Consider the following 56129-nt stretch of genomic DNA (forward strand, 5'->3'; position numbering starts at 1 on the left):
AAGGGCATGCGCCGGGCCAGAAGGCACAGCGCAAACCCCGCACGCTGGAAATAAAGGCGCTGGCCACCCTCGGTCTTGAACCAAATTCGACTGGCGATAAGATCAAGGCGCGCTATAAAGAGTTGGTAAAGCAGCACCATCCGGATGCGAATGGTGGTGATCGCGGATCGGAAGAGAGATTTCGCGATGTTATTCAGGCTTATCAATTGCTCAAGCAGGCAGGTTTTTGCTAAAGCCTGTTTGGGACTGAAAGCTGACTATGGAGCGGTCGCCGACGGCTCCGACGGACATTCTTCTGCCGCGCCAAGGCGTGGATGCAAGCACGGATGCCCGCAACGAATTACGGAAGGGGCATACCGTCCGGCTCGCCGGAAAAACATGCCCGCGGATGAAAGTTGCCGGTCGGCAGCTTGCCGGTATTAATTCGCGGCCGGTCGCTGCCTGCCGCTCTGGAGGCATGATGAACAAGGTTGAGCGGGATATAGCCAATTTGCCGGATACGACGGTTTCGGTGCGCGAAGTGTTCGGGATCGATTCCGACATGACGGTGCCGGCCTATGCGGCAGGCGATTCCTATGTGCCGGAGCTTGATCCGGATTATCTTTTCGACCGTCAGACGACGCTCGCGATCCTCGCAGGCTTTGCCTATAACCGTCGCGTGATGGTTTCGGGCTATCACGGCACCGGCAAGTCGACCCATATCGAGCAGGTCGCGGCCCGCCTCAACTGGCCTTGCGTGCGCGTCAACCTCGACAGCCATGTCAGCCGTATCGATCTCGTCGGCAAGGACGCCATCGTGGTCAAGGACGGCGTACAGGTCACCGAATTCAAGGACGGCATCCTGCCCTGGGCCTATCAGCACAATGTGGCGCTGGTGTTCGACGAATACGACGCCGGCCGCCCTGACGTGATGTTCGTCATCCAGCGCGTTCTGGAATCCTCCGGCCGCCTGACGCTTCTCGACCAGAGCCGCGTCATCCGTCCGCACCCGGCTTTCCGCCTGTTCGCGACCGCCAACACCGTCGGTCTCGGCGATACGACCGGCCTTTATCACGGCACCCAGCAGATCAACCAGGCGCAGATGGACCGCTGGTCCATCGTGACGACGCTGAACTATCTGCCGCACGACAATGAAGTGAACATCGTTCTCGCCAAGGCCAAGCATTACCAGAATGCCGAAGGCCGCGAGATCGTGAACAAGATGGTGCGCGTGGCCGACATGACCCGTCAGGCCTTCATCAATGGCGATCTCTCGACCGTCATGAGCCCGCGTACGGTCATCACATGGGCCGAAAATGCCGCGATCTTCAACGATGTCGGCTTTGCATTCCGCCTGACCTTCCTCAACAAGTGCGACGAGCTGGAACGCGCGACCGTGGCTGAGTTCTATCAGCGTGCTTTCGGCGTTGAACTGCCGGAGTCGGCAGCCAATATCGTTCTCGCTTGATGCGGAGGAAGCCTGCCGCCCGATCATCCGGCGGCAGTGCACTGTCTGGTGCGGGGGCGATGAGCTTCGCCCTTGCTTGAAAGCGAAGTCAGGATAGGCATATGTCGGGCCAGAAGTCAGGAATAGGCGATAATTCGCGCGAGCGTAAACCGGGACCGGTGGATTCCGAACCGTTCAAGCGTGCGATAACGGCTTGCGTCCGCGCCATTTCCGGCGAGCATGAGCTGGAAGTGGCGTTTACCAACGACCGCCCGGCCCTGAGCGCCAATCGTGCCCGCCTTCCCGACCTGCCGAAACGTCCGACCGCGCATGATATTGCCGTCACGCGCGGCCTTGGCGATTCCATGGCGCTGCGCCAGGCGCGCCATAACCCACGCATTCATGCGAGCCTTGCTCCGGAAGGAAAGCAGGCGCGCGCCATTTACGATGCGGTCGAACAGGCGCGTGTTGAAGCCATCGGCGCGCGCGCCATGGCGGGCATGGCGGACAATCTTTCCACCATGCTTGCGGATAAATATTCGAAAGCCAATTTCTCCACCGTCACCGAGAGGGAAGACGCGCCGCTCGAGGAAGCCGTGTCGCTTCTTCTGCGTGAGAAGCTGACCGGGCGGGCCGCCCCTGCGGAAGCCGGGCAGGTGCTGGAACTGTGGCGCGACTGGATCGAACAGAAGGCTGCAGCCGACATTGCGCGGCTTGGCGACAATCTCGAAGACCAGCAGGCCTTTGCGCGCACGGTGCGCGACATGCTCGCTTCCATGGACATGGCGGAAGAGCTGTCGCAGGAAGAACCGAGCGACGAGGAAGAACAGAACGACGAACAGACGCCGGATTCCGACGAGAACGAGGAAGGCGGCGACGAGAGCCAGGAAGGTTCCGATTCGGCTGAAAGCGAGGAATCCGACAGTTCGAGCGATGAAGGCGAGCAGGGCGAAATGGATGCCGCCGACGCTTCCGCCGACGACATGGACGACAGCGAGGATATCGACGCGGAAACGCCGGGCGATACGCGCCGTCCGAACCAGCCTTTCGCCAATTTTGCCGAGCACGTCGATTACAAGGTCTTCACGCGCGAGTTCGATGAAGAGGTAGAAGCGACCGATCTTTGCGACGAGGTGGAACTCGATCGTCTGCGCGGTTTCCTCGACAAGCAGCTTGCCAATCTGCAGGGCGTGGTGGGGCGTCTCGCCAACCGCCTGCAGCGCCGCCTGATGGCGCAGCAGAACCGCTCGTGGGATTTCGATCTGGAAGAGGGTTATCTCGATTCGGCGCGTCTGGTGCGCATCGTCATCGATCCGACGCAGCCGCTTTCCTACAAGCAGGAGCGCGATACGGATTTCCGCGATACGGTTGTCACGCTGGTGCTGGACAATTCCGGCTCCATGCGCGGTCGCCCGATCACGGTTGCCGCGACCTGCGCGGATATTCTCGCCCGCACGCTGGAACGTTGCGGCGTGAAGGTGGAAATCCTGGGCTTCACCACCAAGGCGTGGAAGGGCGGCCAGTCGCGCGAAGCGTGGCTTGGACGCGGCAAGCCCGCCAATCCGGGTCGCCTCAACGATCTGCGCCACATCGTATACAAGAGCGCCGATGCGCCTTGGCGGCGCGCCCGGCGCAATCTCGGCCTGATGATGCGCGAAGGGCTGCTGAAGGAAAACATCGACGGCGAGGCGCTGATCTGGGCGCATCAGCGCCTGCTTGGGCGGCCTGAACAACGCAAGATCCTGATGATGATTTCGGATGGCGCGCCGGTCGACGACTCGACGCTTTCCGTCAATCCCGGCAACTATCTGGAGAGGCACCTGCGCGCGGTGATCGAGGAAATCGAAACGCGTTCGCCGGTGGAACTGATCGCCATCGGCATCGGCCATGACGTCACGCGCTATTATCAGCGCGCCGTCACCATCGTCGATGCGGAAGAACTGGCTGGCGCCATGACCGAACAGCTTGCCTCGCTTTTTGAGGAGCAGGGGACTGCGGCTCCGGCCAAGGGCAGGCGCCGGGCTGGCAGAAGGTAAAACAAGGACGCTTGAAGTTTATTTTGATGCATTTCCGAACGCAAAGGCGCTTCACGCTTTTGCTGGAAATGCTTCAAGCGCCCTTTTTCATGCCTCTTCCGCCGTTGTCCGGCTTGGCGCATAAAGCGACGGGGCGAAGACGGCGAGGATTGCCCCATAGGGGATCAGCATAAGCGTCCCCATGATGACCTTCACAAAGAAGTCGCCAAAAGCCAGCGATGCCCAGAGCGGCACGCCGAGGCCGAGGAAGGACGCCGGTTCGGCAAGGGACGAATCGGGCATTCCCGTGAGCGTGTCGATCCACGCAAATCCGGCTGCGAAGGCAATCGAGAAGAACAGGACCGTATCGAGCACAGAGCCGAACATGGCGGCGGCAAAGGGCGCTTTCCACCAGGTCTTGCGGCGCAGGCGGTCGAAGACGGTGATGTCCATCAGCTGTGCGAAAAGAAAGGCCGAGCCCGAGGCAATCGCGATGCGCGGGGTTGCCAGCCAGATCGACATGACGACGCCCAGCACGAAACCGGCATAGACGACCTTGCGCGCGGCGGCAGGGCCGAAGCGGCGATTCGTCAGGTCATTGACCAGAAAGGCGACAGGATAGGTGAAGGCACCATAGGTCAGAACTTCACCGAGGCCGAAATGCTGGAACGGATACTGGACGAGAATATTCGACGCGGCAACCGCCACGCACATGGCCAGTATCGCTGGCATAAGCCGGGAAAAAGAGGGTGTCTCGATTGACATTTTTTTATCCTGGGTGATGGAACCAGCAAAAAAGGCCGACGAGAGCCGGCCTTTTTTGTCAAATCATTTGGCCGAAAGCTTAGGCAGCGACTGCTTCAGCCTGCTTCTTTGCGATCTGACGCTTCAGCAGGCGAGCGCGCTGCGACAGTTCCTTGTCGTCGGACTTGACGAGGAACGCATCCAGACCGCCGCGATGTTCGACCGAACGCAGGGCGTTGGCGGAAACGCGCAGACGATAGCTCTGGCCGAGGGTTTCGGACATCAGCGTAACATTGCAGAGGTTCGGCAGAAAGCGGCGACGCGTCTTGTTGTTCGCGTGGCTGACATTGTTGCCGTACTGGACCGACTTGCCGGTCAATTCACAAGCGCGGGACATTTTGGTCTCACCTTCAATTACGTTCTTCAGGCCCCGACCCGAATGTCCGAATTCAAGCAATCAACGCAGTTTGATGCTGCTGGCGCGCGATCTCGGACAGGCGGCCTATTGGGAAAGTCGCGTTTCTATAGTGACAGCAGCCGTTGCAGTCAAGTGAGATTCCGTATCCATCGCGCAAAGACGCGGTTTTCCGGCTTCCGAACGGTCTTCACGAAAGCTTGCAATCATAACTTCGCCGGTTTTGCCTGTTGCACAGATACTGTATCGAAGAATCCCACGCAACTTTCTGGCGGTCCAATGTGGTTGAAAACCTTCATTGGAGAAGCAGGCGAAAGGAATGCCGAGTATGATCGAACCGTCGCATGTGTTGAAGCCCGTCCGGCACCGGCTGGCGCAGTGTGGTGTGGCGGCTGCGGCAGGTCTGGCCTTCGCGGGCCTGAGCTTGGGGGCACTGACGATGGCCAGCGGCCCGGCCCGGGCCGATGATCTTTACCGGACGGAATACGATATTTCCATTTTCGGGCTTTCCATTGCGCGGTCCGCCATAGAAACCACGGTCAATGGCGCGAATTACAACCTCAATGGCCGTTTCCTGACCTCCGGTCTGGCGCGGGTGTTCGACGATACGGACGGCACCGTGCACGTTACCGGCAGCGCCGTCGGCGGCAAGGTCGTGCCGAAGAGCTTCGATCTCGCCTACAAGCATGGCCGCAAGAACAAGAGCACCACGATCCGCTTCGCCAATGGCAATGTCGTTGCGGCGGAAAACCAGCCTCCGGTGAAAAAGCGCGACCCCTGGGTGGAAACATCGCCGCAGGACCTGCTGAATGTCAGCGATCCGCTGAGCGCCCTCATGATTCCGGCCAAGAATGGCCGGGCAGTCTGCGATCGTTCGCTGAGCGTCTTCGACGGCCAGACGCGGGCCGAGATCAGGCTTTCCTTTAACGGCACCGAATCGTTCACGACCGATGGCTTTACCGGCGAATCGGTCATCTGCTCGGCGAAATTCATTCCGATTTCCGGTTATCAGAAGGGCAAGAAGGCCATCGATTACCTGAGCAATCGCAGCCGGATGACGATTTCCTTCGCATCGCTCGGCAATTCGGGCATCTATGCGCCCGTCGTGGCACGGATCGGCACCCAGATCGGCACGCTCAAGATCCAGGCGACCCGTTTTTCAAAGGTGAACTGACCGGCAGCCAGAGCATTTCCTGTTTTTCATGAATCGTTGGAAATGCTCTGTCTGTTTGTTTTATCGCGCATCTCATCCGATCGAAGCAGGATCAGAAATCAGTCCAGTGGCTGATTTCCCTGCGTAGGGGGTTCCCACTTTTCGGGATGCGCCCGAGTTCGGATTAATGCTTCGGGTGCACGCATTCCTCGTGGTTTCCGAGAATCTCGATCACGCGGCACTGGTCGATGCGGCCATGCGCGGTGCATTCCAGCATGCGCTGCAATTCCGTCTTGAGCGAAAGCAGTTTGGCGATGCGATGCTCCACATCGCTCAGGCGCGCGCGTGCAATGGCGTCGGCCGCCGCGCATGACTGGTCGGGATTGTCCTGAAGATCGAGAAGCGTGCGGATCGCATCCACCTCGAACCCCAGATCGCGCGCATGGCGGATGAAGAGAAGCCGCTGGATGTCGCTCCGGTCATAGAGGCGGCGATTGCCGTCACTGCGCGGCGGGGAAGGTAGCAGGCCGATCTGCTCGTAATAACGGATGGTCGGCACTTTGACGCCGCTCGCCTTCGATGCTTCGCCGATGGGCACATTCGTGATCATTTTCCGCTTGCTCCTCTAGTCACTAGAGGATGTAGACCTTGCTCAAGACAATTCAAGAGCAGTCCTGAAAAGAGCAGATCATGAGTGAAACACTGAACCAGATTCGCTTTCGCATCGACGGTATGGATTGCGCGTCCTGCGCAGCCAAGATCGAAACTGCCGTGCGGCGCGTGCGCGGGATCCAGGATGTCTCCGTTTCGGTTGCGGGGGGCACGATGACCGTCAACCATGATGGAACGGGCGATCTCGACAAGATTGCCGCCAAGGTTCGCAGCCTCGGATATGGCGCGGAGCCGGTCGCCTCAGAAAAAGCCCCGGCAAAGAGCGAACATTCGCACGATCATTCTCACCATGACCATGATCATGACCACGGGGCGTGCGGCGGCAACCACGATCATCACGGGCATGAGCACGATCAGGACGGCCACAGCGAGATTGCGGCAACGCCGGACAGTCTGCGCTTTCGGGTCGATGGTATGGATTGCGCATCCTGCGCGGCCAAGATCGATACCGCCGTGCGCCGCCTGCCCGGCGTGACGGACGTGTCTGTCTCCGTGACCAATGGCGCGATGAACGTCAATCATGACGGGACGGCAAAGAGCGATGAAATCGCCGCCAGGGTGACGGCTCTGGGCTACAGGACCACGCTTGCCGACACCGCTCCCGCTGCCAGCGGCGGCAGGGCTGCGCCCAAGGCAAGCGCGCCTGCAAAACCGCTGCCGTGGTGGCGCTCGAAGAAAGGCCAGATGATGCTGGCCTGCGGCGGCGGGCTGATCGCTGCCTATATAGCCGGGCATCTCTACCCCGCGATCGAGCTGTGGGCTTTCACGGCGGCGATGCTGATCGGTCTCGTGCCGATTGCCAGGCGCGCCTATATGGCGGCCATCAATGGTACGCCGTTTTCCATCGAGATGCTGATGACGATTGCCGCCATAGGCGCAATGTTCATTGGCGCCACCGAGGAAGCGGCAGCCGTCGTGTTTCTGTTCCTGGTCGGCGAGCTTCTGGAAGGGGTGGCCGCCGGAAAGGCGCGCGCCAGCATCCAGTCGCTCACCGCGCTGGTGCCGAAGACTGCGTTTCTCGAGAAAAACGGGACGACTTCGGAAGTTGCGGCTGACAGTCTCGCGGTTGGCGATGTGATTTCCGTGCGGCCCGGCGACCGCATGCCTGCCGATGGTGAAATCCTCACGGGTGAAAGCGCGGTCGATGAAGCGCCCGTCACCGGTGAAAGCACGCCGGTCGGCAAGGCTGAAGGCGACACGGTTTTTGCCGGCACGATCAATGGTGACGGCGTACTGCGGGTGAGGGTCACGGCCGCCGCGCAGGATAACACCATCGCCCGCGTCGTGCGGCTGGTCGAGGAAGCGCAGGAAGCCAAGGCGCCGACCGAGCGTTTCATCAATCGTTTTTCGACCTATTACACGCCGGGCGTGGTCGTCGTGGCGGCGCTTGTCGCCATCCTGCCGCCGCTTGTTGCGGGCGGCGACTGGAACGAATGGATCTACAAGGGACTTGCGATCCTCCTGATCGGCTGCCCCTGCGCGCTGGTCATTTCCACGCCTGCGGCTATTGCAGCCGCGCTCTCGTCGGGCGCCCGGCGCGGTCTTCTGATGAAGGGCGGCGCGGTGCTGGAAACCATCGGCAAGATCACGGCGGCCTGCTTCGACAAGACCGGCACGCTGACCGAAGGCAAGCCGAAGGTGACCGACGTGCTGGCGGGCGACCTGCGCGAAGATGAAGTGCTGCGTCTTGCCGCGTCGCTGGATGCGGGCTCAAGCCACCCGCTGGCGCTGGCGATTGTCGGTGCCGCAGAACAGCGCGGGCTGAAACTTGCCCCGGTGACGGGAGGAAAGGCCCATGGCGGCAAGGGCGTGTCGGGCATGGTGGGCGAGAAGGACCTGTTTCTGGGTTCGCGCCGCGCCGCCAATGATATTTCAGCCATTCCGGATGCGCTGGCGAACCGCATTGCCGCCTGCAACGACGAAGGCAAGACGGTTTCCGTGCTGGTTGCCAATGGCAGGATCGCCGGTGCGATCGCCATGCGCGACGAACCGCGCGCCGATGCCATTGCCGGCTTGCGGGAGTTGAAGGCGGCCAACATCCGCACCCTCATGCTGACCGGCGACAATCGCCGCACGGCGGAAGCCATCGGGCGCGATCTGGGGATCGAGGTGCGGGCCGAGCTTCTGCCGGAAGACAAGCAGCGCATCGTCGGCGAATTGCGCAAGGAAGGTCTGATCGTCGCCAAGATTGGCGACGGCATCAACGACGCGCCAGCGCTTGCCGCCGCCGATGTCGGCATCGCCATGGGCGGCGGCACCGATGTGGCGCTGGAAACGGCGGACGCCGCCGTCCTGCACGGCCGGGTTGGCGATGTGGAGGAAATGGTCGACCTTTCCAAGCGGACCATGCGCAATATCCATCAGAATATTGCCATAGCGCTTGGATTGAAGGCTGTCTTTCTGGTGACCACGGTGCTGGGCATCACCGGCCTCTGGCCCGCCATTCTGGCCGATACGGGCGCGACCGTTCTTGTGACGATCAACGCATTGCGGCTTTTGAGGCAACCTGTGCGGTAAAATAGAGCTTTTCCAGCAAAAGTGCGAAGCGTCTACGCGGGGAAATCAGTCCACTGGACTGATTTCTATTCCCGCTTCGATGCGTGAGATAATGCGATGAAGAAAATACTTAGAGCGGTTCCCACTGCTCTGTTTCAACTGGAACCGCACCAGTTGCCTGCGCTCCGTCCCTCATCCTGAGGAGCGGCCCGAGAATTCGAGGGCCGCGTCGGTAACCTTCGCAAGCTCAAGATACCTCCTCAAGATGAGGAGATTGGCAATCGCGGAAAACTTACTCGCCGATCAGGACGCGGATGCGCTCGCTATACTGCTTGCCGAAGGCGAGATGTTCGGGATTGATGTCCTTCAATTCGTCCACCAGCTGCGGCTCGCTCTCCGCATCAGCCGCCGCAAGGCTGCTCATCAGGGCGAAATAGCCCAGGATATAATCACTGGGCGTTATGTTCTGGGCCTTGAGCACTTCCACGACCTGCGGGCGGGATTCAACGCTCTTCACCATCTTGTCGAAAGAAGGCGTGGCGTCCTGTCCTTCCTCTTCCGTCGCCGAAAGTTCCATGCCGCCCAGCTGTTCCTGCACCTTTTCCATGCGCGAGAGGAAATCTTCGCTCAGCTTGAAATTATTGATCTCGGCAGGCGTCTGCTTCGGTGCGACGTCGAGCAGCAGGTCATCGGCAAACGTGACAGTCATCGAACCGGGCAGGGCGACAAGCGAGAGGCCGAGGAAAACGGCGCAGCCTGCAATCTTGAAACGGGATAACACCGTCATTCTTCTAACCTCGAACTGTGGAACGATTCGCGCTCAATACCATATGTCAGAACATATCCTTGCGCTTGCGGATTTCGGCAAACACGGCTTCGTCGGGCGCATCCTGCAAGCCGAGGCGGCTGCGAATGCCTGCATCGTGCCAGCGCAGGAAAGGGTTCGTCGCCATTTCAAGCGCGATGCTTGACGGCAATGTCATGCGGTCGGCGGCACGCAGGCGCGCAATCTCTGCGGCACGCTCCTTGAGTGCGGAATTGGCCGGATCGATGGTCAGCGCAAAGCGGGCATTGCTTTCGGTATATTCATGGCCGCAATAAACCGCCGTGTCGCCCGGAAGCGCAATCAGCTTCTGCAGCGACTGGAACATGGTGAGCGGCGTTCCCTCGAAAAGCCGCCCGCAACCGAGCGCGAACAGCGTGTCGCCGGTGAAGACAACTTTCGCGTCGGGAATATAGTAGGAAATTTCGCCCGCCGTATGCCCCGGCGTCGCAATGGCCTTCACCCGGAAGAGCCCGAAGGTGAACTCGTCGCCATCCTTCACGGTCCGGTCGATGCCCGGAATCTTCGTTTCCTCGGCCTTGGGACCGATGATGCCGACCCCGTATTTCGCCTTCAGTGCTTCATTGCCTTCCACATGGTCGAGGTGGTGATGGGTGGTGAAGATGAAGTCGAGCGTCCAGCCGCGCCGTTTCAGCGCCGCCTCGACAGCCGCCGCGTCGGGCGCATCGATGGAAGCGGTGAGCGCGCTTTGCGGATCGTGGATGAGGACGCCGTAATTGTCGCTGCGGCAGATGAACTGTTCGATTTCAAGCCGTGGTGCGATGTCGTTCATGGTGTCCGTCCTCCCGTTACGACGCGGTCTTGTTGTCTTCCGTCAGTGAATGCTTCTGGATAAGCGGCATTTGTAAAAGCGTGAAGACAACGGTGATGGGCATAATGCCCCAGACCTTGAACGATACCCAGGCATCGGTCGAAAAATTCCGCCAGACAAGTTCGTTGACCACGGCGAGGAAGATGAAGAACAGGCCCCAGCGCAGCGTCAGTTTTCTCCAGCCCTCGGCATCGAGACGGAAGGCAGAATCGAAGACATAGCCGAGCAGGGATTTGCCGAAGAAAAGCCCGCCCAGCAGGATTGCGCCGAACAGCGTGTTGACGATGGTGGGCTTCATCTTGATGAACGTGTCATTGTGCAGCCAGAGCGTCAGCGCGCCGAACACCAGCACGACAATGCCGGAGACGAGCGGCATGATGGGCAGCGTGCGCGTCATCGACCATGAAATGGCAAGCGCGATCACGGTTGCCGCCATGAAAAGGGCTGTCGCCAGAAAGATCGGCGCGCCGATGGAAGCCAGCACCGGAAAGCGCTCGATCAGCATTTCACCGCGCGCATTGGCGAAGAAGAAGACCAGAAGCGGTCCAAGTTCCAGCGCCAGCTTCAGGAGCGGCGGGACTTCCCGGCGCTCGGCTTCACTTTTCTGCGACGGGTCGCGCTCGAAAACGGGATGCTCCATCAGGCAACTCCTGCGATGGCGCGGGCAAAATCCTTGGCCGCAAAGGGTTCCAGATCGTCGACGCCTTCGCCGACGCCGATGAAATAGATCGGCAGTTTATGCTTGGCCGAAATCGCTACCAGAATGCCGCCGCGCGCGGTTCCGTCAAGCTTGGTCATGACGAGGCCATTGACGCCCGCGATATTCTTGAAAATCTCGACCTGATTAAGCGCGTTCTGGCCGGTGGTGGCGTCGAGCGTCTGCAACACCGTATGCGGCGCTTCCGGGTCATGCTTGCCCAGAACGCGCACGATCTTGGCAAGCTCGTCCATCAGTTCGGCCTTGTTCTGCAAGCGTCCCGCCGTATCGATGATCAGCACATCGCTTCCCGCTTCCTTGGCCTTTTCCCATGCATCATAGGCAAGCCCCGCCGCGTCGGCGCCGAGCTTGGAGGAGACGACCGGCGAGCCGGTACGCTCGCCCCATATATGCAGTTGCTCGATCGCGGCTGCGCGGAACGTATCGCCTGCCGCGAGCATGACCTTGAGGCCGCCAGCGGTGAGCTTTGCGGCAAGCTTGCCGATGGTCGTCGTCTTGCCGGTGCCGTTGACGCCGACAACGAGGATCACATGCGGCTTGTGCGACAGGTCAAGCTCCAGCGGCTTTGCCACCGGGCCCAGAACCTTTTCGATTTCCGCGCCCATGATGGTGCGCACTTCCTCGCCCGTCACGTCCTTGCCGTAGCGTCCCGAGGCAAGCGCGTCGGTGACGCGCATGGCTGTTTCAAGCCCGAGATCGGCCTGAATCAGCACATCTTCGAGATCCTGCAGCGTGTCGTCATCGAGCTTGCGCTTGGTGAAAATGCCGCCGATGGATTCGCTGAGTGAATTCGATGAACGGAGCAGGCCGCGCCGCAGCCTCTCGAACCAGGACAGCTTGGGTTCAGGCGCTGCCTCAACCGGCGCTTCTTCCTTGTGTTCCTCGACGGCCCTGGCGACCTTAACCTTCTTGGGCTTCACCACCTCCGGCTGAGCTGCCGGTTCTACCGCTTCCTTTACTACAGGGGCATCAGGAGTTTTTGCGACTTCGGGCTGCTCGGGTTCGAAAACCGGTTCCGGCCCGGGCTCAACAAGGGGCTCGACAACAGTTTCGACAACCGGTTCTGGCGCGGGTGCCTCGACCGCGATGGGTTCCATCACCGGAGGCTGTTCGATCGGGATTTCGATCTCGGCGACCGGATGTTCCGGTTTCGCCTTTTCCTCCTCAACCGTTTCAGACGCAGGCTCTTCCATCGGCTCCGGCTCGCGGGCGATCACCGGCATTTCCGGTTCGGAAATGACCACTTCAACGGCGGTGTCTTGCGTTTCTTCAGGCGCTGCGGCGGTTTCAGGAAGCTCTGTTTCCAAAGCCGCTTCCACGGCATCGGGGGCCGGTTGTTCGACCGGTTTTTCCTCGACCTCCTTCTTGCCGAAGGAGAACATTTTCTTGATGAAACCCATTGCCATGAATTCTGATGCCCTTAAGCTTCAAGCCGCTTGCGGCTCTGCCTGACGGGTGAGGAGTTTTTCACCGTCATGGCCTGTCACGATACGTTCGATGATTTCGCCCGGTGCGCCGCCGTCAACCGATGCCAGCGTAAAGCCTTCGGTGCGCGCAATGCCTTCCTTTTCGACAAGAAGGCGCTGCATGGTGCCATTCAGCGCGCCGAGATGCTTTTCATAGGCACGGTCGCCTTCCGTGCGCAGGCGGGCAGCGCGTTCCTTGACGATTTCGCGCCGCACCTGCGGCATGCGGGCAGCAGGCGTGCCTTCGCGCGCGCTGTAGGGGAAGACGTGCAGGTGGGAGAGGCCACATTCCTCGACGATTTTCAGCGAGTTCTGGAACATCTCCTCGGTTTCGGTCGGGAAACCGGCAATGATGTCGGCGCCGAAGACGATATCGGGACGAAGCCCGCGCACTGTTTCGCAGAAGCGGATCGAATCGTCGCGCAAGTGGCGGCGCTTCATGCGCTTCAGGATCATGTCGTCACCCGCCTGCAGCGACAGATGCAAATGCGGCATCAGGCGCTTTTCATTGGCAATCGCATCCATCAGATCGTCATCCGCCTCGATGGAATCGATGGAGGAAAGACGCAGGCGCTGCAAATCCGGCACCTGATTGAGAACAGTCTTCACCAATTTGCCGAGGCGCAGATTGCCGGGAAGATCGGGACCGTAGGAGGTCATGTCCACGCCAGTCAGCACCACTTCGGCATAGCCATTGCCGACGAGACGCTTGACCTGGTCCACCACCGCACCCATCGGCACCGAGCGGGAATTGCCGCGACCATAGGGAATAATGCAGAAGGTGCAGCGATGGTCGCAGCCGTTCTGCACCTGCACGAAGGCGCGCGCGCGGCCCTCGATGGCATCGACCATATGGCTTGCGGTTTCGCGCACTTCCATAATGTCGTTGACGCGTACCTTCTCGAACTGGTTGACGCCGAAATCCGGCAGCATCCGGTAGGAGTTGGATTTGAGCTTTTCCTCATTGCCGAGAATGAGGTCCACTTCATCCATGGCGGCGAAATTGTCCGCTTCCGTCTGCGCAGCGCAGCCGGTGACGATGATGCGCGCTTCCGGATTTTCACGGCGTGCCTTGCGGATCGCCTGACGCGCCTGACGCACGGCTTCCGCCGTCACGGCGCAGGTATTGAAGATGATCGCCCCGTCCTTCAACTCGCCCAGTCCGGCGGCGTCGGCTTCGCGCTTCATCACCTCCGATTCATAGGTGTTGAGGCGGCATCCGAATGTGACGACTTCCACCGACATCAGGCTGCACCCCTGTCAGATGGCTTGTGAGACTGGGCGTCGCGGCTCCATTCACCGGTTGCCGGATCGAAAGTGCCGGAAAACTCCCATTCGGCCGGCCCGGTCATGATGACGTGATCGTCGTCACGCCATTCGATCAGGAGAGGACCGCCCGGAACATTCACGGTGACAGTTCGCCCCGTGCGGCGCGTGCGCGCTGCGGAGACGGCTGCGGCGCAGGCTGCGGAACCGCAGGCGCGGGTGAGGCCCGCGCCACGCTCCCATGTGCGCAGGTTCATCGTCTCGGGCGATGTGACCTCGGCAATGGAGATATTGGCGCGTTCCGGGAAGATCGGATGATGTTCCAGAAGCGGTCCGAACTTTTCCAGCTCATAGGACCAGACATCGCGGTCGACCCAGAAGATGGCGTGCGGATTGCCCATGGATGCAACCGACGGCGAATGCAGCACCGGCGCGTCGATGGGGCCGACCTGCAGTTCGATCATGCGCGTATCGCGAAACTCTTCGGCAAGCGGAATGTCCTGCCAGTCGAAGCGCGGCTTGCCCATGTCGACCGAAATCAGGCCGTCTTCGTGTTCGGTTGCGGTCAGAATTCCGGCGCGGGTCTCGAAGGTGAAGGCCTGCCTGCCGGTTTCGGCGGCCAGCGCCTGCACCACGCAGCGCGTGCCATTGCCGCAAGCCTGTGCTTGTGTGCCGTCGCAATTGATGATCGCGATATAGTTGTCGGTTCCCGCTGTACGTGGATCATGGATCGCCATGATCTGATCGAAGGCGGTCTCGCTGTCGCTTGCAAGACGGATCGCGGCTTCAGGCGTGATCCGGTCCGCGCGACCGCGCATGTCGGCAACGATGATCTGATTGCCGAGCCCGTTCATCTTGGCGAAGGCTGCCCTGGTGGCCATAACTATCGTGGTTCCGTTTTCCTGCGGCTTATGCTCATGAAGCCTATGGGACAATTAGGGTCTATATGGCGGAAAAGCCCGCAAATTGCCAGTACCCGGATGAGATTGGGAAAAGTTGCGGCCCGGAGGTTTCTGCAGAACAGCCCCCAATATCGGAGAAACTGTGGCCTTCCTGTCCCAGTTTCAGGATTATCATGCGGTTTCAAGCGATCTTGAAGGGTTTGGAGGGGAAAAATGACAGTATTCGGTGTTGCTTTTTTAACCATATAGCCATTTTATCGGTCCAATATTGTCACATTGCAGGGCTTCGGTAGGAAGCCCGGGGCATCCCCACCCCTGATGAGAAATGCGGAAATGGAGAACCAGATGGGAATTTCGAAAGCAAGTCTGCTCAGCCTCGCGGCGGCTGGCATTGTCCTGGCCGGGTGCCAGAGCTCCCGGTTCGGCAATCTCGATACGGTTTCACCACCACCGCCGCCACCACCCGTAGCCGCCGCTCCGGCCGGCACGGTGCAGAAGGGCAATCTTTCTTCTCCCAATGCTTCGCAGTTCCCGACGGCTCCGACCACGAACCCGAACTCGCAGCCGGGCACGCAGGTTGCAAGCCTGCCGCCGGCTTCCGCGCCCGATCTGACGCCCGGCTCCGTCGCCGGTGTGTGGAACGCATCGCTTGGCGGCCAGAGCTGCAAGATCGCGACGCCGCAGACCAAATATGGCCAGGGCTTCCGCGCCGGTCCGCTGCGCTGCCCCGGTGAACTCGGCAATCTCGCTTCCTGGGCCGTCAACGGCAAGCAGCTCGTTCTCTATGATGCGAATGGCGGCACCGTCGCCTCGCTCTATTCCTCGGGGGCGAGCCGCTTCGACGGACAGACCTCGGGCGGTCAGGCCGTATCGCTCTCGCGCTAAGACATTCTTTCGTTTGGAGCGCATTTCGATCTGATTGAACCAGATCGGCGCTCCAATTGTTTGTTTTGCCGCGCATCTTGCCCGAAAACCGCTTCGCAAGTTTCGGGATGCGCTCTGGAGACAGGCGGATCATCGCAAGATGGTCCGCCGTTTTTGCAATTGAAAGGTTGAACGGAAGCAATCATGTCTTTCGACGGTAATCTGAAAGCCTTCCCCTCCGTCCGCGAACATTACGATGCGATGGTCGCGGCAGGCGATGTGGACGCCGATCCCGCTCAACTCGAACTTACCGTCCGTTACGACCGGCTGATCGAGGAAATCTGCACCCGGCGTCTGTCACGCAAGTCGAGCGCGCTCGGCTGGCTGTTCGGCAAGCGCAAGGAGGCGACGAGCGTCATCAAGGGGCTTTACGTGCACGGCGAGGTCGGGCGCGGCAAGACCATGCTGATGGACATGTTCTTTTCGCTTCTGCCGGTCGAACGCAAGCGCCGTGCGCATTTCAACGATTTCATGGCCGATGTGCATGAGCGCATCTATGCGCATCGCCAGGCGCTGAAGCGCGGCGAGACCAAGCAGGACGATCCGATACCGCCGGTGGCGGACGCGCTCAGCCAGCAGGCCTGGGTGCTTTGCTTCGATGAATTCACCGTGACCGACATTGCCGATGCGATGATCCTGTCGCGCCTGTTCAGCGCGCTCTTCGCCCGTGGCGTGGTGCTGGTGGCGACATCCAACGTCGCGCCGGACAATCTTTACCGCGACGGCCTGAACCGGCAGCTCTTCCTGCCCTTCATCGATATTCTCAAGAACCATGTCGATGTGATCAATCTGGATTCCCGCACCGATTACCGCCTTGAAAAGCTGGACCGCCAGCCGGTCTATCTGTCGCCGCTCGGTGCTGAAACCACCAGGCGCATGGATGCGGCCTGGGCGGCACAAAAGGATGGCGCGCCTGAAAAACCGGACGTCATCCGCATCAAGGGGCGCGACATCGAGATCGCCCGTTCCGTGCAAGGCGCGGCGCGCTTCACTTTCGATGCGCTCTGCACGAAGCCGCTCGGCGCCTCGGACTATATCGCCATCGTCAAGCATTATCCGACGCTGTTCATCGAGGATGTGCCGGTGCTGGACTATGCGCGCCGCAACGAGGCGAAGCGCTTCATCCTGCTGATAGACGTGCTTTACGATCATCATGCGCGGGTGTTCATTTCCGCCGAAGCGCAGCCGGAAAAGCTCTATCTTGCCAGCAAGGGCACGGAGGCCTTCGAGTTCGACCGCACCGCTTCCCGCCTTTTCGAGATGCAGAGCGCGGAATATCTGGCCGAGCCCCCCGGCAAGGCCGGTTGAGGCCTTCCGCGTCCCTCCTCGTCAGGCCGTCCATCATCAGACTGCCACGGACTGGACTTATAAGCCGGGTGGGCTATGTTGCTCACGCAATTCATGCGGAGGCGGGGCGCGTTTGCGCGGCACTTCCGATACGGCGCCTGTCATGAATCCTGAACCGGTTTCTGACGGGTGCGCGACGCTGTTGGAATTGGCAGCTTGCCGGTCGCTCCCTCGCCGCTTCGTCGGGGATGGTCTGCGACGGCGGGAAGGGTGTTCTTGCCTTGATATTGACAAATTATCTTACGTTTACGTAAGAACCAATAAATCTAACCGATTGAAAACATTGGTCGCAAAATAATGAGTTGAGTTTATCGCCAAAGAGTCCTATCTCGCAGTTCCAACGCTTGAGCGTTTCCGGGGAGGATTCCGGATGGCTTGATGCGTTTCTGGATCAAAAGTGAGGAAAGAAACAATCATGGCACGCAACAAGATTGCCCTCATCGGCTCCGGCATGATCGGCGGCACGCTCGCTCATCTGGCCGGTCTGAAGGAACTCGGCGACGTCGTCCTTTTCGACATTGCGGAAGGCATCCCGCAGGGTAAGGGACTGGACATTGCCGAATCTTCGCCCGTTGACGGTTTTGATGCGAAGTACACCGGCGCCAACGACTACGCTGCAATTGAAGGCGCAGACGTTGTCATCGTGACCGCAGGCGTGCCGCGCAAGCCGGGCATGAGCCGCGACGACCTTCTGGGCATCAACCTCAAGGTGATGGAGCAGGTTGGCGCGGGCATCAAGAAATATGCCCCTGAAGCTTTCGTCATCTGCATCACCAACCCGCTCGACGCCATGGTCTGGGCGCTGCAGAAGTTCTCCGGTCTTCCGGCGCACAAGGTCGTCGGCATGGCCGGCGTTCTCGACAGCGCCCGCTTCCGCTATTTCCTCTCGGAAGAATTCAACGTGTCGGTTGAAGACGTCACGGCATTCGTGCTGGGCGGCCACGGCGACAGCATGGTTCCGCTCGCCCGTTACTCGACCGTTGCCGGCATCCCGCTGCCAGACCTCGTCAAGATGGGCTGGACCAGCCAGGACAAGCTCGACAAGATCATCCAGCGCACCCGTGACGGCGGCGCGGAAATCGTCGGCCTGCTCAAGACCGGTTCGGCTTTCTACGCTCCGGCCTCGTCGGCCATCCAGATGGCTGAATCCTACCTCAAGGACAAGAAGCGCGTCCTGCCGGTCGCTGCCCAGCTTTCCGGCCAGTATGGCGTCAAGGACATGTATGTCGGCGTGCCGACCGTGATCGGCGCCAATGGCGTCGAGCGCATCATCGAAATCGATCTCGACAAGGACGAGAAGGCGCAGTTCGACAAGTCGGTGGCTTCCGTCGCCGGTCTTTGCGAAGCCTGCATCGCTATCGCTCCGTCGCTGAAGTAAATTCCAGACAAGGCCGGACTGTCGCTTGCCTGCGGCTCCGGCCTTTTCCGGCTGTCAATCCGTACCGGTTCCGTTCAATCCCAATATGCAACGGACCGGGAATCCGCAGAGGACAACCAGATGAATATTCACGAATACCAGGCCAAGCGCCTGCTTCACACCTACGGCGCGCCGATCGCCAATGGTGTGGCTGTCTATTCCGTCGAACAGGCGGAAGAATGGGCAAAGACGCTTCCCGGACCGCTTTATGTCGTCAAGAGCCAGATCCATGCTGGCGGACGCGGCAAGGGCAAGTTCAAGGAACTGCCAGCCGATGCAAAGGGCGGCGTGCGCCTCGCCAAGTCTGTCGAGGAAGTGGTTGCCAATGCGAAGGAAATGCTGGGCAACACGCTGGTCACCAAGCAGACCGGCCCTGCCGGCAAGCAGGTCAACCGTCTCTACATCGAAGACGGCGCCGACATCGATCGCGAGCTTTATCTCTCGATCCTGATCGACCGCACCGTTGGCCGTCCGGCTTTCGTCGTTTCGACCGAAGGCGGCATGGACATCGAAGCTGTTGCCGAGGAAACCCCTGAAAAGATCGTCACCGTCGCCATCGACCCTGCCAAGGGCGTGACGGATGAGGACGCCAACAAGCTCGCCGATGCGCTGAAGCTTGAAGGCCAGGCTCGCGAAGACGGCGTCAAGCTGTTCCCGATCCTCTACAAGGCCTTCACCGAGAAGGACATGAGCCTTCTGGAAATCAATCCGCTGATCGTCATGACCGATGGCCGCGTGCGCGTTCTCGACGCCAAGGTGTCGTTCGACGGCAACGCCCTGTTCCGTCATCCTGACATTCAGGAACTGCGCGATCTGTCGGAAGAAGACGAAAAAGAAATCGAAGCTTCCAAGTACGACCTCGCTTATGTCGCGCTCGATGGCAATATCGGCTGCATGGTCAACGGCGCAGGCCTTGCCATGGCAACGATGGACATCATCAAGCTCTACGGCGCAGAACCTGCCAACTTCCTCGACGTTGGCGGTGGCGCTTCCAAGGAGAAGGTGACGGCTGCGTTCAAGATCATCACCGCCGATCCGGCTGTTCAGGGCATTCTGGTCAACATCTTTGGCGGCATCATGAAGTGCGACGTCATCGCCGAAGGCGTGATCGCCGCGGTCAAGGAAGTCGGCCTCAAGGTTCCGCTGGTTGTCCGTCTCGAAGGCACCAATGTCGAACTCGGCAAGAAGATCATCAACGAGAGCGGCCTGAACGTCATTTCGGCCGACGATCTCGACGATGCGGCGCAGAAGATCGTCGCTGCAGTGAAGGGGAATTAAGGCATGTCCATTCTCGTCAACAAGGACACCAAGGTTCTCGTACAGGGCCTGACCGGCAAGACCGGCACCTTCCACACCGAACAGGCGCTTGCCTATTACGGCACGCAGATGGTCGGCGGCATCCATCCGAAGAAGGGTGGCGAAACCTGGGAAGGCGCCAAGGGCGAAAAGCTGCCGATCTTCGCAACCGTTGCCGAAGCCAAGGAACGCACGGGCGCCGACGCTTCCGTGATCTATGTTCCGCCAGCAGGCGCAGCCGACGCGATCATCGAAGCCATCGAAGCTGAAATCCCGTTCATCGTCTGCATCACCGAAGGCATTCCGGTCATGGACATGGTTCGCGTCAAGGAGCGTCTGGAACGCTCGAAGTCGCGCCTGCTCGGACCGAACTGCCCGGGCATCCTGACCCCTGAAGAATGCAAGATCGGCATCATGCCGGGCAATATCTTCAAGAAGGGTTCGGTGGGCGTTGTTTCCCGCTCCGGAACGCTTACCTATGAAGCAGTGTTCCAGACCTCCAACGAAGGCCTCGGCCAGACCACCGCTGTCGGTATCGGCGGCGATCCGGTCAAGGGCACCGAGTTCATCGACGTGCTGGAAATGTTCCTGGCCGACGACGAAACCAAGTCGATCGTCATGATCGGTGAAATCGGCGGTTCGGCTGAAGAAGATGCGGCGCAGTTCCTCAAGGACGAAGCCAAGCGCGGTCGCAAGAAGCCGATGGTCGGCTTCATCGCTGGCCGTACGGCTCCTGCCGGACGCACCATGGGCCATGCTGGCGCCGTGATCTCCGGCGGCAAGGGCGGCGCGGAAGACAAGATTGCCGCCATGGAATCGGCTGGCATTCGCGTGTCGCCGTCGCCGGCGCAGCTCGGCAAGACGCTGGTCGAAGTCCTCAAGGGCTGAGATCGCGTAACGATCTGAATATCCCGGCTGCGGCGAAAGCCGCTGCCGGGTTTGGCATAAGAGCGGGTCATGTGATCCGTTTAGAGGGACGGATATCCGTTCCGACGCGTAGAGTTTAGTCATGCCGGGGTCTGTAGCGGTTCCTCCCCGGCGGCGTGAGGGATGAAGTTTCAAACTTCCGGCCCGCGCAAGATGAGCCACTGACAAGGAGACGGAGCGCTGCTCCGGATAGGCTATGGCAAGGCAAGAACAAGCCAACGACGTTTTCGCCCTTACCTCATTCCTCTATGGCGGCAATGCCGACTATATCGAGGAGCTGTACGCCAAATATGAGGACGATCCGAATTCGGTCGATCCGCAGTGGCGCGATTTCTTCGCGAAGCTGGGCGATAATGCCGACGATGTGAAGAAGAACGCTGAAGGCGCGTCCTGGACCAGGAAGAACTGGCCGATTGCAGCCAATGGCGAACTGATTTCCGCCCTCGACGGCAACTGGGCCGAAGTCGAAAGGCATGTCACCGACAAGCTGAAGGGCAAGGCGGCAAAGGGCGAAGCGAAGGGCGCGACCGGCGCAGCGCTGACCAGCGAAGAGATCACGCAGGCTGCACGCGACAGCGTTCGCGCCATCATGATGATCCGCGCCTATCGCATGCGCGGCCATCTGCACGCCAATCTCGATCCGCTCGGTCTCTCCGAAAAGCCGAACGATTACAACGAGCTGGAACCGGAAAACTACGGTTTCACGCCTGCCGACTACAACCGCAAGATCTTCATCGACAACGTGCTCGGCCTCGAATATGCGACCGTGCCGGAAATGCTCGACATCCTGAAGCGCACCTATTGCGGCACGATCGGCGTCGAATTCATGCATATCTCCGATCCGGCTGAAAAGGCCTGGATTCAGGAACGCATCGAAGGCCCGGACAAAAAGGTTGCTTTCACGCCGGAAGGCAAGAAGGCCATCCTGTCGAAGCTTATCGAAGCGGAAGGCTTCGAGCAGTTCATCGACGTCAAGTACAAGGGCACCAAGCGTTTCGGCCTCGATGGCGGTGAATCGCTGATCCCCGCGCTGGAACAGATCGTCAAGCGCGGCGGCGCCATGGGCGTCAAGGAAATCATCTTCGGCATGGCCCACCGTGGCCGTCTGAACGTGCTCAGCCAGGTCATGGGCAAGCCGCATCGCGCCATCTTCCACGAGTTCAAGGGCGGCTCCTATGCGCCGGACGACGTGGAAGGTTCGGGCGACGTGAAGTACCATCTGGGCGCTTCGTCGGACCGTGAGTTCGACGGCAACAAGGTTCACCTGTCGCTGACCGCCAACCCGTCGCACCTTGAAATCGTCAATCCGGTCGTCATGGGCAAGGCCCGCGCCAAGCAGGACCTGCTGGCCGGTCGCACCCGCGACGACATGGTTCCGCTTGCAACCCGCGCCAAGGTTCTGCCGCTGCTGCTGCACGGCGATGCCGCCTTTGCCGGCCAGGGCGTCGTGGCCGAGTGCCTCGGCCTTTCGGGCCTGAAGGGCCACCGCGTTGCGGGTACGGTCCATTTCATCATCAACAACCAGATCGGTTTCACCACCAATCCGGCCTTCTCGCGTTCGTCGCCTTATCCGTCGGATGTGGCGAAGATGATCGAAGCGCCGATCTTCCACGTCAATGGCGACGATCCGGAAGCCGTGGTGTTTGCAGCCAAGGTTGCGACCGAGTTCCGCATGACCTTCCACAAGCCGGTGGTCATCGACATGTTCTGCTATCGCCGCTTCGGTCACAACGAAGGCGACGAGCCGTCCTTCACCCAGCCGCTGATGTACAAGGCGATCCGCGGGCACAAGACCACGGTTCAGCTCTACAGCGAAAAGCTGATCGCCGAAGGCCTGATCAAGCAGGAAGAAATCGACCAGATGAAAGCGCAGTGGCGCGAAAATCTGGAAGCCGAATTCGAAGCCGGACAGAGCTACAAGCCGAACAAGGCCGACTGGCTGGACGGCGCATGGGCTGGTCTGCGTACTGCCGACAATGCCGACGAACAGCGCCGCGGCAAGACTGCCGTGCCGATGAAGACGCTCAAGGAAATTGGCAAGAAGCTGGTTGAAGTGCCGAAGGACTTCCACGTCCACCGCACGATCCAGCGCTTCCTCGACAACCGCGCCAAGATGATGGAAACGGGCGAGGGGATCGACTGGGCGACAGCGGAATCGCTGGCGTTCGGTTCGCTGGTTGCCGAAGGCAGCCCGATCCGCCTGTCGGGTCAGGACGTCGAGCGCGGCACCTTCTCGCAGCGCCATACGGTTCTCTACGATCAGGAAACCCAGAACCGCTACATCCCGCTCAACAATATCCAGAAGGGTCAGGCTATCTACGAGGCCATCAATTCGATGCTCTCCGAAGAAGCGGTGCTCGGCTACGAATACGGTTATTCGCTGTCCGATCCGCGCGCTCTGGTCCTGTGGGAAGCCCAGTTCGGCGATTTCGCCAATGGTGCACAGGTCGTGTTCGACCAGTTCATCTCGTCGGGCGAACGCAAGTGGCTGCGCATGTCCGGCCTCGTCTGCCTCCTGCCGCACGGCTATGAAGGCCAGGGCCCGGAACACTCTTCCGCTCGTCTGGAACGCTATCTCCAGCTCTGCGCCGAAGACAACATGCAGGTGGCGAACGTCACGACGCCGGCCAACTACTTCCACATCCTGCGCCGCCAGATGAAGCGCGACTTCCGCAAGCCGCTCATCATGATGACGCCGAAGTCGCTGCTGCGCCACAAGCGCGCCGTTTCGACGCTGGCCGAAATGTCGGGCGAATCCTCGTTCCACCGCCTGCTGTGGGACGATGCGCAGTACAACAAGGACGAAGGCATCAAGCTTCAGAAGGATGCAAAGATCCGTCGCGTCGTTCTCTGCTCGGGCAAGGTCTATTACGACCTTTACGAAGAGCGCGAAAAGCGCGGCATCGACGACGTCTACCTGTTGCGCGTGGAACAGCTCTATCCGTTCCCGGCCAAGGCGCTCATCAACGAGCTGTCGCGGTTCCGTCAGGCGGAAATGGTCTGGTGCCAGGAAGAGCCGAAGAACATGGGTGCATGGTCGTTCATCGACCCGTATCTGGAATGGGTGCTCGCTCATATCGACGCCAAGCATCAGCGCGTGCGCTATGCGGGCCGTCCGGCCGCAGCATCGCCTGCAACGGGCCTGATGTCGAAGCACCTTGCACAGCTTGCCGCTTTCCTTGAGGATGCGCTCGGCTGAGCGCCGCCCGGCAATTCAACATCGAACGAACTTTAAAGACTGAAGATCAACGGAAGAAGAAACCATGGCTACCGAAATTCGCGTTCCCACGCTTGGGGAGTCCGTTACCGAGGCAACCATCGGAAAGTGGTTCAAGAAGGTTGGCGATGCCGTCGCTGTCGACGAACCGCTCGTGGAACTGGAAACCGACAAGGTGACAGTGGAAGTTCCGGCTGCTGCTGCTGGCGTGCTGGCCGAGATCGTGGCCAAGGAAGGCGACACGGTCGAAGTCAATGCGCTTCTCGGCCAGATTTCCGGTGACGGCGCTGCCGCCGCTGCGGCCCCGGCTGCGAAGAAGGAAGAAGCCAAGCCTGCCGCTGCCGCTCCTGCTGCTGCGGCGCCAGCCGCTTCCGCCTCGTCCGGCCCGGCCATGCAGCCAGCTCCGGCAGCTTCCAAGCTGCTTTCTGAAAACAACCTTTCCGCCGATCAGGTGGAAGGTTCGGGCAAGCGCGGCCAGGTGCTGAAGGGCGATGTGCTTGACGCTATTGCAAAAGGTGTTTCGGTTGCTCCTGCCGCCGCCGCACCGGCTGCTGCCCGCCCGGCATCGCCTGCTGACGACGCATCGCGCGAAGAACGCGTGAAGATGACCCGCCTGCGCCAGACGATCGCCAAGCGTCTGAAGGACGCCCAGAACACTGCCGCCATGCTGACGACCTACAACGAAGTCGACATGTCAGCGGTCATGGAACTGCGCACCAAGTACAAGGACATCTTCGAAAAGAAGCATGGCGTGAAGCTTGGCTTCATGGGCTTCTTCACCAAGGCCGTGACGCATGCGCTGAAGGAAATCCCGGCGGTCAACGCCGAGATCGACGGCACCGACATCATCTACAAGAACTTCGCCCATGTCGGCATGGCCGTCGGCACGGACAAGGGTCTCGTGGTTCCGGTCATCCGTGACGCCGACAGCATGTCGATCGCGGAAATCGAAAAGGAACTGGGACGTCTGGCCAAGGCGGCTCGCGACGGTTCGCTGTCCATGGCCGACATGCAGGGCGGCACGTTCACCATCACCAATGGCGGCGTGTACGGTTCGCTGATGTCCTCGCCGATCCTGAACGCTCCGCAGTCGGGCATTCTCGGCATGCACAAGATCCAGGACCGTCCGGTTGTCGTCGGCGGCCAGATCGTGATCCGCCCGATGATGTATCTGGCGCTTTCCTACGATCACCGCATCGTGGACGGCAAGGAAGCCGTGACCTTCCTCGTGCGCGTCAAGGAAAGCCTGGAAGATCCGGAACGTCTGGTTCTCGATCTCTAAGGAAGAACGATGGAGTCGGGCCTCTTCTCCGCATCCTCGTTCCTGCCGCTGATCGGCGGGAGCGTCGTCCTGCTGGTGGTTCATATCCTCCTCCAGGGCTTTGCGGCAACGAAGGAACTCGGCTCCCGGTGGAATGCCGGTCCGCGCGACGAGGGGCTGAAACCCTCCGGCAAGTTTGCCGGTCGCGCGGAACGGGCCTCCGCCAATTTCCGCGAGACCTATCCGGCCTTCATCGGTCTGGCGCTGGCGCTCGTGCTGAAAGGCGACCCGTCCGGGTGGGGTATCCTCGGGGCGTGGCTCTGGTTGCTGGGCCGTATCGTCTATATCCCGCTTTATCTGGCGGGCATTCCCTATTTCCGTTCCTTCGTCTGGCTCATCAGCCTGGTGGGGCTCGGTATCATGCTTCTGGCTTTGGTTCTGTGATGACAGCCTGCACGTGAAACACGCGCAACGAAGGAAACACGATGCATCCCTATCTTTTCGAACTTGCATCCCTGATGGCGATCTTCGTCTTCGCCATCGTTTCCCCCGGCGCTGATCTTGCGATGGTCATCCGGCAATCGCTGCTGCATGGCCGCCGTGAAGCGATCATCACGAGCTTCGGTATCGGCGCCGCCCTGATGATGCATGTCACCTATACGGTGCTCGGGCTCGGGCTCATCATTTCCAAGTCGATCTACCTGTTCAACATCGTCAAATGGTGCGGCGTGGCCTATCTGGTCTATATCGGCATCAAGGCGCTGCGGGCTGGCACGACGAAGATCGACGTGGACGCTTCGCCAAAGGAGCCGCGCAAGCAGCAGAGCTTCGCCAGGGCCTTCGGCCTCGGCTTTGCCGCCAATGCGCTGAACCCCAAGGCGGTGTTCTTCTTTCTGTCGATTTTCTCCACGGTCGTTCATGCCCATACGCCGACCGAGGTGAAGCTCGGCTATGGCGTCGTGATGGCGACCGCGCTGATCTCCTGGTTCGTCGGCGTCAGCCTTTTCATGACGACACCGAAGATGCGCGCGGCCTTCTCGCGCGCCTCGAAGTGGATCGATCGCGCCAGCGGAGTTGTGTTCATCGCGTTGGGGCTTAAACTTGCCACCGAAAAGGCTATGTAATCCTTATCTTCGCAAGCCGAGGATTCGCTGCCGGAAAAGCTCAGCCGGAACACCCAGGGAGAACCGACAGATGCATGTTGCACACAAGCTTTTCAGGACCACCGCCTTTGCCGCGCTCGCGCTTTCGGTGTTCTCCACCGCCGTTCAGGCGGCTTGCACGCAGAACCGCGCGATTTATCGCGATCGCGACGATGCCTATACGCTGACCTTCCGTCCGGAGCAGCCGAATGATCTGAAAATGACCCCGGCGCCGACCAATGAGTTCACCATCACGGCTAACGACAAGCCGGAGTTCAAGCTGAGCGGCATGGTGATCTGGCCGGAGGAGGGCGTGGCGCGCCCCTATGCCTTGCTGACCTTCAACTGCAAGGGCGATGGTTCCAATCCGGAAGACCTCGACGATTGCAGCATCTGGCAGAGCGTCATCTATGCCTTGAAGGAAGGCGGGGAGGCCGAGGTGCTGCCCAAGGCGGAAGAACCGGCGGCGCAGGCGATCCTGCTGCCCGATCTGGTGACGGCGCTCGATGGTTATGATTTTGGAGCGGCAAAACCCGAAAAGCCGCTGCAGTGGGAAGTGTTCCGCTTTCAGGGATGCACGCCCGACCAGGAATGACCGGCTCCTGAAAAATGCCGGTTGCATGTGAATAATTGCGGATGAAGGGCATCGCCGGATGAACCGGGTCGCCCGAAAGCGTTCAGGACAGACTGAAGAAGGATAGTTCAATGTCATACGATGTGGTTGTCATCGGTACGGGCCCCGGCGGTTATGTCGCCGCGATCAAGGCTGCACAGCTTGGTCTTTCCGTTGCTGTTGTGGAGAAGCGCAAGACCTTCGGTGGCACCTGCCTGAATATCGGCTGCATTCCCTCCAAGGCGCTGCTGCATGCATCGGAAGTTTTTGCCGAAGCCGGTCATTCCTTCGATACGCTCGGCGTGGAAGTGACGCCGAAGCTCAATCTGGGCAAGATGCTGGCGCACAAGGATGCGACCGTGAAGGCCAACGTCACCGGCGTTGAATTCCTGTTCAAGAAGAACAAGATCACGTCCTTCATCGGCACCGGCAAGATCGTGGCCAAGGGCAAGGTTTCCGTGACCGCCGAAGACGGCAAGGTTGAGGAAATCGAAGCAAAGAACATCATCATCGCCACCGGCTCCGACGTTGCCGGCATTCCCGGCGTCCAGGTCGATATTGACGAGAAAGTCATCGTTTCCTCGACCGGCGCGCTTTCCTTCGACAAGGTTCCCGGCAGCCTGATCGTCGTCGGCGGCGGTGTGATCGGCCTCGAACTTGGTTCCGTCTGGGCGCGTCTCGGCGCCAAGGTCACGGTCGTGGAATATCTCGACAAGGTGCTCGGGCCCATGGACGGCGAAGTGTCGAAGCAGTTCCAGCGTCTCCTCGAAAAGCAGGGCATTGCCTTCAAGCTCGGCGCCAAGGTGACCGGCGTGGAGAAGGCAGGTAAGGGCGCGAAAGTGACCTTTGAACCGGTAAAGGGTGGCGCGGCTGAAACGCTTGAAGCCGATGCCGTTCTGATTGCGACCGGCCGCCGTCCTTACACGGACGGTCTCGGCCTGCAGGAAGCTGGCGTGAATGTCGATGATCGCGGCCGCGTTGCCATCGACGGTCACTGGCGTACCAATGTCGAAGGCATCTACGCCATCGGCGACGTGGTGCAGGGTCCGATGCTGGCCCACAAGGCCGAAGACGAAGGCATTGCGGTTGCCGAAATCATTGCCGGTCAGGCCGGTCACGTGAATTTCGATGTCATTCCGAGCGTCGTCTACACGCAGCCGGAAGTGGCTTCCGTCGGCAAGACCGAAGAAGAGCTGAAAGCTGCCGGTATCGAATACAAGGTCGGCAAGTTCCCGTTCACGGCCAATGGTCGCGCACGCGCCATGCTGCACACCGACGGGTTCGTGAAGATCCTCGCCGACAAGGCGACGGACCGCGTCCTGGGCGCTCATATCCTCGGCTACAATGCCGGCGAAATGATCCACGAACTGGCTGTTCTGATGGAGTTCGGCGGATCGTCGGAAGACCTGGCCCGCACCTGCCACGCGCATCCGACCATGTCGGAAGCCGTGCGCGAATCCGCCCTGGCGACATTCGCCAAGCCGATCCATATGTGATTGGCCATTATATGGAACTGCAAAAAGGCCCGCATCTGCGGGCCTTTTTTCGATGTCTAGAGCATTTCCGGCGATTCTGTCAGAACAGGAACCGCTCTAGTTTTGCGCTGGCGGGCTGGCCGGGGGAGCCGGAGCAGGTGTTGCAGGCTCGCTCTGCGTCGCCGGGGGAGGCGAAGGTGGAGCGGCTGTGTCTGTCCCGCTGCCGTTGCGGTAAAAGAAATAAGCCAGGATGATTATTGCCGCCAGCAGCACCGCGCCAAGCAGATAGCCGCTTCCGCTGCGCGCGGGCGGTGGCGGCGGCATCCCGGACGGGTCCGAAAGCCTGGGGTCGGTTGTCGTGCGCGGGTCGTTGTTCCGCGGGTCATTGTTTCGCGGGTCGAGGGGGTCAACCATATCGGGTCCTCCAATGGTCCCTTCCGCCATCGAAACGACAGTCGGGAAGTGACAGTTGGCCGGGTCTTGCGTCTGGTCCTCGGGCAATCGATGTTCCGACCGCCTCGAATGCGTGCCGTCATGCGCTGCAATAACAAACCCGGTGTATATCAATGCGAAAAAGAGCGGATAGTTCCAGAAGCACTAATATGCGTACGAGCCAGTACGAATAGACGTGCGGAGCGGGGCGGCGGCGCTGGTGTTAACGCAAGAGAAACTGCGCATCATTTATGTATATTCAATCACGGATGCGATCTGCTGATCGAAAATATGATCGATCAACTGGCTATCCGGGCTTTATCACTGTAAAGCACTGATAAGGCAGGGTCGTTACAAGCGATCACAGACGACGCCGAAATTTTGAGGAATGACATTATGCCGTCGAAAGAAAACCTGAAAACCATTGAACGCTTCGAGAAACTTTCGTCGCTTCTGCGCGATGAACAGTTCAAGCTTCTGGATGAGGCGGCCCGGGAAGAAGCGCTTCCGGGAAAATCCATATTGAGACAGATTGCCGAACTCGAACTCAATATAACGGCTATCGAGAACAGCATCACGGACCTGAAAGCCGGCTAGAGCATTTCCTGCATCACCGGAAATGCTCTATCGACGATTATAGCGGGACCACCCGATAACCCTTTGCACGCAGCAATTCGATTACCCCATCCGCGCCCGGCAGATGCAGCGCGCCAACGGCAATAAAGGCATTTCCCTTGTCGATGATCGGGACGGCGCGATCAGCCATGACGTGATTGCGGTCCGAAATGAGATATTTTAGAAACAAATCATAGTCCTCGTCGGAAAGGTTGTCGGGAACAATCTTCCGAAGCGCCGGCATGATCATCCCGACCTCGCCCTTGAGATAAAGTGCTGTCATTGTCTCCATGGCATCCTCGATCCCGTCACCATAGTCGATGGTAGCCACAAGGCTGCGGACATGGAAATCGAGCGGCATCCGGCTCATCGCCAGGAGCTGTTCTTCCGCACTTTCAAGGCCCAGAACATTGCGGCCCTCGGCCTGCGCGTCGAGAGCAAGCTTTTCATCGAGCGATTTTTCGCCCTCGCTTTTGCGCTGTCTCTCGCATTTGGGAAATGTCAGCAGGCTGGATAGGACCCAGGGTTTCATTGTGGCGACCGCGTCGAGAATGATGCCGCGTTCTGCAAGCTTCCGTTCGATCTCGTCACGCTGCTCTGCGGGAAGATGGGATTTGAGCGTGGTGCCATCGGTGAAGAGCAGCAGGTCGGGATGTTCGAGCCTGACACGCAGAAAAAACTTCGGGTCCAGCATATCCGTCGTTTCCACGACGACCGTGTTCACCGATCGATAGGCCGCGTCGGTCGCTTTCGGCAATGTCATGACGCGGGGATCGGAAAAATGTATCGTGCCGAAGAGATAGGACGGCTCGATGCCCTCCTTCTCGATTTTCCAGAGGAGCCCCGTGCGATTGGGAACCTTATCGGCTTCGCGCTGCAATTCCTGCCAGCTTGCCGGGTCTTTCGCCTCAAGTCCTTCCATGAGGTTGACGCCGTGTGGGGTACAGGCAGCCGCGGCAGGGGCACTGTCGGCGCGAGCGGCGATGGAGCCTGCAAGACAGGCAAGGAGAAGGGTCAGAAACAGCTTTTTCATGAGGGCAATATAGAGCCGGTTTTCACGGATGCCAGACCAATATCAAGCGCGCGGGTGCGCCTTGTCGTAAACTTCCAGCAATCGCTCTGTATCCACGCCGGTATAGACCTGCGTCGTGGAAAGGCTGGCGTGGCCAAGCAGTTCCTGAATGGTGCGCAGATCGCCGCCGCGTCCCAGAAGGTGCGTTGCAAAGGAATGGCGCAGCGCATGCGGCGTTACGCTGTCCGGCAGGCCAAGGCCAGCCCGCAGTTTCTGCATTTCACGCTGGATGATCGCCGCATGAAGAATGCCGCCCTTGGCGCCGCGAAACAGCGGTTTGTCGGCGGAAAGATCGAATGGGCAAAGCGCCCGATACTGCGCTACCGCGCGATGCACCACCGGCAGCAACGGCACGAGGCGGGCCTTGTTGCCCTTGCCGGTAATGGTGATGGAAAGGGCGGTGCTGTCGGATAATGCGTCACCCGTCAGACCGAGCGCCTCGGAGATGCGCAGGCCGCAACCATAGAGCAAGGTCAGAACGGCGGCGTTGCGCGCGGCAATCCATGGCTCCTCCGCCAACTGCCCGTCGGCGGCAACCACGCGACGAGCGTCTTCGGCGGTCAGTGGCTTCGGCAGTGATTTCGGCTGTCGCGGCGCGCGCATTGCGCTCACGCCTGCGGCATTGGCAAGACCGCGTTTTTCCAGATGACGCAGCAGCGAGCGCACGCCCGCAAGTCCGCGCCCCAGCGTTCGCGCGCCGACGCCTTCGTTGCGGCGGCTGGCCAGGAACGAGCGCAGATCGGCGATCCGCAGATTGCCGACATCCTTCAGCGAAGGCGGTTCGCCCAGATGGCCGGTCAGAAAATTGAGAAACTGCCGCGTATCGCGCTCATAGGCATCAAGCGTATTTTCCGACAGGCGCCGCGCATCTTTCAGCGTCTTCAGCCATTCTTCCCTGGCGGCTGCGAGGTCGGCGCGGGCAGGGATCAGAAATTCGCTGTTCGTCGTCATAATCGGGCCGATCGTTCACTCTGGATTCGCAAGACAGTCTGCCAGCGATAGGTTACCGGCTGGTTTTCGTGAATTGAAGAGCGCGTTTGTGACGAAATGACGTGAAAAAGGCCAACGAAAGAGCTATTGAACGAAAAATAGTTCTCTCCGTGCAGCAAAAACAAGGTTGGCAATGCCGCGTCCAGAAAACCCGATCCAGCTCGCCGTCATCGGTGCCGCCCATGGCACGCGCGGTGAAGTGCGAGTGAAGACCTTTACCGGCGATCCGCTGGCCATCGCCGATTATGGCCTGCTTTATGACGAACAGGGCAAGAGCTACGAAGTTCTGGAAGCGCGCCCGGCCAAGACGGTCGTGGTCGTGCGTTTCAAGGGCATCAACGACCGCAACGCGGCCGAGGCGCTGAACGGGACCGAGCTTTTCATCGATCGCTCACAGCTGCCGGATGACGAACTGGACGAAGACGAATTCTACCAGACCGATCTGATCGGCTTGCTGGCGGTCGATGCGGAAGGGAAGTCTTATGGCGTGGTGAGCGCCCTGTTCGATTTCGGCGGCGGCGATCTCATCGAGCTTTCCGAAAAGGGCAAGCGTCCCATGCTCATTCCGTTCACGGAAGCGGCCGTCCCGGAGATCGACTTCGACAAGGGCATATTGCTGGTCGAACCCCATGCCGCCGGACTGATCGCCGAGGATGAGGACGAGCGCCCGCAGGGCGAAAAGAAAAAGCCGAAGAAGTGATGACCGAAGTTTCAAAGGTCGCGGAGGAGGTCGGTTTCTTTCATGCCTCCGTGCTGACGCTTTATCCGGAAATGTTCCCCGGACCGCTTGGCGCTTCGCTTGCCGGCAAGGCGCTCGTAGAAGCGAAATGGCGGCTGGACGCGGTGCAGATTCGCGACTTTGCGGAAGGGCGGCACCGTATGGTGGATGACACGCCTTCTGGCGGCGGCGCTGGCATGGTGATGAAGCCGGATGTTATCGCCCGCGCACTGGATTCAGTCGCCGACGGTCGCCGTCCGATGCTTCTGATGAGCCCGCGCGGAAAACCGCTGACACAGAAGCGCGTGCGCGAGCTGGCCGACGGGCCGGGCGCGATCATTCTGTGCGGTCGTTTCGAAGGCGTGGACGAGCGCGTCATTGAAGCGCGCGATCTCGAGGAAGTTTCGATTGGCGATTACATCCTGTCGGGCGGAGAGACTGCGGCCATCGTGCTGCTCGATGCTGTTGTGCGGCTCTTGCCGGGCGTGATGGGCAATCGCGAATCCGGCGAGACGGAAAGCTTCGAGACCGGCCTGCTCGAACATCCGCATTATACCCGCCCGCAGGTATGGGAAGGAAGATCGATCCCGGAAATCCTGACGTCGGGCAATCATGGCGCCATCGATAAATGGCGACACGAGCAGGCGGAACGGATCACCAGGGAGCGGCGTCCCGATCTTTGGGAAGCCTATGGCGAGGGCAAGCGCAAATGAATCTGATCCAGCGGCTCGAAAGTCTTTCTCTCGCACTGCTGGCGCTCGGAGCCTATTGGGTCAGCGGCGCGAGCTGGTGGCTGTTTGCCATCCTCATCCTTGCGCCCGATCTTTCATTCTTCGGCTATATGAAGGGGCCGCGTACCGGCGCGGTCATTTACAATATGGCCCATAGCTGGATCGGCGTCGTGTTTGTGGCGGTGTTCGGATGGGCCATGAACTGGCCGCTCTGCTTTGCAATTGCGCTGATCTGGGCCGTGCATATCGGCGTCGACCGCGCACTCGGTTTCGGCCTCAAATATGGATCGGGTTTCAAGGATACGCATCTGGGCCGCATCTGAGGGGATTTTGGCGTCCTGATATTGATTCATCGCCGGCAATGGTGTATTGCCGCGCCAGTTCGGGCTAGTCCCGACATTGTAATATCCCGTTCGGGCAAAGCCCGTTACGTCCTAAACCAATAAATGGTGTACCGCTCCTGCCTGAATTTGAAGGCATAGCCACAGGGCCAAGGATTGCTTGGTGGCAAGTGCAGAGCGCTCTGACTGTTTGAGAAGAATTCAGAAGGAGAAAGACGATGACCGATATCATTCGTCAGCTTGAAGCCGAACAGGCAGCAAAGATCGAAGAAAAGCGCAAGCTTCCGGATTTCCAGCCAGGTGACACCGTTCGCGTTCAGGTTCGCGTTACCGAAGGTACGCGTACCCGCGTGCAGGCCTATGAAGGCGTCTGCATTGCCCGTTCCGGCGCTGGCCTCAACGAAAACTTCACCGTTCGCAAGATTTCCTACGGCGAAGGCGTGGAGCGCGTATTCCCGGTTTACTCGCCGATCGTAGAAGGCGTTGAACTGGTTCGCCGCGGCAAGGTCCGTCGCGCGAAGCTTTACTATCTGCGCGGCCTCACGGGCAAGGCTGCCCGTATTGCTGAAAAGAAAGACAACCGCACCAAGGCCGAGCGCGAAGCCGACAAGGCTGCCGCTGCCAAGGCTGAGGCTGCCAAGGCTGCTGCTGAATAAGTTTCACAGCGATCTGTTTGAAAAAGGCGGCCTTTGGGTCGCCTTTTTTATTTGCCAAAAGCAAAGGGTTGCGTAACATATCGCATAATTCCGCCAATATCTCGCAAGATTGTTACTGCGACACCCTGTTGCGGTTTCACTTTCTTGACGAAGCGTGACGGCGGGTGCATATGACAGGAAGTTAGAGCGGTCCCAGTCAAGGCTTGAAGCTCCGGAATCGCTCTGGCTGTTTTTTTTCACGCATTGGCCCATGCAAAACCCGTTTCACATTTTGCTGGAAATGCTCTCGAACTAATCAAAGGACCTCTCGCAATGAGCGCGCCGCGTACACTTTATGACAAGATCTGGGACGACCATGTAGTGGATCAGCAGGAAGACGGAACCTGCCTCCTTTATATTGATCGCCATCTTGTGCACGAAGTGACGAGCCCGCAGGCTTTCGAAGGCCTGCGCATGGCTGGCCGCAAGGTGCGCCATCCTGAAAAGACGCTGGCCGTTGTCGATCACAACGTGCCGACCTCGCCGGACCGCATCAACGGCATCAAGAACGAGGAAAGCCGCATTCAGGTCGAGGCTCTGGCGAAGAATGCCGCCGATTTCGGCGTTGAATATTATTCCGAGCGCGACAAGCGTCAGGGCGTCGTGCACATCGTCGGGCCGGAGCAGGGCTTCACCCTGCCGGGCATGACCATCGTCTGCGGCGACAGCCACACGTCCACGCACGGCGCTTTCGGTTCGCTGGCGCACGGTATCGGCACGTCCGAGGTGGAGCACGTTCTGGCAACCCAGACGCTGATCCAGAAGAAAGCCAAGAACATGCTGGTGCGTGTGAATGGAAAGCTGGCGCCCGGCGTCACCGCCAAGGACATCACGCTCGCCATCATCGGTGAAATCGGCACCGCAGGCGGCACCGGCTATGTGATCGAATATGCGGGCGATGCCATTCGCTCGCTGTCGATGGAAGGCCGCATGACTGTCTGCAACATGTCGATCGAAGGCGGCGCACGCGCCGGCCTGATCGCGCCGGACGAAACGACCTTCGCCTATATCAAGGACAAGCCGCGCGCGCCGAAGGGCGAAGCGCTGGAACAGGCGATTTCCTACTGGAAGACGCTGCATTCGGATGAAGGGGCGCATTTCGACAAGATCGTCGAACTCGACGCTGCCAAGATTTCACCGGTCGTTTCCTGGGGTTCCTCGCCGGAAGACGTGGTCTTCGTCACCGACATCGTTCCGAACCCCGACGAGATTAAGGATGAGACCAAGCGTGCATCGAAGTGGCGTGCGCTTGACTATATGGGCCTGAAGCCGGGCATCAAGATGACCGACATCAAGATCGACCGCGTGTTCATCGGCTCTTGCACCAATGGCCGCATCGAAGACTTGCGCGATGCCGCCCGCATGGCCGCTGGCAAGAAGGTTGCCGCCGGTGTAAGCGCCATGATCGTACCGGGCTCTGGTCTGGTGAAGGAACAGGCGGAAGCCGAAGGTCTGGACAAGATCTTCATCGAAGCCGGTTTCGACTGGCGTGAACCGGGCTGCTCGATGTGCCTTGCCATGAATGACGACCGCCTGAAGCCGGGCGAGCGTTGCGCCTCGACCTCGAACCGCAATTTCGAAGGACGGCAGGGCTTCAAGGGCCGCACGCATCTCGTGTCGCCAGCCATGGCCGCCGCTGCCGCGATTGCCGGACATTTCGTCGACATTCGCGAGTGGAACTAAGTTTCCCCCGAGGGCTATCAACTGATCAAACCGCCGGTTCATCCCCGGCGGTTTTTCTTTAGATGTATATTAGCAGGTTTTTCACGCTTTGATTGTATGGAGGGGTGGGGTGGCTGGCGTCTGGGAAGACTTTGACAGCCGGCATGGGAAGAGAATCGATGAATGGAGCCGACTTTATTCTACTGATCAACATGACCGTTTCGGGTCTGTTTGCTTTCGCGTTCCTCGGCATAGCCGTTTACGCGCGGGATAATGCGGCGGCGCCGGTCTTTGCCTTCGGCTTTATTTTCGCAATGCTCTATTTCCTGACGGAGCTTGCCATGCCTTCCATTCCCAATCCCCGCGTGGGCTATATGCTCGCCTTTACGACCTACTATCTGGCACTGGCCTTTCTGGTCATCGGCCTGGCACGCATGTATGCCCGGCCCGTACCGTGGAGCGCGCTCGGTGTTCTGACTGTTGCATCGCTCGTGATGATTTACGGCATATATGACGTCGCCCGCAGCCAGATGCTGGGCATGCTTCTCTACCAGACGCCTTATTCCCTCATTCTGCTTCTTGCGGTGTGGGTGATCCTGCGGGTGGATCGCAACGGCGTAGACACCTTGATGGTGGTGCTGTTCAGCATCAGCGCCCTCCATTTTCTGTTCAAGCCGGTCATCGCCATGCTGGCGGGAGGGACAGGCGTCGAACCGAGAGATTATATCGATACGACCTATGCAATGTTTTCGCAGTCCATCGGGGCGGCTCTTTCCGTTGCTGGCGGCTTGCTCCTGCTGTTGAGCCTGATGCGGGAACTGATCGCCAATATGCTGATACGCTCCGAGACGGACCAGCTGTCGGGATTGCTCAACCGGCGCGGTTTCGAGTTTCGCGCCGAAGCCGCAATTGAAAAGTCGAAGCGCATGCGGCAGGCCCTGTCGCTGGTCCTGTGCGACATCGATCATTTCAAGGCGATCAACGATACGCATGGCCATGCGCTGGGAGATCGCGTCATTGCGGCGTTCTCTGCCGAACTGCGCAAGGCAGCGAACGGTAAGAACGGAATCTCGGCCCGCATAGGCGGTGAGGAATTTGCGATCATCCTGCCGGGAAACACGATCCAGTCAGCATGGCGATTCGCGGAAAAGGCCCGGCTTGTCTGCCGCGATATCCATATTCCCGGGCGAAATGGCGCAATTGTCTTTACCGCGAGCTTCGGCATCGCGGAAATGGAATTCGATGACGTGTTTTCCGATCTCTACAAGCGCGCGGATGGTGCGCTTTATGAGGCGAAGAAGGGAGGGCGCAACTGCGTCCGCAGCGCGCTTCCGATACTGGTGGATGAAAACGTTCTGGAACTTCGTTCAATGACCGGGCGCTGAACGACGCTATTCGTAGCGGCAACCGGGATGATCCAGAACCGGCGTTTCCCCGCGGTCGATCCCATACATGAAAGAGCGTCCACGCAGCACGACCGCGCTTTCGCAATTGCTGTTGGGCTTGGCCACGATGTGGGCGATGGCATTATCGCGTGGCGCAGAAATTATCCGCAAGTGCTGCGGCGGCGCAGAAACAGGCTGCACGGTTCCGACCCGGATGATCCTGGCGCCATTATCCGGCATCTGGATCACGAGGTTCCCCGATGCATCGATGGAACGCATCGCATCGCTGGCCAGCGTGGGGCTGGTCAGTGCCAGCGCCCCGACGACAGCCACGCCAAGCATTGCCGGTCTGCGTTTTGTCATCGTTGTTCGAGCCTCATCGTCCGTGACCACCAAGAGAATGAGGACTATCTTAACTCTTTCTTTACCTTTGTCATCCGTGCTGGCTACAATCGAACCGGTCTTCCGGTGCGCTGCTGCTTCGCAGGCGGTGCATGGAAGAACTGGAAACGCCAAGGAACGTCCAATGACCAAAGATCATGCCGTCGATATTGCGCTCCTCCATCTGCGGGATGCCCATGAGTTCGCGCCGCTGCTGGCAAGCTACGCGCAGGCGCTGAAGCGCGGTGCGCCACGCCGCCCCGATGATTTTTATGCCGAGCACCTGCTTCAGGACCGCGCCGCTGAAACGCTGGGGGCTCGGGTCGACGGAAATCTGGTCGGCTTCGTGATCTTCTACGATCTGCCCGAACCGGTGACGGGCCTGCGTGCAGGACAGGTCGATCATATCTATGTCCACCACGATCATCGCGGGAAGGGCATCGCCAAGGCGTTGATCGACGTCCTTGCCGACAAGGCCGAGGAGCGCAGCTGGTCCAAGCTGGTGCTGAATGCCCCGCGCGTTCCGGAAGACGGGCGCAAGCTCTATGAACAAATTGCCACGGCTGCCGACTGGTCGAGCTATGTGATTCGATTCGGCAACTGATCGATTACCTGAAAGTTGATGAATTTACACATGTTTTTGCCGGTTGCGGTCTTCAATCGTTTGAATGCCGCAATCACGCGAATGTGTCGCCCGGGTGCGACCAATTGTTAGTCTTTTCGTGAAAAAGCTTCTTTGACGTGATGGTAAAAGCGCAGTAGAAAGCGCCACATAGGGCCGTACGCCACGGTCCAGCCATATTTTCTTGGGTCGTACCGGCGCGGGATCGTAAAGTCCGGTTCCCTGTGCCTCGGACGGCATCGAACCAGGGTTCGGGAGAACCCGCAACCCGGCTGCCTTGCTGATGATCGTCAGCCGGGTGTGGCCGGAGAGAAACGTCAGGGAAGCCTACAGAGCCATGACACAACCGACTGTAACGCGCCAGCGTCCTTTGTCGCCGCACCTGTCTATCTACAAGCCGGTCATTACGATGACGATGTCCATCGTCCATCGCATCACAGGCGGCGCACTTTACTTCGGCACCCTGCTGCTGGCGACCTGGCTGATTTCGGCTGCGGTCAGCGAAGAGTGCTTCAACACCGTCAATGCATTGTTCTCGTCCTGGATCGGCCGCCTGATCCTGTTCGGCTATACCTGGGCGCTTCTGCACCATCTGGCCGGCGGTGTCCGCCACCTGATCTGGGATACGGGCGCAGGCCTTGAAAAGCACACCGCTTCCAGGATCGCCTGGACGACCGTCGTTTTCTCCGTCATCGCCACGATCCTCGTCTGGGTCGTCGCCTATTCGGTGCGCTAAGGGGAGCTGGTTTCATGAACGGTATGAACAAGGATATGCGCACCCCGCTCGGCAAGGTCCGGGGTCTGGGATCGGCCAAGGAAGGCACCGGCCATTTCTGGTATCAGCGCCTGAGCGCGGTCGCCCTCGTGCCGCTGGTCATGTTTTTCATCGGTCTGGTCGTTTCGCTCAATGGCGCAAGCTATGCGGAAGTCCGGGCTGCATTGTCGCATCCATTCACTGCAATCGTGATGGCGCTGTTCGTCCTGACCGGCGTCTATCACATGCGTTTGGGCATGCAGGTCATTATCGAAGATTATGTGCATGGCGAAGGCATGAAGGTCGTGCTGGTGATGCTGAACAGCTTCTTTACGGCTGTTGTCGGCTTCGCCTGCATTTTTGCGATCCTCAAGCTGAGCTTCGGAGGTTGATAGCCCGATGGCTAGTGCAGTAAACAATGCGGCGCCTGCCGCTGCAAGCAAGTACACCTATGTCGATCACAAGTTCGACGTGGTGGTCGTCGGAGCTGGTGGTGCGGGCTTGCGCGCAACGCTCGGCATGGCCGAGCAGGGCCTGAAGACGGCTTGCATCACCAAGGTTTTCCCGACCCGTTCGCATACTGTCGCCGCGCAGGGCGGCATTGCCGCCTCGCTCAAGAACATGGGCCCGGACAGCTGGCAGTGGCACATGTACGATACCGTCAAGGGATCGGACTGGCTTGGCGACACCGACGCGATGGAATATCTGGCGCGTGAAGCGCCTGCCGCCGTCTATGAGCTTGAGCACTACGGCGTGCCGTTCTCGCGTACCGAGGAAGGCAAGATCTATCAGCGCCCGTTCGGCGGTCACATGCAGAATTTCGGCGACGGTCCTCCGGTCCAGCGCACCTGCGCTGCCGCCGACCGTACCGGCCACGCGATCCTGCACACGCTCTACGGCCAAAGCCTGAAAAATAACGCGCAGTTCTTCATCGAATATTTCGCGCTCGATCTCATCATGACCGACGGTGTGTGCACCGGCGTCGTGGCGTGGAACCTCGATGACGGCACCATCCATCGCTTCTCCGCCAAGATGGTGGTTCTGGCGACGGGCGGTTATGGGCGCGCCTATTTCTCGGCAACCTCCGCGCATACCTGCACCGGCGACGGTGGCGGCATGGTGGCACGCGCCGGCCTGCCGCTGCAGGACATGGAATTCGTGCAGTTCCATCCGACCGGCATTTATGGCGCTGGCTGCCTTATTACTGAAGGCGCGCGCGGTGAAGGCGGCTATCTGGTCAATTCCGAAGGAGAGCGCTTCATGGAGCGCTATGCGCCATCGGCCAAGGACCTTGCCTCGCGTGACGTTGTTTCGCGCTGCATGACCATGGAAATCCGTGCTGGTCGCGGCGTCGGCAAGAACAAGGATCACATCTTCCTGCATCTCGACCATCTCGATCCGGCTGTTCTGCATGAACGCCTGCCGGGTATTTCGGAATCGGCCAAGATTTTCGCAGGCGTGGATGTGACCAAGGAACCGATCCCGGTTCTGCCGACCGTTCACTACAATATGGGCGGCATCCCGACCAATTACTGGGGCGAAGTGTTGAACCCGACCGCCGACGATCCGGACCGCGTACAGCCGGGCCTGATGGCCGTCGGCGAAGCGGGCTGCGCTTCGGTGCATGGCGCAAACCGTCTCGGCTCCAACTCGCTGATCGATCTGGTGGTGTTCGGCCGTGCGGCTGCAATCCGCGCCGGTCAGGTCATCGATCGCAAGTCGAAGATTCCCGATCTCGACCTAGCTGCCTGCGACAGGATCATGGAGCGCTTTGATCGCCTGCGTTTTGCCAACGGCTCCCAGCCGACCGCGGAACTGCGCGAAAAGATGCAGCGCACCATGCAGGAAGATGCCGCCGTGTTCCGCACGTCGGAATCGCTCAAGCAGGGCGTCGAGCGCATGGAAAAGCTCTGGCATGAACTGCCGGACATCAAGGTCACGGACCGTTCGATGATCTGGAACTCCGATCTGGTGGAAACGCTGGAGCTGGAAAACCTGATGGCCAATGCGCTGACCACGGTTGTTTCGGCGGAAGCGCGTCAGGAAAGCCGCGGCGCCCATGCGCATGAGGATTTCCCGGATCGCAACGATGCCGAGTGGCGGAAGCACACCCTGTCCTGGCTGTCGCCGGATGGCAAGGTCAAGCTTGACTATCGCCCGGTCCACCTCGATCCGTTGACGACGGAAGAGGAAGGCGGCATCAGCCTCGCCAAGATTGCGCCGAAGAAGCGCGTTTACTAATCAAGGGAAAGAGCAATGGTTGAACTCGCACTTCCCAAGAATTCCCGCGTTCAGGAGGGCAAGACATGGCCCCGGCCTGATGGCGCCAAGCGCGTCACGGAATTCCGTATCTATCGCTGGTCGCCAGACGACGACGCCAATCCGAGCATCGACACCTATTATGTCGATCGCGACGATTGCGGCCCGATGGTTCTGGACGGTCTTCTCTATATCAAGAACAAGATCGATCCGACGCTAACGCTGCGCCGTTCCTGCCGCGAAGGCATTTGCGGTTCCTGCGCCATGAATATCGACGGCGCGAACACGCTTGCCTGCACCAAGGGCATGGACGACATCAAGGGCGCCATCAAGGTTTACCCGCTGCCGCATATGCCGGTAGTGAAGGACCTCGTGCCGGACCTCAACAATTTCTACGCCCAGCACCGTTCCATCGAGCCCTGGCTCAAGACGGTTTCGCCGGAGCCGCAGAAGGAGTGGCTGCAGAGCCATGAGGACCGCCAGAAGCTCGACGGTCTTTATGAGTGCATCCTGTGCGCCTGCTGCTCGACCTCGTGCCCGAGCTACTGGTGGAACGGCGACCGCTATCTCGGCCCCGCCGTGCTGCTTCAGGCCTATCGCTGGCTGATCGATAGCCGCGACGAAGCCAAGGGCGAACGCCTCGACAATCTTGAGGACCCGTTCCGGCTCTATCGCTGCCACACGATCATGAACTGCGCACAGACCTGCCCGAAGGGTCTGAACCCTGCCAAGGCGATTGCCGAGATCAAGAAGATGATGGTCGAGCGCCGCGTGTAGTTGCGAGCTCGTTCCAAGAACCAAAAGGGGAAGGTCCAAACCTTCCCCTTTTTCTTTACCTGAACTTTGGTACATCTTTGCCGAAGGCTTGATCTTTATAGCGGCGCCGATATCTCATTAGGCATATCCATCGGAGACGGGGCAATCATGCTCGATCATATCGGCTTCAACATTTCCAGCATGCCCAAGTCGCGGGCTTTCTATGATGCAGCGCTGGCACCGCTCGGCATAGGCCGCGCCATGGAGTTCGGCGATTGGGTGGGGTATGGCCGCAATGGCAAGCCGGAATTCTGGATCGGCAAGCAGAAAGGCGCGAAGTTTCAGGGCGTGCTTCATGTCGCATTTTCGGCTGGCACCCGTTCCGAGGTTGACCGCTTTTATGAAGCAGCCATAGCCGCGGGCGGCAAGGACAATGGCAAGCCCGGCCTGAGGGCCGATTATCATCCCGACTATTACGCCGCCTTCGTCATCGATCCGGATGGTCACAATATCGAGGCCGTCTGCCACTTGCCCGAATAAAGAAGCGGGCTTGCGCCCGTTCTCCGTTGCGTGTCTTGTACCTGTTCAGACGAGTTTTGCGTCCAGCGTCACCTCGATAGCGCCCAGCGCTTTCGAGAGAGGGCAGGACTGCTTGGCCTTGGTGGCAAGCGCTTCAAAATCCTCCGCCGAGATTCCGGGGATCGTGGCGTTGAGCGTCAGCGCGCTGCGGCTGATTTCAAAACCGCCACCGGCTGCGGGGCCGACCGTGACGGCGGCAGTCGCTTCCAGTTTTTCCGGCGGGGTGCCGTGTTCGGTCAGCAGCGCGGAAAGCTGCATGGCGAAGCAGCCTGCATGCGCTGCCCCCAGAAGTTCTTCCGGGTTGGTGCCGGAGCGACCGCTTTCGTCCTGAAAACGGGCCTTGAAATCATAAGGCAGATCCTTCAACGCGCCGCTCTGCGTGTTGAGGGTGCCCTTGCCTTCCTTCAGCGTGCCTTGCCAGACGGCGGTTGCTTTTCTGTCCATGGGAAGCTCTCCTCTCGGTTGGAATTCCGCTTCCGATATAGGGCACCTGGGGAACGGGTCCAGCGCTCAGATGGACTGGCCTTTCAACAGGCGCGGCGTATCGCCGGAAAGACCGGCTGCCTGCTTGATGAAGAAGGATTTCAGGACCGGAACCCGGTCGACGAGACCCAGGCCGATATCGCGGATCGAGCGGACTGCCGGATGGTCGTTGGAAAAAAGCCGGGTCAGGATATCTGTCGTCACGCCCATCTGGACAGTGTCGAAGCGACGCCAGGACTGGTAACGTTCCAGAGCGGCAAATGAACCGATGTCGAGGCCGAGCCTGTCGGTTTCGACCACGACCTCCGCAATTGCGGCAGCATCGCGGAAACCGAGATTGAGCCCCTGACCGGCGATGGGGTGGATGCGGTGGGCTGCATCGCCCACGAGCACGAAGCGCGGCTTCACGAATTCACGCGCCAGCGTCAGGCCGAGCGGGAAGGCGCGGCGCGGACCTTCGACATGCAGGGCGCCCAGACGATGACCGAAGCGCTGTTCCAGTTCGGCTTCGAATACGAAGTCGTCTTCGCGAATGAGACGCTCGGCATCCGAGGTACGCTCGGTCCAGACGAGCGAGCTGCGATTTCCCTTCAACGGAAGGATCGCAAAAGGTCCGGCCGGGAGAAAATGCTCATCGGCCCGACCGCCATGCGGCAGCTCATGCGCGACATTGCAGACGATCCCGGACTGGCCGTAATCCCAGTTCACCGTCTTGATGCCTGCCAGGTCGCGCAGGCGGGAGCGCGCGCCATCTGCGGCGATCAGCAGGCGCGTTTCAAGCGTGTCTCCATTTGAAAGCGTGACGGTCACTCCTTCCGGGAGCGTATTGAAATTATCCACGCTGGTGGCTTCGAGGAAGGTGATGCCGAGCGTTTCAGCCTTGTTGTGAAGGGCGGTGTTGAGAACGCGGTTTTCCACCATATGGGCAAAGGGTTCGCCGGGCTCGACTTCGCCCTCAAAAGTCAGAAACACCGGGCGCACGGGATCGGAAGTGCGCGAATCGGTGATGACCATTTCCGTTATGGGCTGTGCCTCGGGAAGGATTTCCTGCCAGCAGCCGAGCTGGTCCAGCATGCGTGAGGCAGCGGCGGCGATGGAGGAAGCGCGCGGGTCGTTCTTCCAGGCACCAGCCGGTGCGCCGTCGATCACGGTGAGGACGAGGTGCGGCGCCGCCGATTTGATCGCAACCGCCGTGACAAGCCCGACATAGCCGCCGCCTGCAATCACCACATCGTTATTGCGCGGCGCGTCCACTTTTTTCTGGCCAGCCATTGTCGTTCCTTTCCAGAATCCGTCTTTCGCGCAGTGTTTTGGCACATATCGCCGCGCATGAAACCCGATATTTTGCCGCGCCGCCCGTCCCGGCCCAACCATTGGCACGGGATTGCATTTCCCTTGGGCTGCCCGCTTCTTGACAGGCATGGATGCGCAGGCTCAAACATGCCTCTCCAACTTTGTAAAGCATATATGGTTGCGGAAGGCAGGCTGTCCATGTCTGAGAAAGAAAAGTCCGGGGTCGAGCAGACGGCGGCAATGCGTGAGCTTCTTTCCATCCTCGATCTGGAAAACCTCGAGGTGGATCTTTTCCGGGGCAACAGCCCGCAAGTGGGCTGGCAGCGGGTGTTCGGCGGACAGGTCATCGGGCAGGCGCTGATTGCCGCGCAACGCACTGTCGAGCCCGAGCGCCATGTACATTCGCTCCATGCCTATTTCGTGCGCCCCGGCGACCCGGCCATTCCTATCGTCTATGAGGTGGACCGTATCCGCGATGGTTCCAGCTTCACCACCCGGCGCGTTCTGGCCAAGCAGCATGGCAAGGCTATTTTCTCGCTGTCCGCTTCGTTCCAGATCGACGAAGGCGGGCTTGATCATCAGATGCCGATGCCGGAAGGACTGCCGATGCCTGAACAGCTCGTCGGGGATCGCGACATCAAGGAACAATATCTCCACATGGCGCCACCCAATGTCCGCAAATACTGGGAGCGGGAACGGCCCATCGAGATCAAGCCTGTCTCACTCACCCACTATTTCTCCCGCGAGAAGCTTGGACCCGTCCAGCATGTCTGGGTCAGGGCGCGCGGCATCGTGCCGGACGACCGGGCGCTGCAGGCAGCCATTCTCGCCTACCTCTCCGATATGACGCTGCTCGACACCTCGCTTCATCCGCATGGCCGCACCATATTCGATCGCGATCTGCAGGTTGCGAGCCTCGATCACGCCATGTGGTTCCATCGCCCGTGCAGGCTCGATGACTGGCTGCTCTATACTCAGGACACGCCGAGCGCCTCCGGCGCACGGGGTTTCAACCGTGGCGCGCTATATACCCGCGATGGTGTGCTGATCGCATCCGTGGCGCAGGAAGGCTTGATCCGCGTTCACGATAAAAACGAGTGATTATTTTTTAATCACAGGGTAGGCGTCTGGCTAAATATAAGGCATTTCGCTGATCGTTTGCGAGATGCCAATGCGTAAAAAACGAATTGAATGGATCGTTTAAGGCGTTCATTCGGTTCGAAACTGCGCCTGTCCTCGGCCCGGAATTTCGCCAGAAGGTGGGCCGATGCCACAAAATTGAAGTTAATTTGCCAGCCTCGGCCAACTGGCATGAATTTTGTTTCTCTCTGTTTGAACCGGTCTTTCCAGCGCAGCCGCGTTTGAAGCCGCCCTTCGACGGAGATATTCGATGCTCATAACAGGAAGAAACAAGCTAACGGCCCTTCTGGCTACCTTGCCTGCGCTCGTCGCCATGGCCGGGACGGCAATGGCGCAGGACGCCGCACCGACACCAACCCTCGATACGGGCGATACGGCTTGGATGCTGACTTCAACCGCGCTGGTGTTGATGATGACCATACCGGGTCTGGCGCTGTTCTATGGCGGCATGGTGCGCAAGAAGAACGTGCTCTCCACGGTGATGCAGAGCTTTGCCATCACCTGTCTCATGTCCATTCTGTGGATGATCGCAGGCTATTCGCTGGCCTTCACCGATGGCGGCTCGCTCAATTCCTATATCGGCGGTCTTTCCAAGGCGTTCTTCTCGGGCGTCACGATGCAATCGCTGACGGGAACCATTCCGGAATATGTGTTCATCACCTTCCAGATGACTTTCGCCGTGATCACACCCGCACTCATCGCCGGTTCGTTTGCCGAGCGCATGAAGTTCTCCTCCATGCTGGTCTTCCTGACCCTGTGGCTGTTCATCGTCTATATCCCCGTCGCACACTGGGTCTGGGGCGGCGGCTTCATGGCGTCGGATGGCGTGCTTGATTTTGCCGGCGGCACGGTTGTCCATATCAATGCCGGCGTCGCCGGTCTGGTTGCGGCGCTCATCATCGGCAAGCGCGATGGTTACGGCCATACCAACATGGCGCCGCACAATCTCGTCCTGTCGGTCATCGGCGCTGCCCTTCTGTGGGTAGGCTGGTTCGGTTTCAATGCAGGCTCTGCTGTCGGGGCCAACGCACTTGCCGGGGTCGCCATGCTCAACACGCAGGTTGCGACCGCAGGCGCTGCTCTGGCGTGGATGTTCGTCGAATGGGCGGTCGCGGGCAGGCCAAGCGTGCTTGGCATCATTTCAGGCGCCGTTGCGGGCCTTGTGGCTGTCACGCCTGCCGCCGGCTTCGTCAATCCGATGGGCGCGCTTATCATCGGCGTCGTCGCCGGCGCGGTCTGCTATGTGGCAGCCGTCAAGATCAAGCACGCGCTCGGCTATGACGATTCGCTCGATGCATTCGGCGTCCATGGTGTCGGCGGCTTCGTCGGTGCAGTGCTGACCGGTCTCTTTGCCGATGCAGCGATCAACCCGGCGGGCGAAGGGGCTACCATCAGCAAGCAGTTCTTCGGCGCGGCCATCACCATCGTCTACACTGCGATTGCCACCGCCATCATTCTCTATGTGGTCAAGGCCATCATGGGCCTGCGGCCCAGCAAGCAGGCCGAGATCGAAGGCCTCGACATCGCGTTGCACGGCGAATCCGTTCAATAGAACGGGATTGTCTCAAGCGGAAAAAGGCGCGGGAAACCGCGCCTTTTTCATTTCATCCACCGGATTTGTTCGCGGCCTCTGCATGGTTAATGAGGAATTAACCATCCGGCGATTAGGATCGGACCGATTCAAAGTGCCCGAAGCATTTCCGCTCACGGGCCAGCAAAGATATTCGGTTCGGGACAGGCTATATGCGGCAAGGATATTCGCCCTCATACCCGCTGCGTGACGAGCGGATTACGGAAGACAGGCTGAAACTGGCCAATCTCTTCCGCAGGCAGTTCTATATCCTGTTCGGTCTGGGGCTTCTGGCGCTCACCGGCATGGCTGTTGGCGCGCTGGCGACATGGAATGTGGCTGACCCGAGTTTCAGCCATGCGACCGATAATCCGGTAACGAATGCGCTTGGGTATCCGGGCGCCGTATTCTCCGACATTGCCATGCAGTTTTTCGGGCTGGCGAGCGTTCCTGCCCTGCTTCCGCTTGCTGTCTGGTCGCTGCTGCTGATGACGCGCGGCGGCATCGGGCGCGTGGCCAAGCGCAGCTTCGCATGGCTCGGCGCAGCATTGTTGTTCGCCGCCATCGCGAGTTGCTTCGCAGTGCCGGCAAGTTGGCCAATGCCGATCGGCCTCGGTGGCGTCTTCGGAGACATGATCCTGAAATTCCCAGGGCTGTTCCTCGGCAGTTTCCCGCAAGGCGCCATTGCATCGGGCATTGCGCTCATCCTTGCAGTACCGGCTTTCTGGCTCTGCCTTTTTGCCAGCGGCATCGTCGGGCGGGGCGCAGGAATCGTCAATCCTGCCCAGCCGTCAGCGCGTCGTGGTGCGGAAGAAGATGATTTTGCGGCAGACGAGGACGATGAAGCATCAACGGGTGGCGGTTTCCAGCTTATGGGGGCTCTCACCCATCTGGCGCTGACCACGACCGCGAACTTCAAACGCCTGACGGGACTTGGCCGTCGCCGTCCGCGCGACGAAGATTTCGAGGATATGCGCGTGGTGCGCCGCAATGCCGAAACGCGCAATGCGCCGCGCCGCGAGCCCGGTTTCGGGGCACCTGCCCCGATTGAAGACGAGCCGCCTTTCGATATGGACGACATGGACGATGGCGCGCCGCTGGCCGGTCAGGAATGGCACGATGCACCGCCGCCCCGCGCCCGCAAGGCCCGCGTCGAACAGGCCGCTCCTTCGCCGAAGCCCGGCGCGCGCGCTCAGCGCGAAGCGCAGCCGTCCTTCCTCAAGGACAATGGCGTTTTCGAAATGCCGTCGCTGCATTTCCTGGCCGAACCGAAGCTCGTGCAGCGTGATCCCGCGCTTTCCAAGGACGCGCTGGAACAGAACGCCCGCCTGTTGGAAGGCGTGCTGGAAGATTTCGGCGTGCGCGGCGAGATCATCAATGTGAAGCCCGGCCCGGTCGTCACGCTCTACGAACTTGAGCCTGCGCCCGGCATCAAGTCCTCGCGCGTCATCGGCCTTGCCGACGATATCGCACGCTCGATGAGCGCGATTGCAGCGCGCGTTGCCGTCATTCCGGGCCGCAATGCCATCGGCATCGAACTGCCGAACCCGAAGCGTGAAATGGTGTACTTGCGCGAAATGCTGGCGAGCCGCGACTTCGAACAGTCGAAGGCGAAGCTTGCGCTCGCGCTCGGCAAGACCATCAATGGCGAGCCGGTCATTGCCGACATTGCCAAGATGCCGCACGTTCTCGTGGCCGGTACGACCGGCTCGGGCAAGTCGGTGGCGATCAACACCATGATCCTGTCGCTGCTCTATCGCATGACGCCGCAGGAGTGCCGCCTGATCATGATCGATCCGAAGATGCTTGAGCTTTCCGTCTATGACGGCATCCCGCACTTGCTGACGCCGGTCGTGACCGATCCGAAGAAGGCGGTCGTCGCGCTCAAATGGACCGTGCGCGAAATGGAAGACCGATATCGCAAGATGTCCAAGGTCGGCGTGCGCAATATCGACGGTTTCAATCAGCGTGTCGGCCTTGCGCAGAAAAAGGGTGAGCCGATCGCGCGCACCGTGCAGACCGGCTTCGACCGCAATACAGGCGAGGCGATCTACGAGACGGAAGAGCTCGATCTGGCGCCGATGCCCTATATCGTTGTGATCATCGACGAAATGGCAGACCTCATGATGGTCGCGGGCAAGGATATCGAAGGTGCCGTGCAGCGTCTGGCGCAGATGGCGCGTGCGGCAGGCATCCATGTCATCATGGCCACCCAGCGACCTTCGGTCGATGTCATCACCGGCACGATCAAGGCGAACTTCCCGACCCGCATTTCCTTCCAGGTGACGTCTAAGATCGACAGCCGCACCATTCTGGGCGAGCAGGGCGCCGAACAGCTTCTCGGCCAGGGCGATATGCTGTTCATGGCTGGCGGGGGACGCATCCAGCGCGTGCACGGGCCTTTCGTCGGCGACGACGAGGTGGAACGCATCGTGCAGCATCTAAAGCTTCAGGGCGTGCCGGAATATCTCGACGCGATCACCGAGGATGAAGATGACGACGAAGGCGGCGGCGGCCCGGCTGGAACCGGCAATCTGGAGGATTCTGACGATCCTTACGATCAGGCGGTGGCCGTGGTGCTGCGTGACAAGAAGGCTTCGACTTCCTATATCCAGCGCCGTCTTGGCATCGGCTATAACCGTGCGGCTTCAATCATCGAACGCATGGAAGATGAGGGTATCGTCGGCCCGGCCAACCATGCGGGAAAGCGTGAAATTTTGGTTCCCACGGGCGACGATGATTTCTGATGGCCATACTCGCGCCCAACTGGCGGCGTAGTTAAACAGAATGATGAAAAGAGAAAGTTTGTCGATGATGTTCTCCCGTTTCTCCGCCTTCGCGAAAGCTGGTCGTGTTGCAGCCGTGCTGGGAATGGGAGCGCTTGGCCTTGGCATGACATCGCTGGTTCTGGCGCCGGTCGCCGCGATGGCGCAGGGCGCTGGCGGCGGTGCGGCCGCACAGCAGATTGCCGACCATTTCTCATCGGTGCGCACCATGACCGGCGAGTTCGTGCAGTTCGGCCCGAAGGGTGAGCAGACTGGCGGCACTTTCTATATCGAGCGCCCGGGCAAGATTCGCTTCAACTATAACAACTCCCCGATCCGCGTGATTTCGGATGGCGAATCGGTCGTCATCAACAATCGCAAGCTGGACACCTGGGACCTCTATCCGCTTTCCAAGACGCCGCTGAAACTGCTTCTGGCAGACCGCATCGACCTCGGTGGGGGACGTCTTCAGAATGTGAAGCAGGAGCCGGACATGACCACGCTCGTGCTGGGCGACAAGTCGATCTTCGGCGATTCGAAAATCACCATGATGTTCGATCCCAAATCCTATGAGCTGAAGCAGTGGACCATTACCGATGCTCAGAAGCTCGATACGACAGTCATGATCTTCAATGTGCGCAGCGGCGTGCGTTTCACCGACGATATGTTCAAGATCGATTATCAGCGCATCGCGATGAAGCGCAAAGGTCAGTAATCGTCAGTTTGTGACAGGCAATCCGTTTGCATTTGCCGGATAAATGATTAGGTTCGCGGCATCTCTTTCGTTGCTGCGAGTCCTATCTTCATGGCCTTTTCCGTTGCTACCTGGAACATCAATTCCGTTCGTCTGCGCATGCCGCTGGTCGAACAGTTTCTGCGCGATTATCAGCCCGATGTTCTGTGTCTTCAGGAAACGAAATGTCCCGACAATCAGTTTCCGTCGAAGGGGTTTCGCGCGCTCGGCTATGAACATATCGCGATAAGCGGCCAGAAGGGTTATCATGGCGTGGCGACGGTATCCAAACGTCCGTTGACGGGCGTGGAAAAGATCGGCTTTTGCGACATGGGCGATTGCCGGCACCTGAGCGCTGTGGTGGAGGCAGGCGGCAAAAAGCTCCGCATCCACAATTTCTATGTTCCGGCGGGGGGCGACGAGCCGGACCCGCAGATCAATCCGAAGTTCGCGCACAAGCTGGCTTTTCTTGAGGAAATGCGCGCCATTGTCGCCGACCGGCAGGACGGGCATTCATCGGTTCTCGTTGGCGATCTCAATATCGCCCCGCTCGAAAACGATGTCTGGTCGCACAAGCAATTGCTCAAGATCGTCAGCCATACGCCGATCGAAACCGAGACGCTGGAAGACCTGCGTGTGAAAGGCGGCTGGAGCGACCTGATGCGGCAGCTTATTCCGGCGGACCAGAAAATCTTCACCTGGTGGAGCTATCGCGCCAAGGACTGGGCCGAATCGGATCGTGGCCGCAGGCTGGATCACGTCTGGGGTTCGGTGGACCTGGAGCAGCACATTCAGGGCCTGCAAATTCTCCGCGACGCGCGCGGTTGGGATCGTCCGTCCGACCACGTTCCGGTTATCGCGACATTTAATCTGGATTAACGGGTCAGCAGCCTCTATATAGAGGCGAGTTCAGACAAGGAGCCAAGAGCAATGGATTATGCAGCACTGTTTCAAATGACCAGTGTGTTCAACCAATCCATGGCTCGCTATGTCCTCTCTTCTGACACTTCAGGATGTTTCCTTCGTCACGGCTGATGGCCGTACTCTTTTCGAATCCGTCAATTTCAGTGTAACCGCAGGCCGCATCGGTCTGGTGGGACGCAATGGCGTCGGTAAATCAACGCTATTGCGCATCATGAGCGGGATGCTGCTTCCGACAAATGGAAGTGTGACCGCAACCGGAAGCATCGGCATGCTGCGGCAGAACATCGGCGGTGGTGATACCGAGACGCTGGCGGATCTTTTCGAGGCACGGACCGGTTTCGATATTCTGGCACGCGTCGAACAGGGCGTGGCCAGCGAAAGCGATCTGGACGAGGCCGACTGGCTCTTGCCGCAGCGCTTTACGGACGCGCTGCAAGGACTTGGCCTGCCCGATATGGCTCCCGACACTCCACTTTCAGCCTTGAGCGGAGGCCAGCAAACGCGGGCGGCGCTCGCCGCCCTCATCTTTCATAAGCCCGATCTCATTCTCCTGGATGAGCCGACCAATAATCTCGATCGCGCCGGTCGCCTGGCTGTGGCCGACTTGCTGACCGCCTGGCGGGGTGTGGCCGTCGTGGTCAGCCACGATCGCGAGCTGTTGCAGTCTTTGGATAAGATCGCGGAATTGTCCCCCGACGGGCTTCGGCTTTACGGCGGCAACTGGGATTTCTATCAGGGGAAGAGGGCAGAGGAGCGTGAGACGGCGGCACGCGATCTAGCTACAGCGCGGCGCGAGGTCAGGCAGGTCGAACGCAAGGCTCAGGCCGCAGCCGAAAGACAGGCGCGCAGCGACGCGCGCGGTCACAAGTCGCGCGCTGACGCGGGCATGAGCAAGCTTTTGCTCGATGCACGGGAAGACCGTGCGCAACAGTCGAAGGGCCGGGGTGTGGCGCTGGCGGAGCGTCAGTCCAGCCGTGCCAGCGAGCAGCTGCGGGAGGCCGAGGCAAAAGTCGAGCGCGTGAAGCCGATGCATTTCGATGTGGCGGGCGCGGTTCCACCTTCCGGTCGTGTGTTGCTGGATATGCAGAATGTCTCTGGTGGTTCCCGGGCCGACCACCCGGTCATCCGTAATCTGTCGTTGAAGATCGTGGGCGCCGAGCGGGTGGTCGTTTCGGGACCGAACGGCGCGGGCAAGACCAGTCTGCTGCGGCTGATGACGGGAGAGCTTCAGCCGGTGTCAGGAACTGTCATCCGTCCCGCGCGAACGGCGATGTTCGACCAGCAGATGAGTCTCATGGATCGCGGTCAGACCCTTTATGAAAATTATCGTCGTCTCAATCCCGGATCGAACGACAATGAAGCGCGCGCCGCGCTGGCGCGGTTTTCCTTCCGCGGCGAGGGAGCCTCGCGATTTGCCGGGGGGCTCAGCGGCGGCGAGCTGTTACGCGCTGCACTTGCCTGCGTCCTGGGCGGAACCGAGCTTCCCGAGCTCCTGATTCTTGATGAGCCGACCAATCATCTCGACCTCGATTCCATAGAAGCGCTTGAAACTGCGCTCGATGCATATGAAGGGGCGCTCATCGTCGTGAGTCACGATCAGGCTTTCCTGGACGCCATCGGCGCGAAAAGGGTGATTGAGCTGTGAAAAAGGTCAATCGTCGTTGAGCCGCGGCGCGACCTTTTCGATTTCGCCGATCAATTCCAGCAGGTTGCGGCTGATGTGGGAATGAAGCGCGGCTGCCGCTTCCGGATATTCTTCCAGAATACGCCGAAAGATTGCGCGGCTGATGCGGATGACTTCGGTTTCGGCTTCGGCGACAGCACCGGTTAGACGCGAGGTCTGGGCGATGAGGGCCATTTCTCCGATCATGGCGCCGGGGCCGACGGGGCGGATGGCAACCCGCCCCTCGTTTTGTTCGTGAAACAGGGTAATGCTGCCCGATACGACGATATAGGCGCAGTCGGCGCTTTGCCCTTCACGGAAAAGCTCGCGACCGGCTCTGAGAACAAGGCGTTCGGCACCGAAGGCAAGCAACCGCAGCTGTTCGGCCGTGAAAGACTCGAACAGGCCCACCGTGCCGAGAATGCGAATATCGTCATCAAGCGCCATGGATCGTCAATACACCTGCATCGGGCGCTGTCCATCATGGGACAAGCTTGTATCCCCCGCTTTCTGTGACAAGAAGCGCCGCATTGGACGGGTCTTTTTCTATTTTCTGGCGCAGACGATAGACATGGGTTTCCAGCGTGTGCGTGGTGACGCCCGAATTGTAGCCCCACACTTCTTCCAGCAGGACATCGCGGCCGATAACCTTGTCTCCGGCGCGATAGAGGTACTTGATGATCGCCGCTTCCTTTTCGGTAAGGCGAATCTTGCTGCCCTTCTCGTCGATGAGCAGCTTCTGGCCGGGCTTGAACGTATAGGGGCCGACGATGAAGGTGGCATCCTCGCTCTGTTCGTGCTGGCGCAGCTGCGCACGCACGCGGGCCAGAAGCACCGCGAATTTGAATGGCTTGGTGACGTAATCGTTGGCACCCGATTCGAGGCCGAGAATCGTATCCGATTCCGTATCGTGACCGGTGAGCATGATGATCGGCGCCTTGAAGCCGCCCTTGCGCAGCAGCTTTACAGCTTCACGTCCGTCCATATCCGGCAGGCCGACATCCATGATCAGGAGGTCTACAATGCCGTTTCGCGCAGTCTGAATGCCCTTGGTGGCATTGTCTTCCTGCAGAATCTGGAATTCTTCGCACAGCTCCAGCTGTTCGACGAGGATGGAACGGAGATCTTCGTCATCGTCCACAATCAGTATCGTACGGCCTGTCATGCCTGTCCTCGTTACTCTTTGATTTAAATGGCTCTTGGTGTTTTATGACATTTAATGCAGACAAGTTGAAGCGGCGAAACGCGAAAGAGGTTTTTGCTCTCGCCGCCAACGGTTTTAAAACATGCATGTCACGGAGGCGGGGGCTTGGCCAGATACGAAATCAGCCGGGGAATTGGCGTCATTGATGTGCGGGCCAAACCGGGCCACAAGACTCGCGGCTTGCTTGTTGCGGGCAATCTGGTGCTGGAATGTGCTCTTGGCAAGGGGGGAATCAGCGCTTTCAAGCGTGAAGGTGATGGCGCGACGCCTCTGGCGACGATGCGGCTGCTCTATGGATATCGTCGCGGCGACAAGGGTTTGCTGCCCTCCTCACGGCTGCCGCTTGGTCGCGTTCGCCGTCTCGACGGCTGGTGCGATGCGCCGTCGGATGCCAATTACAACCGGCCTGTCAGGCTGCCTTATGCCGCTAGTCATGAGGATATGTGGCGACGAGACGATCTCTACGATGTCTGCATTGTCATGGATTGGAATATCGCGCCACGCCGCCGTGGATGCGGCAGCGCGATCTTCTTCCATCTGGCGCGCCCCGGCTATACACCCACCGAGGGCTGCATAGCATTGAGGCGCGCCGACATGGCGCGCCTCCTGCCTCACCTGACGGACCGGACCGTGATCCGCGTCCTGAGATAGCTTTTTAGTGTATGGCGGCGACTTTGACCTCGTTGCCGTTGGCATCGTAAAGCTTGCCGTTCAGGAAATAATCTCCGTCATGCAGTTCTGCGATGTTGTGATGGCGGATGATGCGTTCCGTACCTTCCGCAAAGACCGACATCTGGTTGCTGTTACCGAGCTTGATCTCATTGAACATCAGGTTAAGCGCAATAGCCATCAACGCCGCCGAACTGATGCCGGAATGGAAAATGGTTTCAAACCAGGTCGGGAAGTGGTGATAGAACTGCGGCGCGGCAATCGGGATCATGCCGAACCCGATGGAGGTTGCCACTATGATGAGATTGATATTGTTCTCGTAGTCCACCTTGGCAAGCGTGCGGATGCCGCTTGCAGCCACCGTGCCAAACAGGACGATGCCCGCTCCGCCCAGAACAGCCGGAGGAACGCAGGCAATCACCCGGCCCATTACCGGCAAGAGACCGAGTGTGATGAGAATCAACCCGCCGGTTGCCACGACATAGCGGCTTTTCACACCCGTCACCGCGACAAGGCCGACATTCTGCGCAAAAGCACTTTGGGTAAACGAGCCTACAACCGGTGACAGGATGCTGGACAGCATATCCGCACGCAGGCCGTTGGCCAGACGCCGTGAATCCACTTTCGTGCCGATGATTTCACCGACGGCCAGAATGTCCGCAGAAGTCTCGACGAGCGTGACCATGATCACGATAAACATCGAGAGCGTTGCCGCAAGGCTGAACACCGGCATGCCGAAATGAAAGATTTCAGGCAGCGCCATCATCGAGCCTTCGCCCACCCTGGAAAAATCCGTCATGCCGAGCGCCCAGGCGATAAAGGTTCCGATGACCATGGCGAGCAGGATCGAAAGCCGGGAAATCGTGGCATTGCCCATCTTGCTGAGAATGAGAACGACCACCAGCGTAAGACCTGCAAGGCCGATATTGGCCATGCTGCCGAATTCGGGACTGTTGCTGTCGCCGCCCATGGCCCACCGTGCTGCTACCGGCATCAGCGTCAGACCGATGGTGGTGATGACGATGCCGGTGACGAGCGGCGGAAAGAAACGCGTTATCCGCGAGAATATCGGCGTGATGATAAGGCCGATCACCGCTGCCGCGATGACGGCACCCAGCACGACCTGCAAGCCTGCCTCGCCGGTTT

54 protein-coding genes (2 of these 54 running past the window's edge) are annotated in these 56129 nt (G+C 59.7%); 36 read left to right on the plus strand and 18 right to left on the minus strand.

Features of this window, described 5'->3' with window-relative positions:
- The 3 genes from ABWW28_RS15200 to cobT form a co-directional block, all read left to right on the plus strand.
- Positions 1-233, plus strand: the 3' end of a protein-coding gene (locus ABWW28_RS15200; protein ID WP_006470976.1) for a J domain-containing protein. 397 nt of this gene lie to the left of the window's left edge; only the last 233 of its 630 coding nucleotides appear in the window; the start codon falls outside the window, past its left edge; it ends in the stop codon at positions 231-233.
- A gap of 227 nt (positions 234-460) precedes the next feature.
- Positions 461-1447 (plus strand): cobaltochelatase subunit CobS, encoded by a 987-nt coding sequence (gene cobS, locus ABWW28_RS15205; protein ID WP_031347109.1) that lies wholly within the window; start codon positions 461-463, stop codon positions 1445-1447.
- Between the two features lie 101 nt (positions 1448-1548).
- Positions 1549-3462: a cobaltochelatase subunit CobT gene (gene cobT, locus ABWW28_RS15210; RefSeq protein WP_151658411.1), complete on the plus strand. Its 1914-nt coding sequence runs from the start codon at positions 1549-1551 to the stop codon at positions 3460-3462.
- 87 nt (positions 3463-3549) lie between these two features.
- Here cobT and ABWW28_RS15215 read toward each other — a convergent pair whose 3' ends face one another.
- Both ABWW28_RS15215 and rpmB read right to left on the minus strand, forming a co-directional pair.
- Entirely contained in the window at positions 3550-4206 is a 657-nt protein-coding gene (locus ABWW28_RS15215; protein WP_025089910.1) for a queuosine precursor transporter, read from the minus strand.
- Positions 4207-4285: 79 nt separating this feature from the next.
- Positions 4286-4582 carry a 50S ribosomal protein L28 gene (rpmB, locus tag ABWW28_RS15220; RefSeq protein ID WP_006470974.1) on the minus strand — a complete coding sequence of 99 codons (297 nt, stop codon included), beginning with the start codon at positions 4580-4582 and terminating at the stop codon, positions 4286-4288.
- Positions 4583-4928: 346 nt separating this feature from the next.
- Between rpmB and ABWW28_RS15225 the strand changes: the two genes are divergently transcribed.
- Positions 4929-5774 (plus strand): DUF3108 domain-containing protein, encoded by an 846-nt coding sequence (locus ABWW28_RS15225; RefSeq protein WP_151658410.1) that lies wholly within the window; start codon positions 4929-4931, stop codon positions 5772-5774.
- 163 nt (positions 5775-5937) lie between these two features.
- Here ABWW28_RS15225 and ABWW28_RS15230 read toward each other — a convergent pair whose 3' ends face one another.
- Positions 5938-6360 (minus strand): MerR family transcriptional regulator, encoded by a 423-nt coding sequence (locus ABWW28_RS15230; RefSeq protein WP_025089912.1) that lies wholly within the window; start codon positions 6358-6360, stop codon positions 5938-5940.
- Positions 6361-6443: 83 nt separating this feature from the next.
- Here ABWW28_RS15230 and ABWW28_RS15235 point away from each other — a divergent pair, with 83 nt between their 5' ends.
- Positions 6444-8942 (plus strand): heavy metal translocating P-type ATPase, encoded by a 2499-nt coding sequence (locus tag ABWW28_RS15235; protein WP_021587500.1) that lies wholly within the window; start codon positions 6444-6446, stop codon positions 8940-8942.
- Between the two features lie 271 nt (positions 8943-9213).
- Here the strand turns inward: ABWW28_RS15235 and ABWW28_RS15240 are convergent, their stop codons facing one another.
- Genes ABWW28_RS15240 through dapF form a run of 6 tightly spaced genes read right to left on the minus strand, consistent with a single transcriptional unit; the run spans position 9214 to position 14907 of the window.
- The gene (locus ABWW28_RS15240) at positions 9214-9708 is read right to left on the minus strand and encodes a hypothetical protein (protein WP_021587499.1); all 495 of its coding nucleotides are present in this window, start codon (positions 9706-9708) and stop codon (positions 9214-9216) included.
- Between the two features lie 46 nt (positions 9709-9754).
- The gene (gloB, locus tag ABWW28_RS15245) at positions 9755-10537 is read right to left on the minus strand and encodes a hydroxyacylglutathione hydrolase (RefSeq protein WP_128006134.1); all 783 of its coding nucleotides are present in this window, start codon (positions 10535-10537) and stop codon (positions 9755-9757) included.
- A gap of 16 nt (positions 10538-10553) precedes the next feature.
- Positions 10554-11216, minus strand: a complete 663-nt coding sequence (locus tag ABWW28_RS15250) for a septation protein A (RefSeq protein ID WP_021587497.1) — start codon at positions 11214-11216, stop codon at positions 10554-10556.
- A complete protein-coding gene (gene ftsY, locus ABWW28_RS15255; RefSeq protein WP_031347106.1) occupies positions 11216-12700 on the minus strand; it encodes a signal recognition particle-docking protein FtsY in 1485 nt (494 codons plus the stop codon). Before ftsY ends, ABWW28_RS15250 begins: the two co-directional genes overlap by 1 nt.
- Before the next feature lie 21 nt (positions 12701-12721).
- On the minus strand, positions 12722-14005 hold the full coding sequence (gene mtaB / locus ABWW28_RS15260) for a tRNA (N(6)-L-threonylcarbamoyladenosine(37)-C(2))-methylthiotransferase MtaB (protein WP_021587495.1): 1284 nt from the start codon (positions 14003-14005) through the stop codon (positions 12722-12724).
- Positions 14005-14907, minus strand: a complete 903-nt coding sequence (gene dapF / locus ABWW28_RS15265; RefSeq protein WP_021587494.1) for a diaminopimelate epimerase — start codon at positions 14905-14907, stop codon at positions 14005-14007. Before dapF ends, mtaB begins: the two co-directional genes overlap by 1 nt.
- A gap of 366 nt (positions 14908-15273) precedes the next feature.
- Here dapF and ABWW28_RS15270 point away from each other — a divergent pair, with 366 nt between their 5' ends.
- The 11 genes from ABWW28_RS15270 to lpdA all read left to right on the plus strand — a co-directional run bounded on the left by ABWW28_RS15270 (position 15274) and on the right by lpdA (position 28568).
- A complete protein-coding gene (locus tag ABWW28_RS15270) occupies positions 15274-15813 on the plus strand; it encodes a protease inhibitor Inh/omp19 family protein (protein WP_021587493.1) in 540 nt (179 codons plus the stop codon).
- A 183-nt stretch (positions 15814-15996) separates the two neighbouring features.
- Positions 15997-17160: a cell division protein ZapE gene (zapE, locus tag ABWW28_RS15275; RefSeq protein ID WP_021587492.1), complete on the plus strand. Its 1164-nt coding sequence runs from the start codon at positions 15997-15999 to the stop codon at positions 17158-17160.
- Positions 17161-17614: 454 nt separating this feature from the next.
- Positions 17615-18577, plus strand: coding sequence for a malate dehydrogenase (gene mdh / locus ABWW28_RS15280; protein ID WP_006470965.1), 963 nt, complete (start codon positions 17615-17617; stop codon positions 18575-18577).
- Positions 18578-18697: 120 nt separating this feature from the next.
- Positions 18698-19894 (plus strand): ADP-forming succinate--CoA ligase subunit beta, encoded by a 1197-nt coding sequence (gene sucC, locus ABWW28_RS15285; protein WP_006470964.1) that lies wholly within the window; start codon positions 18698-18700, stop codon positions 19892-19894.
- A gap of 3 nt (positions 19895-19897) precedes the next feature.
- Positions 19898-20800, plus strand: a complete 903-nt coding sequence (gene sucD, locus ABWW28_RS15290) for a succinate--CoA ligase subunit alpha (RefSeq protein ID WP_006467990.1) — start codon at positions 19898-19900, stop codon at positions 20798-20800.
- A 235-nt stretch (positions 20801-21035) separates the two neighbouring features.
- Positions 21036-24038, plus strand: coding sequence for a 2-oxoglutarate dehydrogenase E1 component (locus ABWW28_RS15295; RefSeq protein ID WP_021587491.1), 3003 nt, complete (start codon positions 21036-21038; stop codon positions 24036-24038).
- Between the two features lie 64 nt (positions 24039-24102).
- Positions 24103-25338: a 2-oxoglutarate dehydrogenase complex dihydrolipoyllysine-residue succinyltransferase gene (gene odhB / locus ABWW28_RS15300; protein WP_021587490.1), complete on the plus strand. Its 1236-nt coding sequence runs from the start codon at positions 24103-24105 to the stop codon at positions 25336-25338.
- 9 nt (positions 25339-25347) lie between these two features.
- Entirely contained in the window at positions 25348-25761 is a 414-nt protein-coding gene (locus ABWW28_RS15305; protein ID WP_021587489.1) for an MAPEG family protein, read from the plus strand.
- 41 nt (positions 25762-25802) lie between these two features.
- Positions 25803-26441: a LysE family translocator gene (locus ABWW28_RS15310; RefSeq protein ID WP_021587488.1), complete on the plus strand. Its 639-nt coding sequence runs from the start codon at positions 25803-25805 to the stop codon at positions 26439-26441.
- A gap of 70 nt (positions 26442-26511) precedes the next feature.
- Entirely contained in the window at positions 26512-27054 is a 543-nt protein-coding gene (locus ABWW28_RS15315) for a hypothetical protein (protein ID WP_353391317.1), read from the plus strand.
- Between the two features lie 110 nt (positions 27055-27164).
- Positions 27165-28568, plus strand: coding sequence for a dihydrolipoyl dehydrogenase (lpdA, locus tag ABWW28_RS15320; protein WP_021587486.1), 1404 nt, complete (start codon positions 27165-27167; stop codon positions 28566-28568).
- Between the two features lie 96 nt (positions 28569-28664).
- On the opposite strand, the gene ABWW28_RS15325 is transcribed toward lpdA, so the two are convergent.
- Positions 28665-28961: a hypothetical protein gene (locus tag ABWW28_RS15325; protein WP_021587485.1), complete on the minus strand. Its 297-nt coding sequence runs from the start codon at positions 28959-28961 to the stop codon at positions 28665-28667.
- A gap of 414 nt (positions 28962-29375) precedes the next feature.
- On the opposite strand from ABWW28_RS15325, the gene ABWW28_RS15330 reads away from it, so the two are divergent.
- Positions 29376-29576 carry a hypothetical protein gene (locus tag ABWW28_RS15330; protein ID WP_006470960.1) on the plus strand — a complete coding sequence of 67 codons (201 nt, stop codon included), beginning with the start codon at positions 29376-29378 and terminating at the stop codon, positions 29574-29576.
- Between the two features lie 37 nt (positions 29577-29613).
- Here ABWW28_RS15330 and ABWW28_RS15335 read toward each other — a convergent pair whose 3' ends face one another.
- Both ABWW28_RS15335 and ABWW28_RS15340 read right to left on the minus strand, forming a co-directional pair.
- Positions 29614-30627, minus strand: a complete 1014-nt coding sequence (locus ABWW28_RS15335; protein WP_021587484.1) for a TraB/GumN family protein — start codon at positions 30625-30627, stop codon at positions 29614-29616.
- Positions 30628-30669: 42 nt separating this feature from the next.
- Positions 30670-31617: a tyrosine recombinase XerC gene (locus ABWW28_RS15340; RefSeq protein WP_021587483.1), complete on the minus strand. Its 948-nt coding sequence runs from the start codon at positions 31615-31617 to the stop codon at positions 30670-30672.
- Between the two features lie 172 nt (positions 31618-31789).
- Here ABWW28_RS15340 and rimM point away from each other — a divergent pair, with 172 nt between their 5' ends.
- From rimM to ABWW28_RS15370, 6 genes are all read left to right on the plus strand, one after another.
- On the plus strand, positions 31790-32356 hold the full coding sequence (gene rimM / locus ABWW28_RS15345; protein WP_021587482.1) for a ribosome maturation factor RimM: 567 nt from the start codon (positions 31790-31792) through the stop codon (positions 32354-32356).
- On the plus strand, positions 32356-33087 hold the full coding sequence (trmD, locus tag ABWW28_RS15350; RefSeq protein WP_021587481.1) for a tRNA (guanosine(37)-N1)-methyltransferase TrmD: 732 nt from the start codon (positions 32356-32358) through the stop codon (positions 33085-33087). Before rimM ends, trmD begins: the two co-directional genes overlap by 1 nt.
- Entirely contained in the window at positions 33084-33428 is a 345-nt protein-coding gene (locus tag ABWW28_RS15355; RefSeq protein WP_021587480.1) for a DUF4260 domain-containing protein, read from the plus strand. Before trmD ends, ABWW28_RS15355 begins: the two co-directional genes overlap by 4 nt.
- 236 nt (positions 33429-33664) lie before the next feature.
- Complete coding sequence (gene rplS, locus ABWW28_RS15360; protein ID WP_006467977.1) at positions 33665-34102, plus strand: 50S ribosomal protein L19; 438 nt, start codon at positions 33665-33667, stop codon at positions 34100-34102.
- Between the two features lie 312 nt (positions 34103-34414).
- Positions 34415-35824 (plus strand): 3-isopropylmalate dehydratase large subunit, encoded by a 1410-nt coding sequence (gene leuC / locus ABWW28_RS15365; RefSeq protein ID WP_006470956.1) that lies wholly within the window; start codon positions 34415-34417, stop codon positions 35822-35824.
- Between the two features lie 158 nt (positions 35825-35982).
- Positions 35983-37188 carry a GGDEF domain-containing protein gene (locus ABWW28_RS15370; RefSeq protein WP_353391322.1) on the plus strand — a complete coding sequence of 402 codons (1206 nt, stop codon included), beginning with the start codon at positions 35983-35985 and terminating at the stop codon, positions 37186-37188.
- Between the two features lie 6 nt (positions 37189-37194).
- On the opposite strand, the gene ABWW28_RS15375 is transcribed toward ABWW28_RS15370, so the two are convergent.
- Positions 37195-37551, minus strand: coding sequence for a hypothetical protein (locus ABWW28_RS15375; protein WP_244637580.1), 357 nt, complete (start codon positions 37549-37551; stop codon positions 37195-37197).
- 163 nt (positions 37552-37714) lie between these two features.
- On the opposite strand from ABWW28_RS15375, the gene ABWW28_RS15380 reads away from it, so the two are divergent.
- From ABWW28_RS15380 to ABWW28_RS15405, 6 genes are all read left to right on the plus strand, one after another.
- Entirely contained in the window at positions 37715-38173 is a 459-nt protein-coding gene (locus ABWW28_RS15380; RefSeq protein WP_006470954.1) for a GNAT family N-acetyltransferase, read from the plus strand.
- A gap of 355 nt (positions 38174-38528) precedes the next feature.
- Positions 38529-38927, plus strand: coding sequence for a succinate dehydrogenase, cytochrome b556 subunit (sdhC, locus tag ABWW28_RS15385; protein WP_031347102.1), 399 nt, complete (start codon positions 38529-38531; stop codon positions 38925-38927).
- 14 nt (positions 38928-38941) lie between these two features.
- Positions 38942-39337 carry a succinate dehydrogenase, hydrophobic membrane anchor protein gene (sdhD, locus tag ABWW28_RS15390; protein ID WP_021587476.1) on the plus strand — a complete coding sequence of 132 codons (396 nt, stop codon included), beginning with the start codon at positions 38942-38944 and terminating at the stop codon, positions 39335-39337.
- A 7-nt stretch (positions 39338-39344) separates the two neighbouring features.
- A complete protein-coding gene (gene sdhA / locus ABWW28_RS15395) occupies positions 39345-41186 on the plus strand; it encodes a succinate dehydrogenase flavoprotein subunit (RefSeq protein ID WP_006467971.1) in 1842 nt (613 codons plus the stop codon).
- Between the two features lie 15 nt (positions 41187-41201).
- Complete coding sequence (locus ABWW28_RS15400) at positions 41202-41981, plus strand: succinate dehydrogenase iron-sulfur subunit (protein ID WP_021587475.1); 780 nt, start codon at positions 41202-41204, stop codon at positions 41979-41981.
- A 147-nt stretch (positions 41982-42128) separates the two neighbouring features.
- The gene (locus ABWW28_RS15405; protein ID WP_176588056.1) at positions 42129-42500 is read left to right on the plus strand and encodes a VOC family protein; all 372 of its coding nucleotides are present in this window, start codon (positions 42129-42131) and stop codon (positions 42498-42500) included.
- 45 nt (positions 42501-42545) lie between these two features.
- Here ABWW28_RS15405 and ABWW28_RS15410 read toward each other — a convergent pair whose 3' ends face one another.
- Together ABWW28_RS15410 and ABWW28_RS15415 are read right to left on the minus strand one after the other, a co-directional pair.
- On the minus strand, positions 42546-42983 hold the full coding sequence (locus ABWW28_RS15410) for an OsmC family protein (RefSeq protein ID WP_006467968.1): 438 nt from the start codon (positions 42981-42983) through the stop codon (positions 42546-42548).
- A gap of 66 nt (positions 42984-43049) precedes the next feature.
- Positions 43050-44294, minus strand: coding sequence for a ubiquinone biosynthesis hydroxylase (locus tag ABWW28_RS15415; RefSeq protein ID WP_006470951.1), 1245 nt, complete (start codon positions 44292-44294; stop codon positions 43050-43052).
- A gap of 219 nt (positions 44295-44513) precedes the next feature.
- Between ABWW28_RS15415 and tesB the strand changes: the two genes are divergently transcribed.
- The 6 genes from tesB to ABWW28_RS15445 all read left to right on the plus strand — a co-directional run bounded on the left by tesB (position 44514) and on the right by ABWW28_RS15445 (position 53092).
- On the plus strand, positions 44514-45416 hold the full coding sequence (tesB, locus tag ABWW28_RS15420; RefSeq protein WP_021587473.1) for an acyl-CoA thioesterase II: 903 nt from the start codon (positions 44514-44516) through the stop codon (positions 45414-45416).
- 289 nt (positions 45417-45705) lie between these two features.
- On the plus strand, positions 45706-47007 hold the full coding sequence (locus ABWW28_RS15425) for an ammonium transporter (protein WP_021587472.1): 1302 nt from the start codon (positions 45706-45708) through the stop codon (positions 47005-47007).
- Between the two features lie 191 nt (positions 47008-47198).
- Positions 47199-49772, plus strand: a complete 2574-nt coding sequence (locus tag ABWW28_RS15430) for a DNA translocase FtsK (protein ID WP_021587471.1) — start codon at positions 47199-47201, stop codon at positions 49770-49772.
- A gap of 64 nt (positions 49773-49836) precedes the next feature.
- Entirely contained in the window at positions 49837-50505 is a 669-nt protein-coding gene (locus ABWW28_RS15435) for an outer membrane lipoprotein carrier protein LolA (protein ID WP_021587470.1), read from the plus strand.
- 90 nt (positions 50506-50595) lie between these two features.
- Positions 50596-51402 carry an exodeoxyribonuclease III gene (xth, locus tag ABWW28_RS15440; RefSeq protein WP_176588054.1) on the plus strand — a complete coding sequence of 269 codons (807 nt, stop codon included), beginning with the start codon at positions 50596-50598 and terminating at the stop codon, positions 51400-51402.
- 109 nt (positions 51403-51511) lie between these two features.
- Positions 51512-53092, plus strand: a complete 1581-nt coding sequence (locus ABWW28_RS15445; protein ID WP_021587468.1) for an ABC-F family ATP-binding cassette domain-containing protein — start codon at positions 51512-51514, stop codon at positions 53090-53092.
- 6 nt (positions 53093-53098) lie between these two features.
- Here the strand turns inward: ABWW28_RS15445 and ABWW28_RS15450 are convergent, their stop codons facing one another.
- Together ABWW28_RS15450 and optR are read right to left on the minus strand one after the other, a co-directional pair.
- Positions 53099-53557: a cyclic nucleotide-binding domain-containing protein gene (locus ABWW28_RS15450; protein ID WP_006467960.1), complete on the minus strand. Its 459-nt coding sequence runs from the start codon at positions 53555-53557 to the stop codon at positions 53099-53101.
- 34 nt (positions 53558-53591) lie between these two features.
- On the minus strand, positions 53592-54275 hold the full coding sequence (gene optR / locus ABWW28_RS15455) for a response regulator OptR (RefSeq protein ID WP_006467959.1): 684 nt from the start codon (positions 54273-54275) through the stop codon (positions 53592-53594).
- 144 nt (positions 54276-54419) lie between these two features.
- On the opposite strand from optR, the gene ABWW28_RS15460 reads away from it, so the two are divergent.
- Complete coding sequence (locus ABWW28_RS15460) at positions 54420-54965, plus strand: L,D-transpeptidase family protein (RefSeq protein WP_021587466.1); 546 nt, start codon at positions 54420-54422, stop codon at positions 54963-54965.
- Positions 54966-54969: 4 nt separating this feature from the next.
- Here ABWW28_RS15460 and ABWW28_RS15465 read toward each other — a convergent pair whose 3' ends face one another.
- Positions 54970-56129 carry the 3' portion of a nucleobase:cation symporter-2 family protein gene (locus ABWW28_RS15465; RefSeq protein WP_021587465.1) on the minus strand. It continues 322 nt past the right edge of the window, so only the last 1160 of its 1482 coding nucleotides appear in the window; its start codon lies off the right edge, out of view; it ends in the stop codon at positions 54970-54972.

Source organism: Brucella sp. NBRC 14130 (genome assembly GCF_040371715.1).
Classification (GTDB): Bacteria; Pseudomonadota; Alphaproteobacteria; order Rhizobiales; family Rhizobiaceae; genus Brucella; species Brucella intermedia.

What these genes read in the sequence shown, in the direction of transcription:
- cobS (WP_031347109.1), top strand. Translation starts at nt 461, where the DNA reads ATGAACAAGGTTGAGCGGGATATAGCCAATTTGCCGGATACGACGGTT.
- cobT (WP_151658411.1), top strand. Translation starts at nt 1,549, where the DNA reads ATGTCGGGCCAGAAGTCAGGAATAGGCGATAATTCGCGCGAGCGTAAA.
- ABWW28_RS15215 (WP_025089910.1), bottom strand. Translation starts at nt 4,206, where the DNA reads ATGTCAATCGAGACACCCTCTTTTTCCCGGCTTATGCCAGCGATACTG.
- rpmB (WP_006470974.1), bottom strand. Translation starts at nt 4,582, where the DNA reads ATGTCCCGCGCTTGTGAATTGACCGGCAAGTCGGTCCAGTACGGCAAC.
- ABWW28_RS15225 (WP_151658410.1), top strand. Translation starts at nt 4,929, where the DNA reads ATGATCGAACCGTCGCATGTGTTGAAGCCCGTCCGGCACCGGCTGGCG.
- ABWW28_RS15235 (WP_021587500.1), top strand. Translation starts at nt 6,444, where the DNA reads ATGAGTGAAACACTGAACCAGATTCGCTTTCGCATCGACGGTATGGAT.
- ABWW28_RS15240 (WP_021587499.1), bottom strand. Translation starts at nt 9,708, where the DNA reads ATGACGGTGTTATCCCGTTTCAAGATTGCAGGCTGCGCCGTTTTCCTC.
- gloB (WP_128006134.1), bottom strand. Translation starts at nt 10,537, where the DNA reads ATGAACGACATCGCACCACGGCTTGAAATCGAACAGTTCATCTGCCGC.
- ABWW28_RS15250 (WP_021587497.1), bottom strand. Translation starts at nt 11,216, where the DNA reads ATGGAGCATCCCGTTTTCGAGCGCGACCCGTCGCAGAAAAGTGAAGCC.
- ftsY (WP_031347106.1), bottom strand. Translation starts at nt 12,700, where the DNA reads ATGGCAATGGGTTTCATCAAGAAAATGTTCTCCTTCGGCAAGAAGGAG.
- mtaB (WP_021587495.1), bottom strand. Translation starts at nt 14,005, where the DNA reads ATGTCGGTGGAAGTCGTCACATTCGGATGCCGCCTCAACACCTATGAA.
- dapF (WP_021587494.1), bottom strand. Translation starts at nt 14,907, where the DNA reads ATGGCCACCAGGGCAGCCTTCGCCAAGATGAACGGGCTCGGCAATCAG.
- ABWW28_RS15270 (WP_021587493.1), top strand. Translation starts at nt 15,274, where the DNA reads ATGGGAATTTCGAAAGCAAGTCTGCTCAGCCTCGCGGCGGCTGGCATT.
- zapE (WP_021587492.1), top strand. Translation starts at nt 15,997, where the DNA reads ATGTCTTTCGACGGTAATCTGAAAGCCTTCCCCTCCGTCCGCGAACAT.
- mdh (WP_006470965.1), top strand. Translation starts at nt 17,615, where the DNA reads ATGGCACGCAACAAGATTGCCCTCATCGGCTCCGGCATGATCGGCGGC.
- sucC (WP_006470964.1), top strand. Translation starts at nt 18,698, where the DNA reads ATGAATATTCACGAATACCAGGCCAAGCGCCTGCTTCACACCTACGGC.
- sucD (WP_006467990.1), top strand. Translation starts at nt 19,898, where the DNA reads ATGTCCATTCTCGTCAACAAGGACACCAAGGTTCTCGTACAGGGCCTG.
- ABWW28_RS15295 (WP_021587491.1), top strand. Translation starts at nt 21,036, where the DNA reads ATGGCAAGGCAAGAACAAGCCAACGACGTTTTCGCCCTTACCTCATTC.
- odhB (WP_021587490.1), top strand. Translation starts at nt 24,103, where the DNA reads ATGGCTACCGAAATTCGCGTTCCCACGCTTGGGGAGTCCGTTACCGAG.
- ABWW28_RS15305 (WP_021587489.1), top strand. Translation starts at nt 25,348, where the DNA reads ATGGAGTCGGGCCTCTTCTCCGCATCCTCGTTCCTGCCGCTGATCGGC.
- ABWW28_RS15310 (WP_021587488.1), top strand. Translation starts at nt 25,803, where the DNA reads ATGCATCCCTATCTTTTCGAACTTGCATCCCTGATGGCGATCTTCGTC.
- ABWW28_RS15315 (WP_353391317.1), top strand. Translation starts at nt 26,512, where the DNA reads ATGCATGTTGCACACAAGCTTTTCAGGACCACCGCCTTTGCCGCGCTC.
- lpdA (WP_021587486.1), top strand. Translation starts at nt 27,165, where the DNA reads ATGTCATACGATGTGGTTGTCATCGGTACGGGCCCCGGCGGTTATGTC.
- ABWW28_RS15325 (WP_021587485.1), bottom strand. Translation starts at nt 28,961, where the DNA reads ATGGTTGACCCCCTCGACCCGCGAAACAATGACCCGCGGAACAACGAC.
- ABWW28_RS15330 (WP_006470960.1), top strand. Translation starts at nt 29,376, where the DNA reads ATGCCGTCGAAAGAAAACCTGAAAACCATTGAACGCTTCGAGAAACTT.
- ABWW28_RS15335 (WP_021587484.1), bottom strand. Translation starts at nt 30,627, where the DNA reads ATGAAAAAGCTGTTTCTGACCCTTCTCCTTGCCTGTCTTGCAGGCTCC.
- ABWW28_RS15340 (WP_021587483.1), bottom strand. Translation starts at nt 31,617, where the DNA reads ATGACGACGAACAGCGAATTTCTGATCCCTGCCCGCGCCGACCTCGCA.
- rimM (WP_021587482.1), top strand. Translation starts at nt 31,790, where the DNA reads ATGCCGCGTCCAGAAAACCCGATCCAGCTCGCCGTCATCGGTGCCGCC.
- trmD (WP_021587481.1), top strand. Translation starts at nt 32,356, where the DNA reads ATGACCGAAGTTTCAAAGGTCGCGGAGGAGGTCGGTTTCTTTCATGCC.
- ABWW28_RS15355 (WP_021587480.1), top strand. Translation starts at nt 33,084, where the DNA reads ATGAATCTGATCCAGCGGCTCGAAAGTCTTTCTCTCGCACTGCTGGCG.
- rplS (WP_006467977.1), top strand. Translation starts at nt 33,665, where the DNA reads ATGACCGATATCATTCGTCAGCTTGAAGCCGAACAGGCAGCAAAGATC.
- leuC (WP_006470956.1), top strand. Translation starts at nt 34,415, where the DNA reads ATGAGCGCGCCGCGTACACTTTATGACAAGATCTGGGACGACCATGTA.
- ABWW28_RS15370 (WP_353391322.1), top strand. Translation starts at nt 35,983, where the DNA reads ATGAATGGAGCCGACTTTATTCTACTGATCAACATGACCGTTTCGGGT.
- ABWW28_RS15375 (WP_244637580.1), bottom strand. Translation starts at nt 37,551, where the DNA reads ATGACAAAACGCAGACCGGCAATGCTTGGCGTGGCTGTCGTCGGGGCG.
- ABWW28_RS15380 (WP_006470954.1), top strand. Translation starts at nt 37,715, where the DNA reads ATGACCAAAGATCATGCCGTCGATATTGCGCTCCTCCATCTGCGGGAT.
- sdhC (WP_031347102.1), top strand. Translation starts at nt 38,529, where the DNA reads ATGACACAACCGACTGTAACGCGCCAGCGTCCTTTGTCGCCGCACCTG.
- sdhD (WP_021587476.1), top strand. Translation starts at nt 38,942, where the DNA reads ATGAACGGTATGAACAAGGATATGCGCACCCCGCTCGGCAAGGTCCGG.
- sdhA (WP_006467971.1), top strand. Translation starts at nt 39,345, where the DNA reads ATGGCTAGTGCAGTAAACAATGCGGCGCCTGCCGCTGCAAGCAAGTAC.
- ABWW28_RS15400 (WP_021587475.1), top strand. Translation starts at nt 41,202, where the DNA reads ATGGTTGAACTCGCACTTCCCAAGAATTCCCGCGTTCAGGAGGGCAAG.
- ABWW28_RS15405 (WP_176588056.1), top strand. Translation starts at nt 42,129, where the DNA reads ATGCTCGATCATATCGGCTTCAACATTTCCAGCATGCCCAAGTCGCGG.
- ABWW28_RS15410 (WP_006467968.1), bottom strand. Translation starts at nt 42,983, where the DNA reads ATGGACAGAAAAGCAACCGCCGTCTGGCAAGGCACGCTGAAGGAAGGC.
- ABWW28_RS15415 (WP_006470951.1), bottom strand. Translation starts at nt 44,294, where the DNA reads ATGGCTGGCCAGAAAAAAGTGGACGCGCCGCGCAATAACGATGTGGTG.
- tesB (WP_021587473.1), top strand. Translation starts at nt 44,514, where the DNA reads ATGTCTGAGAAAGAAAAGTCCGGGGTCGAGCAGACGGCGGCAATGCGT.
- ABWW28_RS15425 (WP_021587472.1), top strand. Translation starts at nt 45,706, where the DNA reads ATGCTCATAACAGGAAGAAACAAGCTAACGGCCCTTCTGGCTACCTTG.
- ABWW28_RS15430 (WP_021587471.1), top strand. Translation starts at nt 47,199, where the DNA reads ATGCGGCAAGGATATTCGCCCTCATACCCGCTGCGTGACGAGCGGATT.
- ABWW28_RS15435 (WP_021587470.1), top strand. Translation starts at nt 49,837, where the DNA reads ATGATGTTCTCCCGTTTCTCCGCCTTCGCGAAAGCTGGTCGTGTTGCA.
- xth (WP_176588054.1), top strand. Translation starts at nt 50,596, where the DNA reads ATGGCCTTTTCCGTTGCTACCTGGAACATCAATTCCGTTCGTCTGCGC.
- ABWW28_RS15445 (WP_021587468.1), top strand. Translation starts at nt 51,512, where the DNA reads ATGTCCTCTCTTCTGACACTTCAGGATGTTTCCTTCGTCACGGCTGAT.
- ABWW28_RS15450 (WP_006467960.1), bottom strand. Translation starts at nt 53,557, where the DNA reads ATGGCGCTTGATGACGATATTCGCATTCTCGGCACGGTGGGCCTGTTC.
- optR (WP_006467959.1), bottom strand. Translation starts at nt 54,275, where the DNA reads ATGACAGGCCGTACGATACTGATTGTGGACGATGACGAAGATCTCCGT.